Genomic DNA, 54,163 nt, shown 5'->3' on the forward strand with positions numbered 1-54,163 from the left:
GGTCAGTAACTGAACTAGTTAATTGCTCGATTAAGTTTTTATCCTCTCCATACTCTTGTTTTAAGCGCTGTATTTCTTTATCGAATTCCCCTGACATTTGGGAAAGTCCTGTAATTAATTTTGCTACATCGAGCTTTGTTGCTTTTTCCCTATTTAATCGTTCTTCTGCTTGTTTAATGTTTTCATTCATCTTTACTTTCACCTTCGCCCATGTCTTCTCATTTTTTTTCATATCGTGCTTATATGCTGATCGCTTCACCATATAATCAGCAAATAGTAACTGATTTTCCGCAATAATACGTTCAAATATGTCGTCAATATCTCGGAGAAACTTTTCCCGAGAGGAGTATTTATGGAGAACGCGATTAATTTCTTCGTTTTTCTTATCTAATTGCTTACTATCATGAATTCCTTTTGCTCCCTGTAAAAAAGCACCTATTACCATCCTGATCACTCCTCTAGCAGGTCTTGGTCATCCCAAACATCGACATTCAAATAATCTACCAATACAATTACCATTCCACCGGGCGCACCAATTTTCAACACTTTTGATAACGACGTTAAAGCATGTGCTTTTGGAGCATTTTTCTCATACTGCTCCTTTTTGTCTTGATTTATCGCTTTCGCTGCTTTTTTTACACCTTTTGATAAGAGAATGCCTACCCCTAATATGGCCGCACCGTCAACTATGTCGGCGGTTACGGATGCACCCTCCACGATAACATCGACATTATCAAACAGTGCTTCTGTCCCTTCAATGACCTCCGCGAGATTGATTCCAACCACCGCGATTCCAATGTCGATGACCGCTGCACCCACACATACTTTGGACGTAATCGCCATGCCTTTTTGAAGGAAATGTAAGGAGTGGTCTAGTATCGGTAATTGCTTCCCCGATTTTTTGTACATATTCAAACAAAGGAACGTATTATAGGCAATTAACAATGGATTGTCATCCACAAAGCCTAATGCCATTCCGGTTGCAACCGCACCTTTATATGCCTTTTTATTCTTTTTCAAAAATGGCATTACTGCTGCTTGTCCACCAAGTTCGATAGCGTCAGCAGCATTTACCGTTAACCAGTCAATCGCAGTATCCATCTCCATTCCAGTTGCTTCATAAATAGCCTCTGAAAATGGCAGGGGTATACCTTGCGGTGAAGTAAAATCCTTCATCATATGATCAAACCAAAGCCCAATTCCTTCAATCCCGTCTATATGGTACGCTTCAATTGCACCTTCTAAATCATGACCATACTTTATTCGATGCCCCATTCCACTAACGGAGTCCATCATCGCATCTACTTCAGAACCGTTATGGCCAAGATCATGGAAATTTTCTGTTATGTCTATCAGCACATCTTTCAGCATATTGTTTCTCCTCTAACTAATATCTTTGTCCTATTAAAATACCACACTTTTGTACTAGTTAGTAGAATAAAATAAGACCGGTCCCCATACATCCAAAGGATTATTACATTTTATTCACTTGGAGCTGGATGAGTGGTGAACGTCTGTCATTCATTGATAAACTATTTATACTCAAAGACAAAAATTATGTCACGGATAGTACTTTTCATTGGCTGAAACTATGAATTTCATAAACACTCACTTACACATGAAGACAAATCAAATAATAAGAAGACAAATTAAAAACCACAAGGCTATTGTAACCTTGTGATTTTTGGTGTGGACAATATTCCACTGACCGATGGGAGCACATAATCCGGCTGCCACTCGGATGCTGCAACATCATCCTCCACAGTAATCCCCGTTAACACTAAAGCAGTTTTCATTCCAGCTTCCGCACCCATTCGGATATCAGTTTCCAGCCGGTCCCCAATCATGATACATTGTTCGGGATGAAGTTTGAGAATATTAATTGCAGCTTCAATAGTAAATACCGACGGCTTGCCGATTTGCACATCAATCTTCTTTCCAGTAACACCTTCTAATGCCCCAATCATCCCTGCACAATCCGGTACATCCCCAAACTCGACTGGACAGGTTCTGTCGGGGTTAGTGGCAATCGTTTTTGCTCCTCTTTTTACCGCCTGATAAGCGAAATTAAGGTGATCATAATGGAAGTTACGATCCCATGACAAAATAACAATATCTGTTTGTTCAGGTCGATCTGCCACTTCAAAACCCGCGAACGCAATCTCGTCCTTGATAATCTGCTCACCAATGACATATAGAGTTGCATTTGGATGATTTGTCTTTAAATAATTGATTAACGTAACTGTCGGATTAAGGATGTTATCTATCGTTACATCAATGTTGAAGCTCTTCAATTTCTCAACGTATTTACGTCTCGATTCGATTGTTTTATTTGTCAGAAACAAAATTTCCTTGCCTTCTTTTTTTAGACTGTTGATGACAGTATCTGCATCTTTAATTAACTGGTTTCCAAGATAAACTGTTCCATCTAAATCAAATATAAACCCCTTAATATCTTTCATATGGTCCTCCAGCGGATTAGAAAAAAATAATCCCTTGAGCCTGACGAAATAACCAATTTGATAATTGGATTTTCATTGCCCAAGGGATATCTCCTATTCTCTATCCTTGTATATTATTTTTTTATACTGGTTAATGTATTTCATAATACCATTGAAGAACAACATGTTATTTAGATGTCTCCTATATAGTAATTATGAAATTGTTATACACATCATTTCTTCTGCTAATTTAATCTTGCCAGTTAACTTCTCTTCATATGGCTCGTTGTCACTCAAATGGACAAGTACGATATCCTTTATGGCATTAAGTTCATACGCTTCTGTTAGTTGCGTCAGGCTCGTATGATTTGGAGCAGCATTTATAGCTGAGGTTGCTTCATGAATTAATACATCTATATGCTTATATGTCTGAATGCGTGAGTTGATTTCACTGTCACCTGAGTAAATGATAAGTTTGTTATCACACTTTATTTCAAGCCCAATTGTTGGTACAGAGTGAAGTGCTGGAAAACAGGACATCTGCATATTTTCGCAGGCTATCAGCTCCTGATTTTGGTTTCCGTTAAATGTTTCAATTACAATAGGAAAATTAATTGCCCACTTTTCAGCTTCCATCGTAACTAACCATTCATTCAACTTTGCTTCATTTCGATGATCACAATAGATGGTTAATAGCTTTACTCTATTTTCAAGCCACATTCCCCACAATAAGGATGGAAGCCCATAGATATGATCGATGTGAAAATGCGTAAATATAACGGCATCTAGTTCAACTAATTCAACACCTATCTGCTTAAGCTTCAAACTGGGATTTCCACTAACGTCTACTAAAACACTGTACCGATTATTAACAATACATAATGACGTGTTATCCCGGTTAGCTCCTGGATAAGCACTACCGGTCCCAAGAAAATGAATTTCCATTATACCACCACCTATTTAATCCCGGAGTGCATAAAGCTTGATACAAATTGCTTCTGGAAGATAAAAAATGCAATAAGCAACGGAAAAATAACCATTACCGTTCCAGCTGTTACCATTCCCCACTGTGCCCCTGTCTCATAAGATTGTGCAAACATTGCCAAACCAACAGTCAATGGGCGATTTGCATCCGAATTCGTGATGATCAATGGCCACATGAAGTTACTCCAATGATGGCTGATTGAAACCAGTGCAAACGCAATATACGTTGGTTTTGCTGCAGGAATATAGACATGCCATAGTGTCTGCCACCACTTACTGCCATCGATTTTAGAAGCCTCATCCAGATCATATGGCACCTGCTTAAAAGTTTGCCTTAACAAGAATACCCCAAACGCTGAAGCCCAATAAGGCAGCATTACAGCTAACTTTGTATCTACCAGACCCAGCTGACCCATAATCTGATAGTTAGGGAATAATAGAATTTCAGGCTGGATCATTAACTGTAGCAGAAACAGAATAAACAGGATATTTTTCCCTTTAAATTCCAGTCTAGCAAACGCATAGGCGGCAAGTGTAATGGTAAACATCTGGACAATTAGAATGCCAAATACGATGACAAATGTATTCCAGTAATAAGAAAGAAACGGAGCAGTATTCCATGCATCTATGTAATTCTGAAAGGTAGGATTTGATATCCAGAGCGGAAAGGAACCATCAATAACTTCATTTCCCTGGGAAAAAGAAGTTATAAAAACCCAAACTAATGGAATGAGGAAAATGATTCCCAGAATGACAATAAGGGTATAATTTGCTATCTTCAAAATAACTCCTCCTCTCTTAGTAATGAATCTTTTTATCTAAATATAAATAGTTAAAGGCAGTAACTCCAAGTAAAACTGTGATTAAAATTACAGTTAAAACTGCAGCTTTCCCGAGATCCCAGTTTGTAAATGCCACTTCATAAATATAGTAAAGCAATAAATTACTGGCATTATCAGGGCCACCCTTAGTCATAATATAGAGATGGTCCACATTTTTAAATGCATTTGTTATTGATACAATCATTACAAATAGCGTTGTCGGCATCAGTAGTGGGAACGTGATATGCCTAAACATTTGAAACGGTTTTGCCCCTTCAATTCTCGCAGCTTCATAGACATCATTTGGCAAGTTCTGTAAGCCCGCTAAATAAAATATCATAAAGAACCCTGAGTCTTTCCATATAATCATGAGTATCATCGCAATCATTACGGTGTTAGGATCTCCCAGCCAGTTAGGTCCGTTAACGCCAAACATATTGAGGAACTTTTCCAGTAATCCATACTGCGGGGTGTAAACAAATAGCCAGATATTCGCAACCGCTATTAATGGAATAACTGTTGGATAAAAAAATGAAGTCCTAAGCAAGGCACTGCCCTTCATTTTTTTGTTAAGCCAAATCGCCAGATACATTGCTAACAACAAACTTGTCGGTACAGTTCCGACTACAAATATAAGGTTGTTGACTATTACCTGTCTGAATACATCATCCGTAAAAACCTCTTTATATTGATCAACCCCTGAGAATTTCAGTCTTGTCATTGGTCCACTGTACAAACTTAAATGAATTGATTTAAGCATCGGGTAAAAAGTAAATAATGCTAGAAAGATAAAAGATGGCAGTAATAGAGAATAAGCAAATATATTCTGCCTGAAGCCTAAACTAAATCTCTTCTTGAACTTTCTCTTTGGATTACTCATTAGATTATAAAAACCTCCAATCCCTGGTTGTATAAAAGAGAGAGGCTCAATTATTGTAATCTGAGCTTCTCTTTATTAGTTTAGTGAATTTCATAAATGGTTAACTGCGCCTACTCCTGAAAAGGTTCGAGCACTTCTTCAGCTTCTTTTTGCGCTTTTGCCAATCCTTCTTCAACAGTACTGCCTCCTGTTAGAATAGACTGTATTGCATCATTAAAGATTTTTTGAACTTCCCCACTTTGATACGTAGCTAGTTCACTGTCGGCATGTTCCAGCTGTTCACGTGCCACAAGCGCTGGAGGGAACTCTTCCACATACTGCTTTAACTTATCAGTCTCGTAAGCTGATTTTCTTGTAGCAATATATCCTGTATCAATTGACCATTGAGCTACACGCTCAGGTTCTGTTAGAAACTTCATAAACTTGATAGCTGCTTCTTTATTTTTCTCTGGTACATCTTTGAATAAGTAAATGTTACCGCCACCAGTCGGTGATCCATATTGATTATTAGCTGGCAAGAAAGATACACCAAAGTCAAATTCAGCATTGTCTTTTACGTTTGTTAAGTTACCAGTAGTGTGGTACATCATCGCTGTTCTTTCACTCAGGAAATCAGATGGAACTGTTGCCCACTCGATGGTACCTTCAGGCATGATCTTGTGCTCTTGGCTAAGATCCAGCCAGTATTCCATAGATTCTTTAGCATATGGGGCATCAAAGTAAGTTTCTTTCCCATCTTCAGACATGATATTGTCCTCTGTCTGCAGCGCTAACGCCTGGAACATCCAGTATTGATAACCAGTACTTGGAATCTCAAGCCCCCACTGATCCTGACCACCATTAACTGTCAGCTTTTTACCATAATCCACAAGCTCTTCCCATGTTTCAGGAGGTGCTTCCGGATCAAGACCTGCCTCAGCAAAAGCATCTTTATTATAGTAAAGAACGATTGTACTTCTTTGGAAAGGAAGACTCCAAACCTTATCCCCTACCTTGGAATTTGCCATAAACGCATCATAGAAATCATCCAGGTAAGCTTCATCAAATAAAGGAGTCATCTCCTCAATTACATCATTCTCAAGTAATGTAAATAAATCAATCGAGAATAGCACAGCCAGTTCAGGAGGATTTCCACCTTGAACAGCAGCCATTACCTGCGTCATTGTTTCTGAGTAACTGCCTCCATACAATGCATTTACCTTAATATCTGGATTTTCACCCTCAAAGTCAGCAACCATATCATCCACCATGTTAGCGACATCTCCACCAACAGCAACAGGGAAATAAAAGTCTATCTCTGTAGTTTCCTCTTCAGATCCCACATCACTGCTGCAAGCTGCAAGAGTAAACACAGCCAGCAATACACTAAATAATGCTAATAACTTGACCTTCATGCCTATTCCTCCCTCGTAATAGAAAAATGTATAAAAATAACCCCATGAACAATAAAACGCACTACAAAAAGATGTAATACATTTTATTGATCACAGGGTTCTCCTCATCTCCACCCAAGACCAAAACGTGTGTCTCGTGCATTTCTATTTGATTATTACTAATAGTACAACAATTAAATTGGAATAGCAATACCTTTTTTGAAGGTGTTTTAAAAAATATAATTCAACTTAAGTAGGGGGATTGGGTTGTGTATAATTGGAAAAGAATTAAATGATGTGAGGATATTGCTGAAGCAAGCTCCTAATCTGAAATATTCATCTTGCTTGTGTCTAAAGAAAGACCTACACTCCTCTGTAAGTGTAGGTCTCTCCCTTATGATTCTTATCCCGCTATCATCCCATGCACCTTCTCAACTTCCTCATCCGGTACAAGCATATAATAGACACCATCAATCATCGTGCCGTTACCTTTCATCATATAACTAACAACATTTTGACGTACGTCTTTATAATTAAATAATAGGTTTTTCATATCATCAAAGTCCATATTAGTTGCCATGTTGTTACCTAATACATCTACCATAGTATCAATCTTGTTAACAGATGCAACACTTGCACCCTTATCAATGACAGCTTGTATAACTTTTCTTTGACGCTGTGTTCGGCCAAAGTCTCCAGCTGGGTCCGCGTAACGCATACGAACATATCCCATAGTTTTAGGTCCGTTTAGTGCAATCTCGCCTTTTTGATAATGGTAGCCTTTCTTATAAATACCATCATCATACCAATCAAGAGAGTTGTTTACTGTAATACCACCTACAGCTCCTACCATTTCTGATAAACCTTGCATATTCATTTCAACATAATAATCTAACTCTATTTTTAGTAGATTCTCGAGGGTTGCAATAGACATATCAATGCCACCAAATGCATAAGCATGATTAATTTTATCTTTAAAACCTTTTCCAACAATTTGAGTACGCGTATCTCTTGGTACACTAATCAACTGCATTTCATTATTCTTTGGATCTAAGGAAAGTACCATTAATGCATCTGATCGTCCCGTATCTCCTGGACGTTTATCAACACCTAACAACAAGATGTTAAGCGGCTTTTCTTTGTTAATTTTCTTCTTCGTCACTTCTGTATTTATGGTTGAAACGCTTTTATGGATTTTTTCATTCACTGTTTGCTTGGCATTGCTATAAATAGAAAATGCATAACCACCTACTCCAAGAAGTAGAACTAAAATTACTGCTAGACTAATCTTCAGGAATAGACGTTTTGGTTTCTTTCGTCTATCTGTTCTTTTTTGTTTCGTCATCTTTATACCTCAATTCAAATTTATACAAATCATTAAGTGAGTTAAATTTATTATAACAGAAAACACGACAATTTTTGTTAGTATCTAATGTTTTTGTCAGGATAAAAAGGTGTGTTACCTATACCAATTATTTAATTGCTTTTTCCTGTCTCATAATTTCAGGTAACTCATTGGTAAGCTTTTTCATAACTTCTTGTAACGATGCACCTTCATTAGCTTTCGTGTAAACACTAGACAATAGCGCTTTGAGTTGTTCTTCTTTCACATTCTTTACACTACCCATTTTAAACCTCCATATTACAGCTTAATAGAACTACTAGTTTTTTGATTTAAAAAATAATAGTAGTCATAATTATTCGAGCACAATTCTGTTTTTATGTCGTCTATAGGTTATGTGCTAATTAGTTGTCAAATACGTAAGTGTTTGAAAAATTAGTTCAATCTTATTCTGCCATTACACCAACCCTTTTTGGATTTCCACCTAATTTCCACCTAAAAAAAATAGCCCCAAAATAAATTGGGGCCAAAACTACTTACCTCAGGAATAGTGGAATTGAATGGGAGAAAAAGTTTCTTTAACCGTAGTCTTTTTGCTGCTAGAAAATCTGCAAACATTCCTTGCACAGGAAGAACGGATCCAAAGATAAAGCATCGATAAACCCCCTTTTAGGAATTTCCCGCTCTTGACTATACCAAGAATACTAGATCAAACAGCGGCCCGTTTTTCTTCTGTTCGGTTGGAGAAAGATTAATCGTTACTTTTAAATCTACTAATGGAAAGCCCATACTATGTAACGCAGCGGCAACACGCTCTTTCCTTTCCAAGCCTTTTAAACCAATACTAATTACCTTTGCTGACATTAATCCAGTACTCCAATACAGTGTCTTCTTGCTTTCTTTTCTAAGCGTTTGGCCAGCTATTATCCTTGTATTCTTAGAAGTAACCTCTCTCAACAGCTTATTTCTCTAGAAAGAGAAACAAGCTAGCAATGGATTGGTCATAGTATCGTTCAAACTGTCCACGCCAAGTTTCCTGGAGCGATAAACGATAATCAGGTGGCTCTCTTATAGCACGAGTGGATCATTTTCTTGTCCTAAGAAAGTCAAAAAGATGCCAAGACGGATCTAACCCGTCTCTCTTTCTTCAACCTTATTCATTAGAAAGCAAGAGAACCGTCCCTATGATTATTCCTCATTCACAAAAACCTATAACTTAACCCTCTCTCGATACTTCTCAATCAACTTCTCATTATGTTCATCCGCGCCATCAATATTACCGCTTAGAAATACAGGTGGCTCAAAGTTATTTTCAGCCATTACCGTAATCGATTCCGCAAATATTGCATTTAAAATGGTTGAGCCAATAACTGTTGAACTTGGTGAAAAATTTACTTTGACATCTTCATGCCTTAGCAATGCGTCTCCAACAGGAGCATGATTATCAATCACTAAATCAACTGCATCATATAAATGTTCTCCACTATGATGGCGTGATGGTTTGCTTGAAGAATATGCGTGTGATGTAATTCCAATCACGAATGCCCCCTTCTTTTTTGCAATATGCGCCACATCAACAGGAACCGGATTACGACCCGATGTGGAAATAACAAAAATCACATCCCCTTCACGAATATCCTGTTCTTCCATAAAAGAACTTGCATATTCGTTTTTACGCTCATATTCTGAGGAGCGGACGGCACCTTCATGAAGCATTAGTGGCTCATGTAAAATCGGATGAATTGGCACTAGACCACCGGCCCGATAATAAACCTCTTCTGTTAGTATATGTGAATGGCCACAGCCAAATAAATGGATGACACCGCCATCTTGAATTGCTTCTGCAACCTTTTGTGCAGTCTCATTCATTGCTTTATATTCTTCTTTTTCAACTACTTCTAACAATGCATGGATTTTTTGCATGTACTGATTAATCATTTATTTCCCCTCCGAAACGTGTAGTATTTCTTCAACCTTGCTTGGAATTGTTTTGCCGGTCTGTTTGTCGATAGTAGATCCAAATATATGTGGCATAAAGAATTCAATATCGATTCCCCTGATCCCATTAAAAATTTGACCGATGTTACTCGCATCTATTCCCCCTGCTGGTTCAATACCCCGAATTCCCTTATCAGCAGCTGTTTTCGTTAAATAAATGAGTTCATCCAAATGTTGCGCACCTTTTACAGGCATCATCTTAATACTTTCTATGCCGACTGCTACCGCAACTTCGATGAACTCCTCAACACTCATAATTAATCCAGAAGAAAGTTGTATCTTCCCTACTTGTCCTGTTGGTTTCACGAGTGCATTTACCAATTGATTTGACACATCATGTCCATCTAAAAATCCCTTTGTATAGGATGACGTTTCGAATGGTTGGTTTAAATGGCCAGGCTGAGCTGCAGCACCTATTTCCAAAACCCGCTTCCAATTAGCTGTATTACCGCCACCACCAAGACCAACACTAACCACCTCAGCTACTCGTTTTAACTCGTGAACCTTATCAACAGCACTATCAATTGTGTAGAATTGATCGGAGACAATACCGGGGACAACATATCCCCTACCTGCCTCCATAATATCCGAAGCATTTTCTTTGTCACTCGCTAAAAAATTAAACAAAAATTTATCGTATAGCTTACGTTTCATATCAATTTTCACCATTCCTTCACAGCTTTGTTACCCCATAACAAGCTTAACCATGTTCTCTAGCGCGATATCGATGACGTACTTTCCTTTTTCTTTTGTAGCTAGTTTTGCATCACCCAGCACTGCTGATTCTGTAAACTCTTCCCACGGTGTAGGTGTGACATCTGCATGGGCCGGTATCGTTGGGATATCAGTAATTGCTTTATCCATATCCACATACTCTGGTGCTAAATAGAGCATATAGGACGTCTCAATTTCACACGCATGAAAATAGGTACCATGTGCAGAGTCAGTTTCACGAATCTTTGCAACAGCTTTGTTCATCCCCGGATAAAAAAGGTAGAGAACCTTCATTTCAGGACAGGACTCGTACAGTACGCGAGCTGCTTCTTTTAACGCAGTACCGTTCCCCAAATGTCCATTCACCATCGCAAATGTCCTAAATCCCTGTTTGAAAAGACTTTCCCCAATATCAACAATAAAACGAATTAGGGATTCGTTACTAATAGTGATACTTCCAGGAAAGTTACGTAGGCTCCACACTTGTCCATATGGTAAAGTTGGAAGGAGCAAGCCGTTAACACGATCTGCTAGTTTTTCTGAAAGTCGTTCTGCCAATAGATTATCGGTACCCAGGGGTAAATGGGGGCCGTGTGCCTCAACTGCTCCAATTGGTAGAATTGCTATTTTTGAGTTATTAATTTGTTCCTTTATATCATACGAGTTTTGATATTGCATTTGCATTTCCTATCACCATCCATTTTCACCTTTACTTACTGTTATTTCTTAAACATAAAACATCTCGCAGGATTATCAATGAAAAATTTATTTACCAAATTCTCTCCATCAAACCCATTTGCATTTGCTTCCTCAATAAAACGCGGAACCCATTTGCCGATTATATTTTCCAAACCTAAACCAAAGTCATAGTGCTTATAATACGATTTTCGCGCAGTATCTCCACTTACTAGTATTTGATCTTCGTAACCTTTTTTGACAAGCTCCAATATACAATGAATTCGAGTACTTTCCGGAGCGTATTTTATCTTTGATATGCCATCAAAACAGAGAAACGCACCTGTTTCCGCCATTTTTTGATGGTAAAAAGGATCCGGATTCCGATCCATGTGACCAAAACTGATATGTTCAAGGTTTACCCCTTCACTTTTCAAAAGTTCTATTTGTTCAAGTCCCATTGTTCCTGCTTCTGTATGCGAATGCATCGGAGCTTTCGTTTCGTGGTATGCTCTCGCAACTGCGCGTAATGTTTTTTCCTCAAGAGGGGTTATTCGATTGTATCCCGTGCCGAACTTAACTTGTCCACCGCGCACATCTGTACCTTGTAATCCCTCCTCAATTTCTTCGACAACAAAATCAGCTAATTCGTTAATCGTTTTTGTTTCGATCCACTCATGAAACGTACTGAAGTTGCCTACTACATTCTTCACTCCATCTGGAATAGGCGCATTCCATAAAAAGCTTTTATTAAATCCTGCAGTCCCAACAATTGTAACCCCAGTCTCCTCAGCTATTTGCCTTACTGCATCCACATCCCGGCCATAGTCAACTGCTGTAGCATCGACAATAGTCTGACCACCGAGATTCTTAAAGTCAAGTACGTCAAGCTTTGACTTTTCCTTGTCATCAAGTAACAAATCATCTGCTTCATGCTCCACCCAGTATGGTGGTCTGCACACAATATGCTCGTGTGAATAAGTAAAACCTAATTTACCTGGTTCTATATCTCCATGAAAAGTTCGAATAAAGCTCATTTAGAAACACTCCCTTTAAAATGCAAAAGGAAAGAAAGTAGGCTCTCTTTCCTTTTGATATGGTTGTTTATAAGAATAACTGTGCTAAAAAGCGGACAATTGGTCCTAGTATAAACATATCCGAATCCGCAGCCCACATTGCAGTATCTGGAATGGTATCGGAAAGAAGGAATTTAACTGTAACAAACTGCCCCCAGGCCACAACAGTAGCTGTAATAAATCCACCTAGTAAAGCACCACGCACACCACCAGTAACGTTTCCGAATACACCAGCAGTTGCAGAATGGAAGAACAATACAATCATCGTCGGTACAAAGACATATCCGACTGTATTACCTAAAACAACTAACCACAATAAAGCTCCGACAAAAGATCCTAGGAAACCAAGAATCACTGCATTTGGTGCGAACGGAAAAACAATTGGACTATCCAAAGCAGGTTTTGCACCAGGAACTATTTTTGTTGCTATCCCTTTGAAAGCAGGAACCATTTCACCTATGAACATGCGTACACCCATGAGCACAACTGCAATACCTGCAGTAAAGGTAAACGATTGAATAATAGCGTATATAATAAAGTTTTGATCACCAGCCATGGCAACTAATTCCTGCGCACCAGGCGTATCCTTGAAGGAAATGATGATTGCTCCAACTAAGAATAGTGATCCCATTGTTAAAGCAGTAATTACGTTGGAGTCTCTTAAAAATTCCAAGCCCTTTGGTAATTTTATTTTTTCCGAATCATTTTCTTTATTTCCCAGTAGCTTACCAGCAAGTGCCCCCAGTAACGCCACAGAAGCGGACGTATGTCCGAGTGCAATATTGTCGTTACCAGTGATTTTACGCATTAATGGTTGAGTAGCTGCTGGTTGAAGCGTCCAGTATACCCCCATAATAACTGCTAAGAATATCACTAGCTTTCCGAATGAAACATCCCCTGCTGCTTGAACCGCAATACCTGCAAAAATCGTGGTGGTCCAAAACATCATATGACCTGTTAAATAAATATATTTAAAACGTGTAAATCTGGCTAGCACAACGTTGATGACAAAACCAAGTGTCATTGCTAACGCGACTGCACTACCAAAGTTAGCATTAAAAGCCTCTTGCCCCATAAAGTCGCCCAGCGGTTCCGCCGAAAGATTAAAGACTTCCTTCCATAATGGTTCAAATACCGTTAAAGCGTTTACGATTACGCCTGCACCGGCACCAATAATTAAGAACCCGATAATTGTCTTGAACGTTCCGCTGATCGTTTGACTAGCTGTCTTTTTCTGCAATAGTAGACCTAAAAGTACAATAAAACCTAATAAAATAGCTGCTTGGCCAAATATATTCGTAGCAATCCAAAAAATAACATCCATTTCCTCTGCCCCCTATAGATTTATTACAACCTAATCTTTTTGTATAATATTTTCATCAACTACTTTATTAATCTCTTCCATATCAAAGTAGTTATTAACAATAATGACTTTAGCGTTGTGTCCCACTAAGCTTTCTGCTAGTTCATTACTCGTAATAATAAAATCTCCCTCCATACTTGAAGCAGTAGAAACATCGGTATGTTCGACATCTGCTCGGATATTTCTTTCTCCAAGTACCTGTTCTACATTCATTCTTAAAATTAAACTTGTTCCCTGCCCTAATCCACAAACTGTTAAAATCTTAATCATCTTTATCGCTCCCTTTCTATTAGTTGTTGTACCGTTTCGTAGCTTGATGCATGAACTAAAGCCTCTATATTAGCTGGATCATTTAATAGACTAGTTAACTTTTTTAATAGAGTTAAATGTTCATCACTTGATGACGCCCCAAGTCCAAATATTAGTTGGACAGGATCATTAGAGGCATGGCCAAATACCACCGGCTTCTTTAGTTGTACAAAGGATACAGATGCTTCTTTCACCCCATCCTCAGGTCTTGCATGAGGAATTGCAATTTTTGGAGCAAGAACGAAATATGGTCCATTTTCGTTATAAGCTTTTACCATCGCCTCAATATACGACTGCTCCACAAGATCTTCGGTAAATAGTAGTCTTCCCGCTTCTTCAATTGCTTCCTGAGCATTGTTTACTTCTGCTCCCAGTTTAATCAAACTTTTATCCAAAAACTTCATTCCACTCAACCCCTATCTATTTGCGCCATACTATTCGTCTGAATGTATACGTATTAAATTTGTAATTTGTTCTCTTGTTGTTGCTTGTAACATTTCATCTTTATACGATTGGTTAGAAAATAACCTAGTAAGTTGAGCCAATGCCTTTAGATGTTGTTCATTATCCTTTGGTGCTAGTACAATAAAAATTTGTACAACTTTGCCCATCACATCTACCGGTTCTTCTAAGTGCAGCATGCTCATTCCTGTTTTATTTACACCATCATCCCCAGTCGCATGTGGGAGGGCGATTAAATTGGAAATAACCATGTATGGCCCATTTTCTTTTACAATATCAATCATTTTACATACATACTTCCCCTGAATGGAGCCCCCGGTTAATAATGGTTGTGCTGCAGTTCTAATTGCTGTTTCCCAATTCCCTATTCGTTTTTGGAAAACAATTTTATCCGCTGCCAACAAGTCACTTAAGCTTGGTTTCAACATTTCATTCTCCACGGTTAATGGTGCATGAAAATACTGATGCAGTTCTTGTCGTAAGTTCTCTTCCTCTTTGATAGTGGCATAACGTTCAATCATGCCCATAACAGTATCCACGGAATAATTTTGGGAAGTGGATGACCTTCGGAAAAGACTGTTAACCTTTTTTAGTAGCTGTTCCTTTTCCGCATTATTCAACACAGGACTTACTACAAAAATCGGAATCCCTCTGTCTGAAAGTGGGATGGTAGAAACAATAAAGTCGACTGACAAATTCATTTTTTCATATTCCCGTAATGATTTAACCCCTACAACATCTACATCAGAGAATAACCCTTTCATCTGACTTTCTAAAAGGCGTGATGTACCTAAACCATTCGTACAAACAATTAACATCTGCTTTCGTTGTGACTCAATCACCACACCCTCATTTCGCAGCCAACCCCCAAAATGCATAGCAATAAATGCAAGTTCATTTTCCGGAACGGTTAACCCAATTACATCTTCTAGATGATGAATCACTTTTTTGGTCAGATGGAACACTTCTGGGTAGTTACGTTTTACGGAATCAAGCAAAGCATTTTCAATACTAATACCATATTTAATCCGATAATACGCTGGCTTTATATGAAGTAAAATATTCTTGTACATTAGCTCAGGGTCAGGGAACGCTACAGCCGCATAAATTTGAAAATCGTGTATCATTTTCTTCACAACAAGTTGAAGCGATTTCAACTCTCTATTTTGAAACTGTAAACTTAAATTTTGATTCACCTTAGAACTAAGCAAATACTCAGCAAAATAACATATTTCGTCAACTGTTATTTTAATATGAATCTCATTTTCAAGCTCAATGCCTAGGCTCCTCGCTCCCTGGTACTCACTAGTTGCACGTAAAACCTCTTTCTCATCTGGATCTATTTTCACAAATTGGTTTTGCTTTATACGATTTAGGAATAAATAAAACCAAATAACAAGCGTATCCAGAACATTATCCGTAAACTCAAGTTTCTCTTGTGTTTCATATTCTCGAATAAGCTGATTTAGTAAACGCAGTTCCTTCGATTTAAAAATAGCGTAAATGGAACTTCTCTCACTTTCAAGACCCTCTTCCAAACCAGCCACCAAACCATACCAGCCATTCTCAGGAATAACTAAAGCCACGTAATCGATAAGGGCACGTCTGATATCGCTTTCATTTCCTGTAACAATATACCCCTGCTTCCTTTCAGAGGATAAGGTTATCTGGCAATCATTTAATTCATCTTTCAATTTCTTAATATCTTCCAACGCAGTATTCCTACTTACCCGGCATAGATCTATGATGTCACTAAGAAAGAATGACTTCGCTTGGATCGTAAGGTATAGATAAATCCATGCTTTGCGTTCCGCTGGCGAGAATTCATAGTATGGGATATTAGATGGCCGAATCTTAGTCAAGGTTTGTTGTTTTGCATCCTGTTCTATATAGAGACCTTTTGAATGAACCTGTTTTATTTCAGAAAAGTCATGTTCTGAAAGCCAACTATTGATTTTATCAAGTTCATTATAGATGGTACGTCTTGATACATTAAATACGCCCGCAAGATCCTGAACAGAAATGTACGAATCTGATTCTGCAAGTTTAGTTAAAATTGCAATACTGCGTTGATCCATCCTCATCACCCTTACTATCTAGAAAGCTAAAAATAGCTTGCCCTTAGTTATAATATATTAAAGATACAACCACTATAAAAGACCAAATAAGCCACATGGGCATTTGCAAAACTGGACTGTTTAAAATGATGAAAAAACCAGACCTTGCACTTGACTTTGCAAAGGTCTTATCGCAACAGCTGTCAGTAGGTTATAAATAAGTTTCACGACAATGCTATATCGTTTGAGGTTAACAGGATAAAGGCCTAATTTCCCAATTCTTTAACTCATTTTCAACATGCTGATGGGCATGATTGTTACCTGTATTGCGCATTCGATATGTAATTCTCTCTTCTGACCTTCTGCATCAACTCTATCATAGTCTACACGGTACGTTATACCCGAGCTTTGTTGCGTTTCCAGAATAACAATTCCTTTACCTGAACACGCGGGTGAACTATCCCATTCACCATCATCCATCAGTTCGGCACGAAGACTCTATTCCTATAGTTGAAGAACATACGAAATTGGTTACAATTTTTTCTCCAGATAGAGCTGCATTGGACAAACTTGTGAATTTGGGAATAGATTCAGCAGAGCACATAAGTGAACGTGATGGTGGTTATGAGATTGATGCTATTGTAACTCCCTCAGACTTAAAATTAATTAAAGCGCATGGATTAAGCACGGAAACCATTACTACCAAAGAGGAAATTTTAACTATCCATTGGGATATGAATAAGGATAATTTTGTAGATGGAAGGCACTATGAAATATTTCATCAAGAAATTAAGCGTATTAAAGATGATGAAAGAAATGAAATTTTTATCAAACATCATAATGAAAACTATAATAAACAATTTCCATTCTGGGTTGTTGTGGAGCTAATGTCTTTTGGATGTTTATCGAGGGGTTTGGACCATATTTCTCAGAATAAAAATACCCAAGGTGCGTCCTAATTGAAACCCTAATATTCTCTAAGAAATATAGCAATAGACCTCTTAACTCTGCATCAAAATTGTAAATCTGCATGACTTGTTCTAAAGTAACATTTTTATAAAATTCATCATTTTTTCTAAATGTTAAAGTATAAGTATAACCACTTAATCTATAATAATTAGCGTGAGATAAGACCCTATATGCATAGGATCTATCGTCGACTGTTAATCCTCTGTCTATTAATATATCTATCTGTTCATTAAAATAGATTTAAAAGGCTTACTGGGAGGTAATAGGCACCAGATCTTAATTAGAGGGATGTATCAGGAGGTGACGATTGCTCACAACTTAGGGGATAGTACTAAATAATATCTTGGTAATTTTGTCCGCCATGCGGAACACGCATGACAATAACCTGTTTTTCTACTTTTCTAACTAGATATAATGCAATGTAATTTTCAACGATGAGCTTACGGTAACCTTTATCTTTTAATATTTCATCCGTAACCAAACTGCACGAAAACGGGAAGTCCTTTAGCCTCATAATACTTGTTTCAATCTTTTCCATAATTGTCAGCTGCACCTTCATTGTAAAGCCCATGAGAGATACAGCTATAAATATCATCTAAATCTTCAAATGCTTTTGGTGTAATTTTAATCGCGAATTTATTACTTTCCATGTTTTTTCTTTAGAACCTTAAAGACCTCTTCTCCATTTAAAAGTTTTCCGTTCTTCATTTGTGCTTCTGCTTCAGCTAACTTCTGGTATAACTCCAACTTTGCTAAAGAGTTTTCATAGGTTTCCATACTCATGACAACTAGATCTCCATAACCATTCTTTGTAATAAAAACCGGTTCCTTACTTTGGTGACATAGTTCAGAGATTTCTGTTGTATTTCGTAAATCCTTTATTGGACGAATTTAAGGCATAATAACATCCCCTTTCTTCACTATTATGCCTTAATTGTAGCATTATTATGATCAATAACAATCGGGCAACATATCCATATTTTACTGTTAAATCGCACAAATTTACATTTCCCATTAAAAAGTTGGAAAATCAGCAGATTAAGAACCGCCAAATTCCATTTAACCTAAACGCTAAAAATAAATTTCCAAAGCAAAATTAAAAAGCTGCCAGCTCCCGTAGCACATCCATAGCGCAACCAAAACTAACAGCCTACAATTTTTCCAATACTATTATTCGACACCATTCGCCAAATAACGGGAAGTGACAGGCACCCGATCTAGTGGTCTCGTCCTACCCCTTCGAAAAAGTCTTTTGTAATTGGATTATAGTAGAGGACTTTCTTTTTGATATCAGTTCTAAATTGAATTTCTACTTTATATTCAAGTAATGGAATAAAATGTAGGATACCATTGTCAATATTCAGTTCAATTTGGCCATTATATTTATGATAGATTTCCTGAAGCTGTTTGTCCCGCTCCAGTTCGATTGTTTCTGATTTATCAGCAAGTTCCTTTTTCTTTTCCTCACTCAATCCTTTTCGGTTCGCTCTTCCTTTGTTCTCTTCTAAAAGTTCTTTGTAATAGTTTGTAATTCTATCGACATCTTTCTCTAGAAGCCTTTCAGTTGATTGATTCGTCCTGTGCTGTTCTGCCACTTCCTTCACGTGTTTTGTTGCCTGCTCAAATGCTTCAGACATTTCAACAGCAGCCGGAATCGGATATGTGTATAGCGGTTCTTCATTATAAATAATCCGGTTTTGTTCCCGTTTCATTGACTGACTGATTTCATTTGTAAGTAAATTCACCCATACCTGCTCTGTGTCTTCTGTTTTTTCATCCGCAACATAGGTAATATTATATTGGAAAACGGCCCATATACCGAGGACAGGTCTTTCTTCGCCAATGGTCACCTTTCCTGGCTCGTCCTCCATATACTGCGTGATTTTTTTCAATGGCTTACCAGGATCCAGTCGTTCAACTTCCGCAAATCGAAGTGTACTGTTTGCCTTTTGATAGACAATTGACAGTAATTGTTCCAGGACAAAACTTCCAAACGTAACAAATTCTGAATTCGGGTTTTCTTGTGCAACTTCAAAATCAAATGAAAGTTCCAATTCTGTCTTATTTTGAAAATAAGGCCTATATGCTTCAGGAATAAGGACATGACATAAGGCATACTCAACCGGAATAACTACCCCACCCATTTCTTCCACTACTCCCGTAACAAATTGCTGTAATTGCATGTAGCACCTCCATCTTACTTAAAATAATGTATCATCAAGTTGTTTTTGTTTAGCTAATCTTTGCTTATTTTTCAGAAGCTCTTCACCAATCTGATCCAATTCTGTTTCCACTTCTTCGTTCGTTTCAGAATCAACCCAGGCTTTCATGATCAGTTCGGAAAAATCCTCCTTCTCCTCGATATCACCTAAAATGGCATCCACTTCACCGACAACGAGTTCGAACATATTAATTTTGCGATCCAGCAAATCCAGGATATAATATTCAATTGTGTCCTTGGCCACAAGATTATAGACTGTGATATCATTTTCCTGTCCAATCCGATGAATCCTTCCAATTCGCTGTTCGATTGCCATTGGGTTCCAAGGCAGGTCAAAGTTAATCATCCCATGACAAAACTGTAGATTCCTTCCTTCACCGCCGACTTCCGTACTTACTAATACATCCGCTTCTTCTCTAAAAAATGTGACTTGTTCTTCCTTGTCCTTCCGACGCAGCCCACCGTGGAATTCAGCAACTTTAAAGCCTCTTTTCTTTAGCAACTTACTAATATATGCCTGTGATGATGCAAATTTGGTAAAGACAATCATCTTATCGTTAAACTCATTTAAAATGGTTACAAGTTCCTCTGCCTTTGCATGAACTTCATCATCGTTTAAGGAGATCGCATTCGCCTCATCCAGGAACTTTCTCATTGCTCTTTGGTCAAAATCTGACAATTTCTCATTGGCTGCAAGTCCCTCTAAAGAAGGAATAAGTGCCGAAATCGTACTTCCTGCCTGCTCTTGAAGATTCTTAAGCCGAAAACGGTTAAGTACTGGGTGCTTCACTTTATAGTTATTGCGAACAAAGATACTCAGATTGTTATATAACTTCTTTTCCCGCTCTGAAATCTCGACTGTCCTCGTATATGCCGTCCTTTTAGTAAAGGTAACGTCCACGTTGCTGCGTTTGTTGCGAATCATAACATCCGCTAGCAGACTTTTGAGCCTGTCCACATTCTTAGCCTCTATTCCGTCTTTACTTTCAACGAAGTTTTTCTTAAAATAACTATATGTTCTTAATTGCCCAGGTTTTAAAAGGGTAATCAGATTATATAGTTCTTCCAGATGGTTCTGTACCGGTGTAGCCGTTAACAAGAAAATATATTTTTTATTAATCCCATTGACAAACTGCCATTTCTGTGTAGTTCGGTTTTTCAAATGATGGGCTTCATCAACAATAATTAAATCATATTGCTGCTTGAAAATAACCTCCCGATGCTTCTTTCGCTTAGCTGTATCAATTGAAGCAATCACTTTTGGATAATGTTCCCACGCATCATCACCCATTTTCTTAAAATCGGGATGATCTGCCCGGATAAAGTCCTGGTTAAATTTTCTTTTCATTTCATTTTCCCATTGCCCGACAAGTGAAGGAGGGACTACAATCAAAATTCGCTTTGCTAGTCCCCGCATAATATATTCAAGCATAGCCATTCCAGCTTCGACCGTTTTTCCTAAGCCAACTTCATCACTCAGCATTACCCGCCCCTTGAAACGGCTGATCACCGCCTGAACTGTTTTAACCTGGTAATCAAATGTTTCTAGTTCACGGACATAAGGCAGACAAAGCAGCTCGTTATCGCTTGAATTAGTCCGGAATTGCTCTGCAGTGTAATATAACTGGAACCACTTTTCAGAGTCATTTGTTAAATTCGTTAAGGAATCTAGGACTGATTGCGCCTGGTTCCGATTGTGTAAATCACCCTGAAAACTATCGGCAGAAACTTGATGTTGAGCAGCTACTTTGATTATACGGTCTTCTAAAAATATTGATAAAAATCCTGCAGAATAAGGAGCAAAGAAGCCCTTAATTCCCCTTCCCTGCAAGAGATTATCTTGCCAATCAATCGAAAATTTTCTGCGTAATCCTTGATCATTTTCCATTGTAAATGTTTCTTCTGCTATATCTATTTCCGTAAAAAAGTGGACCAACGTATTGTCCATTTCCATCGCATTAAATTCAAATAGTTCTTTATCAATCTTAAACAGATATCTTTCCAATTCAGAGTCACCACCCTTACTATTTCTGAATGAATCTCTCTATCTTATTTCTCTTATTTTATCACATAGCAGGTGTTTATACTATTCTATTTCTTCTATTAAGCGCCTGTAACCACACGCAATTTTTCATAGATGAGGTGTACGGAATATAACGTCCTATGGAAGCCGTGGAACATTTAATTAAGAGAGGTATGAACCGCAAATTAGCATACAAATTGGTTTATTTTTTATATTACATTTTTAATGTTTGTGATAGGTAACGGATCCCGTTATGAAAAGGTTCCGTTAATGGTACATAAGGCCAGGGTTCCTATCCCCGCATACCGCCGCAATATCGATCAAGTCCTTCACTACTACAATAGAGCATCGAGTAAGAAAGGTTCATGAAAATATTTTTCTCCAAAACGACACTTTTCTTCAGTCCGTAACGATAGTGTTAAAAGATATGTATTTTCTGCTTTACCAGAAAGTGGTGACTACGCTGTGGCAATAAGCTACTAAAACCTTTACAATTAGATATAAGCACACCAAATTACTCGAGAGCCATCATAACGGGCGGAGAGGAGACATTGTTTTGATGAGAATTTTTAATCGAGATCATGAACAGCTGACATTTGATAATCTCTTAGAAGAACCTGAGCTTGATTACTCAGAAAAGAAAGACCACAGTGAGAAGAACGAAGACTGGACGTTGAAAAAACGCAGAAATACGTTTCCAATCCAGCTAGTAGCGGATTTCAGTCAATTCATAAATTATTTGGAACACCACCAAATTCGCCTTACAAAAACCATGGAGTACATTTCGAGAAAACACTTACCTTCTATCAACGAGAAATTATCTGTAAAATCAGCTAATGCCACAAGCTATGCACAGCAGGAGAACTATCCATATATTCATTTTTTCTATCATCTTGCGTTGAGTGGACATTTAATAGAAAAGGTGTCGGTTGAATCAAACCAACCTAAACTAAAAGTCACCGAAAGATGGAACATGTTTAAAGAACTGACTGACGCTGAACAATACTTCTTTTTGTTTGAGACATTCTGGGTAGATTTGAATTGGACGCGACTTATCCATAAGAGCAGAAACCCCATTCACCAAATTCTCCCGGATATCTTTACAAAATTAATGGATGAAAAATCAGGGAATTATTTGGACCTAGGTAAAAATACCCTACTGGCCAACCTCACATTTCAATGGAATTATTTTTTTCTATATTTCGAATGGTTTGGCATATGGGTTTGCGAAAAAGACCTGGAAAGTACAAATCACTATGGTAAGAAAAGCTATTATTTTGTAAAATCAGTTACACTAACATCCTTTGGAAAAAAAGTGATTCCTATTTTGTTGACGTCCAGAAGTTTGCAAGCGTGGAACATTCCATTACGCCGCGAACACGGAGAAGTTAATCCAATTCCCGGATCAAAGCTACCTGAAACGCAAGACCGGCATTTACAAAAAGCACATAAAAATCATAGCCCGCAGTCTTTCTATCAAGCCTTCACCGGACTATTTCCGCAAAAAGATTTGCAGAACACATTACCAAGAGTTGAACGCAAATACACTGACGGAGCGCACACCTTTAAAGTCGCTTTTGACAAAAATTCTTGGTGTAAAATAATTCTATCTTCAAAAAACACAATGGAGGACTTGCATAAGGTAATCCTGAAAGCTTTTGATTTTGATGATGACCATCTTTATTCATTCTTTATGGACGGAAGAAAGTGGTCTCAAGACTGTATCGTTTCACCTTATGATGATTCCGGTGCCCCCAATGCCGCAGAAGTTACTATTGGATCTGTTGGCCTAACCAATGGCCGGCGTTTTATGTATTTATTCGATTTTGGGGATGAATGGACGTTTACAGTAACAGTGGAGAAAATCCAAGAATCGGATCCCGAGCCAGTTGCTCCTCATATTACAGAAAAACACGGGTATGGCCCAGAGCAGTATTTCTATTAAGATAGCAGGAAGGACATGGATCTTGTCAAAAAAACATTTAAGAGAAGTGCCTCCTCTAACTCGCAGGTTGCTTTAAGGAGACAAGGTTCAGCTCTAACAATATCTTTTCACAAAAGGTGTCATTCCAAAGATAACAATAAAAAATATTCATCAGGCAAGCACAACAAAATCACAGATATTATCAATGAAACACCAATTTTAAGTTCAACAGGGATTTCTTCCATTTGTGGAAACAAGATGTTTTTAAAAGGTGAACATTTACAGAAAACGAGCTCCTTTAAATTAAGAGGGCTACAAACAAGGTGAAGCATGCCGTCAAGCAAGTGGCAACCTATGTGACGGCTGCTTCATCAGGAAATTACAGCCAGGCAGTCGCTTATAACGTCAATTCTCTTGGGGTTCCAGCGACAATCGTCATACCTGAAGACGCCACGCTAAGTAAAATCAAAGCCATTAAAGCCTGCAACCTAGAAATCGAAGCACGCGGCACCACTTCAGCAGAAATTATCGGGAAGTGACAGGCACCAGATCTAAAGGCACTTTAAACTATTTGGTTTTATAATAATCATGAACACCTGGTAAATTTACATTTAGAACTTTTCTATTATCCCCTATGATACCTGAATAACTTCCACCTTGAGGTACTTTTTTACCAACAGACGCTCTAATACCAGCTTCTTCTAACCGCTTAATAATTTTTTGTTGCTCTTGCTGAAAAGTTTCGTTTTGCTTTTCATTACTATTATACATTGTTAGAACACCTCTTTTAATTGTATTCCCAATGTATGATTATGTTATTCCAAATAAAAAGCATCGTTCATTAACGCGCCTCTTAAAAGTCCTGTTCGATAATCATTTAATAGAGAATCAAATTTTTCCTCTCCATTTCCTAATGATTCAATCCCCAATTGGTAATCCTTCTCAAGTAATTCAAGTCCAAGTACCATTAACGAACACAAACATGCATCTTCCTCATTCATGGAGGATTTAGGTTTTTCACTTAACATGCTGTATGTATCTAATACGAAGTCCAAAAGAAAATTTGGATTTTCCTCTTTTAATAACATTCTATTTGCCTTTCTGAATTCTCTTATGTACCTACTCTTCGACTTATAGTATAACTGGTGGATTGCATTTATATTAACATCTTCTACTACTGTCCCATCAATAAAGTTTACTTTAAAAATAGTATTGCGATTCAAATTTTGTTCAAAAAAATGATATAGTTGTACAGCAATGACATAAGGGTATTTTTTCACAAATTGATCTAACAATTTTGAAAGGTTATCTTGTAAACGATAACTACTCAATTCAGTATTAGCTTGGACTAAGATTTCCATTTCAGATTCCAATTTCGTTCTTAACACTTTTATCTCCTCATCTTTTCTAATCAGCCAAAACCTAAACAATATGATAAAAAATACACCAAGTAACAATAACCAGACCATTGATATTTTACGTTCATCTATCAATGGCTTTAACCAATTTCCATAGAATAGTTGAGCTTGGTTCGAATTTTCTACCCATAAGTCAAAGGTCAAAATAAAAACTAAACTTAATATTATATAAACATATTTCACTATCTCTCACCTTCCGCAACTATATTAGCATATAACATAGTAAGACCAACAAAAAAATGGCGCGTTTTTTCTTTCTTGGCAGCAATAATTGCTGGAAGCATACCTAAAAAAGCAGCACCTTCCGGGACAAACTCCTTAATATCGCCATTCTCTTTCATAATCCCATTCGCCATAGCCAAGTCAAAAATCGGACTGTTCTTTTTCTGCTCTGCAAGTGATAGATTAATAACGATTTTCTTGTCTGGTACCTCACAGTTATTTGCGTATAGAGCAGCCATCACCCGATCCTTCGATTCCTTAACAGACGCGTCCGGCAGGCCAACAATACTAACACTTTCTACTCCTGGCAGCAGTTGGACTTCTATTTGCACGATGTATCCCTCTATCCCCTTCAAGCCTATACTTGTCACGATAGTAGCCATCCAGTCACATCCTATATTTTCATTTCCACCTTTAGGTAGATATAAGATAAGCGATACTGTTGGACTAGTCAACAATGGAAAATTGCTTAAACCAGCTCTAAAATTTAATAGTGCCCCCCGTTAAATCGCACAAATTTACATTTCCCATTAACAAGTTGGAAAATCAGCAGATCAGGAACCGCCAAATTCCATTTTACCTAAACGCTAACAATAAATTTCCAAAGCAAAATTAAAAAGCTGCCAGCTCCCGTAGCACATCCATAGCGCAACCAAAACTAACAGCCTATAATTTTTCCAATACTATTATTCGACACCATTCGATAAATATCGGGAAGTGACAGGCACCAGATTTGATTTCAACGTAATGACATTCGCATGCCAAGAAAATACAGGTTCCTCCTCAACCGATTCTGTAGGTTTTACACGTGATAGATCCAGTAGCTTTTTCGTACATTGCACATTCATTCATTTTCTCCTCCTTCTCTACCACTTTAATCTCACCTACTTCAACCGCAACGTATAGCCAGTCTCTTCTTTAACACCCTCACAGATTTTCGCAAACTCATCTTCCGCAGGTGCATTCGCAACCTTAATCGAAACTTCTGCTTTGTCCATATGAACTGATGGATTCCCTTTCATTTCCCATGCAGGCGGAATAGCCTCTTTCGCTATTCGAATAATTTCATTTTGCTTTGGCTGCTTGGCAAACTGAACATCCATGCCAATTTCATTACTCAAATCCTGCAACATATCGCTGTAACCCGCGGCAATTTCAGGGGAGATAAAATGTAATTCCATTAATGGCTGACCATTCTGCTGTTTCATACCCGTTTTGTATATTTTCACCTGGTGATCCTCGCCATATTGTTTGGCAACTGCGATGGCTTGGTTATTTTCCATTGTCGCTATCCCAGTCTTCACCTTGTACAATTCGGCCCCATCACCTACATGATCATCTTCAGCAAAGCGCAAATCAAATCCAGTCACTTTTTGGAATTGGCTGTTGATGGCTTGGGAGTTCTCTGGCTTCGGTTCTTTTGTCACAACGAGTGATTCGTTAATATGGACTGATGGCATGTCGATAGGCTTCCCTAACAACGATGCAAGCAGTGGTTGAAAAGCCTCGTGTCGAACCGAGTCGGAAAATATAACATCCCAGCCAGTCTGTTTTTTAATGTCCGTCATCATTTGCTTTCGCTCAGCGTCGGAAATACTTTTCGGAAAATCAAACGAGAGAAGTATGTGTTCCGTGTCTGAGCCATTTTGTTGCACGCCACATCGCAAAAAGTGCGGGTGTTCAGCAAAATAGGATCGCACACTGTCCATGGCATGGTTGGCGTTCATTTTAATCGCTTGAATTGGCAAATCCAAATTGCTTAACTGGAAACGCAGGTCATTGTTCAATTTGTATCCTATTTGACCCTCTAGATCAACGTGACGGTGCTCATCAGGTATACTTTGCAACGCCAGTGCGACGGCAAATTGTTGCGCCACATCCTCTACCTGCAATAATCGAAAAGCCTCTTGCAAGGACACAATATAATCCGGCAACAAATCCCAATTAACATTTTCTAAATAGGGTCGGCTATACGTCAACACCGCAATAGCAACTTCTGTAAATTTTTCGGTTGATAGATTCCAAGGGCCGAGTGTTTCCGCTACTCGAGTTGCCTCCACCTTATCAAACTTTCCTTTTGGCGTTTCAAAAAAGAAGGTAGCTATTTTCGGGTGCACATTTTGGCAAAGACCGAATTTATATGCTTGTCCCTCTTCTTTTTTGTACAGGAGGATGGACCCGATATGCCTTCTGAGCTGCTCCTGTTGCCGGTTCCGTTTATATCTTTTACCAACGATTCCACCGCCATTTTTTCGTTTTTCAAATGAATACGTCTCTCCGTTCTCGGTAAGTACTGGCTGAAACCTCGGATGAATTTTATCAGCTAAGGAGGCTCTCGCATCATCGTCACCATGAACAAGCAAGGTACAAGTCGGCTCCAATGTTTCGATAAACCGCGTCATTTCATTCGCATCGGCATGAGCTGACAAACCAAATTTATCCACCCGGCAATTCACCGGATAGGTTGTACCATCGATATCTAACGTATTTTCCTTTCCATCCGCAAGTGCGAGCAGCTTTTTACCCGGACTTTCTTCATCCTGGTAACCTGTCAGATAAACAGCGTTCTTTTCTTCCGTTACAAGGTGTTTGGCGTACCAAGCGCTCGCCCCACCTGTCAGCATCCCAGAGGAAGCAACGATACAGGCAGGTTTCCCATTCACAACCGATTCCCGTTCATTTGGACGAACTGCGATACATCGTCCTTCCGTCAAAAAGGCATCGCCATTTGTACGGATGCGATGGGCAACTGGGCCCTTCAGGTAATGGGGATAATTTTTATAAATTCGACTAACAGGGGTCACTAAACCATCGACGTAAATAGGAAAAGTCGGAATCAGCCCTTTTTCCATATAATCCTGGAGAATCAGCAATACCTCCTGGGCTCGACCAAGCGCGAAAGCAGGAACCAAGGCAAAACCGCCTTCCGCAATAGTTGCCGCAACATGTTCTGCCAAGCGCTTCTCTTCCGTATTTCGATCCATATGGAGACGATTCCCATAGGTTGATTCCATGACGACAACATCTGGCTTCATATCAGTCGCCACTTTTGCACCAGGAATGGTCCGTCCACTGCTAAACGATAGATCACCTGTCACCAGGATACTCTCACCGTCCCCTTCAATCAGGAACATGACAGCACCGACAATATGACCCGCGCGATAGGAGGTAATTTTCAACTGACCGATTTCCAGTACACCTTTCGCTGGAAAAACACGGACCTGCCCAAGAAAAGCGTTCATTTGCTCCTCCGTATACGGCATCAGCGACTGTGCCAGACGGCTTTGTTCGGTCAAAATTTTAAAGGAATCTTTCATCATAATTTGCATTAAATCAGCAGTCGGGGGAGTTGTATAAACGGGAACGTCTGGATACAGGGTATGAACAACCGGCAATGCGCCAATATGGTCGGCATGTGCATGGGTAATAAGGATTGCTTCCGGCTTATCCAGCTCGTCAAGCATCCCTAACATCGGCAACGTATTTTCCCCATGCATCCGCATCCCGGCATCGATTAAAATACTCGTCTTATCTAATTGAATATGCAGGCAAGATGCACCAATTTCGCTTCCCCCACCCAATACAGTAACTTTCAATGAAAAGCTCCTTTCTATTTTCTTCAGTTACCTCTATTATAATCGGAACAGGAAAGTATGTCACATACTAGAAGAAAATCTGTCCTCCCGCTTTTTTGATTATTACTACTAATCGTTAAAAAGTTGGATAATCAGCAGATTAAGAACCGCCAAATTCAATTTAATCTAAACTCTAAAAATAAATTTCCAAAGCAAAATTAAAAAGCTGCCAGCTCCCGTAGCACATCCATAGCGCAACCAAAACTAACAGCCTACAATTTTTCCAATACCATTATTCGACATCATTCGCCAAATATCGGGAAGTGACAGGCACCAGATCTAATGTTCCCAGTCGCCGGTTACTTTATTAAGCGCAACGTTAAGGGCCTTCTCCTTTTCAGAGGAAAGTTCAATAACCACACACTCGACCTGTGAATGTCCTTCATCTACAAGAACTTTGTATCGTTGATGGCCACCGACGATGTTCCCGGTTTCTTTATTCCAGATGTTCGGTTCCACATAACCAAATTCAGCCATGGACCGTTTCAGTTTGTCATATGCTGGATCGCCCGGTTTTAAATCCTTACGTGGGTTATACTTGGCCGGTTTGATTTCGGATACCGAGATTTTTCGGATTATCATCTCTTCACTCATCTTTTCAACTCCTTGACTCGATTATTTTTGAACATCAAAATAGCCCGAGACCTAGTCTTCGAGCCTAAACGTGTTGAAAACACCTGCAAATTGAGCTGTTTTCTACTTGCTATTCAATTGGTTACTTCTTTATTTAGGGAAACTAATTAATACTGTAACCCTAGTTCTCATACGGTTTTTGGCTTACTTTCATAAAATCATTGCCAACTATAAAACCGCTTAGATACCCCCTTGTGATTTTTGCGAATTAGCTCGCGTTACCCTAGCGCGTTGTCGCTCCAAGAGGTTTGGTAAGATGCTAACCCCCTAGGGTTGGTTATAGCTGACTTGAACTTTTGTTAAATCTTTATGCTGAGGTTACTTTCTTTGATGCCTTTCTTTAAGATCCCTAAAGACTTCTTCTCCGTCTAATAACTCTTCTCTGTTTTTAAGCTGAGCTTCTGCTTCAGCAAGCTTTTGATATAAATCTAATTTAGCTGACGACTTTTCATTTGTTTCCATACTCTAGTCCCCCTGGTTATATTCACAAGCTCCATGAACAATGATTACAATTAGCATAGCATATGGTAGGAAAATAAGTTACTTCTTGATTCAATAGCTATTCTCAATTTTTAAGTAACGATTTCATTTACAAGCATTCCCAAATCCACCATCTTCAAGGGCTGTCTTCTTACTGTGACACGTTTTACAAAGACCCTGCCAGTTGCGCTTGTCCCAGAAGAGTTTCACCTCACCACCATGTGGAATGGTATGATCCACTTCTGTTGCTGGTGTTAGTCTATCTTCTCTTCGGCAATGAACACACAGAGGATTTTCTTTTAAGTATGCTTTACTCACCTTGCGCCACTGATAGGTGTATATTTTAGAGCTGGACTTGTTCTGTTCTTTTGTTATTTGCTTTTTATGTTTGTCGCAATACCTGTCAACACCAAGCTCATGACAAGCCGGGTGGCGACAGATTGTTTTTGGTTTCCATGGCAAGTGAAGACACCTCAATCCATAACAAAAGCCCTTAGAGAGATATCCCTAAAGGCCACTTTAATATTGATATATTTTGATGAACAGAGTTTCTAGAATCATTAATAGGTTCTAAACTGTTCAAGCTCTTTAGTAGTCAATGACTCTGGACTTTTTCCATTCTCTTGACACCATTTATCCAAATCACGAAAACGTAAATTTGGAACCTTAACATTTGGCGTTGTATAAATTCCACTTGGGAATGCTTGATCCATATCGTCGGTGTATGTTGTGTTTCTTTTCACTTTTTCATCCCCTTTTCTATGTGCACGAATACCAGTTGGGACAGATTCAAAAACAAAACTTTTTAACTTCGACACCATTGAACACCTTCTGGCATATAATCATGGACTAGCTTTATTGAAGACATAGTTGGAAAATTAAAATAGGGAGGAATCCCACCTCTTGCTTGTATAGCTCCAAGTTTTAAATAATACCTATCATTAAAGTTTCTCTTTGCAGATAATCCTATATACACATCATAACCAAGTTCAAAGCTTTGGTGTATTGCAAAACATAATAAAGCCTCTTCGCTATTTAATGTTTAGTTTAAAGTCTCATATAGCTGTCAATACTAGGTAAAACCTATTAAAATACCTAGGAGCTGATTGCTTTATGAGAGATTATCAGGAAAAATATAATGTATTTGAATCTGCATTAGAAATACCAGAGCCATGGTATGTTTTTCACCATGAGTTGGCTAAAGAAGAAAAGACACGTCACATTTATCTTGAATATAGAAGAGGTGCCGAATTTTCATGTCCTGATTGTGGGGCACCAGGATGTAAAGTTCATGACATTCAAGACCAAGATCGTACATGGAGACACCTCGATTTTCAGCAATACCAAACAACGCTTCACGCAAGAATGCCACGGGTCAAATGTGAGTCATGTGGAAAAATACGAACTGCTATCATCGATTGGGCGCGACCAGGTGCTGGCTTTTCCACACTTTTTGAATATCATGTATTGTCATTGATGGTTGAAATGCCAGTTGCCGCAGTTGCTCGTAAGGTTGGGGAACATGATACCCGGCTTTGGCGAGTCTTTAAGCACTACGTTGATAAAGCAGTTGAAAATATTGATTTATCCAACTTAAAAAGTGTGGCCATGGACAAAACCTCTCGTTACAAGAGGTCATAATACGTTACATTATTTGTTGATGCGGACACCAAATGAGTTATTTTTGTCACGACTGGCAAAGGGTCAGATGTATTATCGGGGAGTTACAGGCACCAGGTCTAAAATCGCCTTTTCCTTTGGTAACGCTTCGCAGATTATTTTTAGACCAACTAAAAATCTTTACCTATAGCTGCTAAAAAGCCACTTCCAACTGCTAATTACTAAACCAGGATAGCTGTTCAATATCTTGGTTAGTCTCGGAATTGTACGGCTTAATAGTTTTTTTTCTTTGGTAAATAACTTATCTATATCATGTATATCACAGATTGTGTAGAATTGTTTATTCGGAATTAGATATACTAAAACTTTTTTGTTCAATTTAACCAGGTTGTTTATGTTGTTTAAGGTTCCTTTACTTTTACCATTCCATATCATAAATCCATAATCTGCAGCTTTCGCCATTTCCATATCTTTAGCTGCATAAAAATCAAAGCCCTTAACACCTGGCTGAACATTTACGCTTTCAACTTTCCACCCACCAATATTATTTCTAGCTTTTCCGTTTGACGCAAAAACTTTAACAGCGTTGTAATTAACCGAATTAAAAAAACTTTGGATTTGCTTATCAATACCATTGGCATCTCCAACTAAAATTTCAAAGTTATTATTAACAAGGTTGTTCAATCTTTCTTTTACATGTTTGTTTAAGCTAGAAACAGCTCTTGGTCCTGCTATAAACACATTCATTTTATCACCTTCTTGTCTTAGTAACCGTTAATACATAAATATTCCCAACATTTGGATCACTATTCAAAACATTGTAAATTTCACCTAACGTCCTACCTGATTCAAATAAATCATCTAAGATAAGTAGATTCACCTTTCTTCTAAATTTACCATTTCTAACAATAGACCCCTCAATTTCATTTTTTTGATGGGCTAAGTTTTTAGATTGTATTGTACTGTTCTTTTCAATAACGTTAAACAAAACTCTTTTATTTAGGTACACTCCGATCTTTTTACTTATCTCATATACCGGTTGTATTTTTCTTTCGGTGGAAGGGGGTGCAGGAATAATGAAATCTATTCTATCTTTTATTGACCATTCATCTAGAAATGGAGCTATGAGTTTAACTATTTCTTCAACTTTAGACGGGTTGTTGTGATATTTCAGTTCATAAAGCAGCTCCCCAATATTAGTTCTTTTTTTGTATCAAATTGAGGATGTCCAAATTGGTCTTCACCTAGATAAACACTATACAAAACATGGTAATCAATTGCATATCCATCTACCCAATTTCCCACTAATTTGATTGGATTAATTCCGTTCATAAATCTTCTCCCCTAATTTTATCATATAATTCTAAAAAAGTTATGTTACATTGCTTAGAATTAACGTGAATCATTACTGACCAATGTACAATCACTTTCGCTTTCATGGATATTACTATATTACGACAAAATAATAATTTAGTTTCATTAATTCTATGAATTCACAATTATTATTTTAGTTAGTCTGAAGCAAAGCAAGTCACTCCCGGTAGGGATTTTTATCTTTTGAAAATATTTCTCCTTTATCAGTAGCTACACTAGATAATTCAGACGAAATTAGACACTTTAGCAACAAACTCCTGATACTTTTTCCTCTTCTCCATCTCATTCCCAGAGAAACAGTCCAATATAAGATTCATGGATACCATCTGATGACTCAACATATGCAAGTAATAGTGGTAACTACTCCACTGATAGGACTCGGCAGTTCTAACCATACCAGCCTTGACGGGGTTTAAATGAATGTAGCGACTAATCTCTAGCATTCCTTGTTTAGAATTAATGATTGAATCATAATACCTTTTTTCGAAAACATGGCCTGTGATGCCATTCTTCGTATTGTAATAATCCGCATAGCGTTTGTTTAACAGTGACATTACTTTGGAGATAGGTTGCTCTTTGGAGCGCATCTGCAGGTGGAAATGGTTGGTCATTAAACAATAAGAGGCCAGTTCAAACGGGGCTTTCTCTTTGACTGCTGTAAGCATATGTAGGAAGGTTTTAAAATCTGACTCGTCTTTAAAAAGGGCGTCTCGCCGATTTCCTCGACAAACAATATGATAGAAGTAATTGGGTTGCCAAATTCTTGTTTTCCTTGCCATTTCTATTTTACCAGCCCCTTCTGCACCTTGGAACTTTGCGAGCGTCGCATTGTTACAGCTTCCCAGATTGCTTCATTTGTTATATGTTCATCCAAACTTAAATCCGATATCGTTCGAGCTAGACGGATTACTTTCATTTGCACCCTCGCACTCCAGTTATGTTTACTTGACCACTGTTGCATCATTTTTTGTTGTTCATCGTTTAACTGACAACACCCAAGCAACTTTTCGTTTGAGACTTTCGCATTACTGGTTCTGTTCCCGTACCGTGTATATTGTCGCTCCCGGGCGATGGTCACGCGGTCTCTAATAACGATCGAAGGTTCATTATGATCAATTATTTCCTGATCCAATGAAACAGTTTCTAGCTTCAACAAAATATCTATTCGATCCTGAATCGGCCCGGATACTCGATTCGTGTAGGCGGTGATTTGTTTAGGTGTACATGTACAATAAAAATGTCTTGACCCTAAATAGCCACATGGGCAGGGATTCATCGCACCTAGTAAAAGAAATTGCGCAGGATACGTTACAGTTGAAGCAGCCCTACTAATCGTAACTTTTCCTGTTTCCATCGGTTGCCGCAGCATCGCCGTGGAGCTGAATGGATAAAAATTTATATATAGAAATGGATAAAAAATAAGGATCTATATATTGTGAGCTCCTTGTTTTTGAGCAACTAAAATAGCCCACCACCAATTTATTTAACGTATGAAGCTTTGAGACTTTACTAATGTTCCAATCTTTCACCGTCTTCATCTTCTAAATTTTCACGAGCCTGTTCATGCTTAGGAAAGTCCGACCATTTTAGTGGAGGGTTCAATATTAATATTAAGCTCCTGAGTGATTTAGTCAGTTTACCTTTTTGCTTATCTGATAGATAGTCCACGTAATATCGGTTGCGAAATATCCTCTCTATTTTCTTTATTAAGACCAATGTTAGATTATGCATAAATGTATGATTGCTTTTAGTGTATCCAGCTTTCAAACTACTTTCACTGACAATTTCTTTCACAGTTTCATAGTTTTTAGTGTGCTGCTCGATTATCTGGTCAATACATTCTTTTGTATTTTCCTCCGGTATATCCTTAAAAGCATTTTCATTGGTAGCTTTTTTTATGATATCAACAGTGGACTTATTGATTTGTCGATCTATATACTTATCAGCAATGTAATTTTTAGTTTCCTCACTTATATTTAATTTATGAATATCAGTAAATGCATGCCTACCAGCACCAGTTTGCTCTCCTCTTCTTATCCACTCTGGATTAACTTCGGAGCCTCGTATATATTTCTTTATAGTCTCTTCAGTGACATCACAAAGGCTTGCAATTAACCTGGCATCGTAATTTTCATTTTCTAATAGTCGGTTAATCATTCTTTCCAACTGGTATGCAGTTCTCTTCTTAGTGTGTAACTCTATCCCTAACCTTTTAACGATTCTTTCCTCTTCTGATGATAGCTTTTCTACATTACATTCAGCATCTTCTATTTCTAAAAACTCAAGGGCATAAAAGCGACGGTACCCTTCCACTAACACATATTGATTCTTACCTTCTTCCTCAACAATTAACGGTATTTTTAGTCCTTGTCTATTAATGCTTAATTCTAAACTTAAATCCTTCTCACTTTTTCGATAACTTGTTTCCAACCTTATCTGGGAAAGTTTTATCTTCTTTGGCTGCTTGCTCATGTTGAACCACCCATTTCACTTTTATTAATGGGTATTCAGCGAGTAGTTTGTACTATTACAATATTTAACAAGATTTTTCAAACCATGGCCAAAAGCCCAACACCTGTTACGTGATGAGTTATATGTCTAAATACTGTATAATTATGATTACAAATACTATTGGAGGCAATTAAATATGTATATTTTAATTATAACGAATTCGATGGACCTTACTGTCGATAGTATTATCCATCGCTTCAGTGATAAAGTTTGTTTTTTTCGTTTTAATACTGATAAATTTAATGACTATGAAATAAAGGTTACTAATGACGATACAGTTGTTTTAAATACAATAACAAACGTTTCAATTAATATTAATGATTGCCATGGGGTTTATTATAGGAAGATTACTTTACCTGATCTTCAAGGATTTGATGCAAAATATAGAAATTTAATGTACAAAGAAATGATGACTATAATAGAAGGAATAGCAGAAAATGCTGGAAAAGTGGTATTAACAAGACCTTCCATTTTAAAAAAAGCCGATAACAAAATTGTTCAACTACATGTTGCAAAAGAAGTTGGTTTTACGGTTCCACCCTCTCTACTTACCAATTCAAATAGATCGGCCCGAGAATTTGTAGCAACTCAAGAGAGCTCAATTGTAAAACCTATATCGGTAGGAAGAATAAATACAAGCCAGACCGTTAATTTCATTCAAACCAATAAAGTCAAAGATACAGGAAACGTCGAAGGACTTGAATTTTCACCTGCCTACTTTCAAACATATGTGGAGAAAGATTATGAAGTCCGATTAACCATTGTGCACGGTAAATGTTTTGGTGTTAAAGTGGAATCTTCGAATAATGTTGACTGGCGTAAAAAAGATGCCAAGGTACACTACAGTAAAATTAAAGTTCCAGAGGATATTGAGAAAAAATGTTATGAAATGATGGACAAGCTCGACATACATTTTGCTGCATTTGATTTCATAGTAAATAATCAAAAATATGTCTTCTTAGAACTAAATGCAAATGGTCAGTGGCAGTGGCTTGAGGAAAAGCTAAATCTAGGTATTTCAGATAAAATTGTGAAGTACTTAACTGGAGAAGATAAGAATGAGAAGTAAAATACTATTATTCCTTTGCAAGATTGTATCGTATAGTCCTATTTTAAGAGTATCCGATGATTTGCGATTTGGTGAAATTAAAGAAAGTTCCCTAGGGCGAATAAGGATTTCTTTCCTAAGTTTTAATTTGGGTAAGAGGATCATTCATTTAATTACTTTTTGCACTAAAACTAAGGAAATAAAAATTGCAAAAATAATTAAATTAGAGGAAGTGTGTAATTATCCCAACGATGAAGCAGATGAAGCTTATGATACCTATAAGGTGGAACTTGAGACAGTTAATGATGATAAAGTTTTAATTCACAAAGAAGCACTTATGTACAAAATTAACCAGTTGGAAGGCACAAAGAATAAAACATTCAATAAATATGTTGCTTACATAGCAATAATTGCTTTGATATTGCCTCTATACGGGACACAATTGGGGGAACTTCATAATCTCACAGATGATTATAAGCTATTATTTTTAGTTGCTCTCGTCTATGTTCTAGTTAATTTACTCTTATTTTTCAATGACTTTATGAAAGTCAGAGGATATAATAGAACCCTGTTTAGCACAATCCGGAACTCTGATACGCCAATGAAAGAACTTACCGAGTTACTCTATTACGAGTGGCGCACCATTAAAAGTGAAAGTAACTTTCAGGTCACTTTAATTAAAAATATAGAAAAGTATATGATATGGTTTGTCATAATTAGCGTGTTGCTTCTTGCTTCTCATACTGCTGAACAACATATTTCAAAAGTGCACAGTAGTATAGATATAGAAACAAGTAGTTCGCCATCGACCCTTATCCATTTAGCTGAGTCCCAGTCTAATGGTGATTTTCTGAAGATTAATGATTTAGAGCTTACTAACCTAAAAAAACGATTGTTATACAGCAATATTGATAAGCTAATAATTTTGTATAATGAAGAAACTTCTAGCTTTTCAGCTTTAGTGAAATTCCTAGATATGTATAATGACGGATCTGCTGATATAATAGAATTAAGAGATACCAACACGCAATTGATTTCAGTTATAGTAATTGAGGAGGATTAGATGAAGAAGCCGTATATTAGCCTATATGCTGAAGAGTACCCAATACAAGAGAATATTACCTTGGTTTATGACCATATGACTCAAGTGAATTACTTGGATAAAGAAAAAACAATACACGCTGCATTTTTTGGACCTCGCGATAAATCAATTGAAACAAGAGTTATTGAAAATAGTGATGATGATGAAAGTTACGCAGGGCCTAATACTACAAGAGAAACTGCTACCTTAGAAGACACTGATGAAGATAACTATCAATTTTTAGGGCCAAATACAACTGAACTTAGTGAAACCGTAGAAAACGGAGACGACGTTGAATGTCAACTCGGCCCACCCACTACTAGACAAACTTTTGTAGTTGAAAATGATGATGATGATGAAATGCTAATGGGCCCTGACACTACTCGTATTACTAAGACATTGGAAGCTAGTGATCCGGATGAGTATCCTATCCTTTAGACTTTCTCCTTCTTATAAAATAAAAGAGAACCATCGTATTTAAAGTACGATGGTTTTACTTATAGAGGTTTTTTATCGTTTATGATTAATTGAGTCTTCAAAATCTACTTCTCTTGCAGCTATTTTGACAGAGACCAAGTCAAAGAAATTAGTTACCCATTCTCTTGGCTTATTATAGATAGTATAACAATTATCTTTTGAAAAACCTCCACATTCACTACACATACCTAGTAGATATTCATGTTTAACTTCTTCTGTCGGAATAAAAATAGAAGATTCTAACTTAAATTCAGGTTTAGGTAGATTCAGGATCCCGTATGAATAAAAAAAGTTGCCTGGTTGAACCATTAACCAAGTCCAACAGTAGTCTTGGTCAATTAATTTAAACTTAATATCAACATCTAGGATATGTTCTGCTTTTACAAGATTTGAACGCCCTCTAACAATTACTTCGCTAATTTCAATTTCCACCTTCTTACCCCCAGTAATAAAATATAAAATCCATTTCTATAATAGATTAATAGAATTTTACTTCTAAATAAATACTTTAAACAAAAATTTTACTTTTAAACAAGATTCACCCACCATGCGGCTGCATTAGCCTACTCAGTCGGTTCAATCATTACTTCTTCACCATATAATATTTATGCTTTCTTTGACGTTGGGGCAAGAATTTCTTCTGCAGCTTCCCCTCTTCGATTAGTGGTAGTACAATGCTTTTTCGGAAATAGGAAGCTGATATCGTCATCACCGTGTTCATAAACTCCAAGATTTCTCCCCACATCCGTGGTTCTTCACAATACTCCAACAAAGCTATCACTTCCGGCCCATTCAAAAACTGATCCTGCTTTTTCTTACGTTTAGCGTGGCGTCTCGCTTTCTTTTCCTCTAAAAGCTGATGTCGGTAGCTTTCATATCTTTCATCCGTAGACCAATCTATTCCCATACTGAAATGGTAAACTACCTTTCCATCCTTATAGACCTTGGCTTGCTTGACAAACTGTGAGTAAAGCTCTGCAGGGAATACATGCTGCTGTTCCTCATGCATCTTTTTCACTTGCTTCATCAGCTCTTTGTTTTCATTTTTGTATTGCTCCGCTAGCTTTTTACGGTCGGAGAAGGTTTTCAGCTGCTTATGCAGATTTACTAACTCTCCGCTTAAATTATCTACCCTTTTTGAATCTTGCCCGTCTTGATGAAGCTCTTCATCCACTGCTTCATACAGTGCTTGATTCAACTGCTCAATTCTTTTTCGAACCTCTTCTTCTTGAATCAGTTCCTGGGCACTTAACTCCGTTTGAGAAATGACCTTATTTACTTCTGCCTGAAATGCCTCATTTTGATGAAGTTCCTTTAACACGTTAGTGAAGTGCTGTTCATAATAGGTCTGTTGAAAACGATGGGATGAACAGCCATCGACAGCATAATATTTCTGGGCTAGCCTACATACCCATCGGTGAACTTCGTGTTCTTCATCTGCTCCACGTCGTTCTATAGTTCGTTGATGACTAAAACCATTTCCGCATTCTCCACATTGAAGTTTATCTATAAAAGCTTCATTTTTATTATTGTTTTTCGAGTATTTTTTGTGATTACGAGTCTTAAAAGCTGTCGAACGCTCCTCGATGATTGCTTGCACAGCCTCCCATTCTTCCGGATCAATGGTGGCTTCATGATGACCTTCAATATAGTATTGAGGTAACTCTCCTTGATTGGTAGCTACCTTTTCTTCTACTGTATCTAGCATAAAGTATTTTTGATAGAGATAGTCCCCTTTGTAGACGACATTTGTTAGGATTTCCTTCACAGTGCTTAAACTCCAAATCTCTTTTCCTTGTGGGGTAGGGATTCGGTCATGAGTTAGCGATGTTATGATTTGCGTATAATTTTTCCCTGCTTGTATATCAGCATAAATGCGACGTACGATTTTGGCCTCTTCTTCAACGATAAGCCATTGATGCTTCTTTCCAATCCGATAACCATAATTGGCATTTCCTACTTTAATGATGCCCCGTTTTGCCTGACTTCTTTTCCCCCAGGCGATGGAGTTTCCGATGTTGATACTTTCCTCTTGAGCAATACTTCCGAAAATTGTAATCATCAGCTCACTGTCGGCATCTTCTGTATGAATGTTCTCTTTCTCGAAGAAAATGTGCACGGGTTTAGTAAGAGATCTCAATAAACGAATTGTCTTTAACGTTTCTAAAGTATTCCGGCTAAACCTTGAAATTGACTTACAAAGGATCAAGTCAATATTTCCTCGGATACATTCATCAATCATTTTTTTGAAATCTGTTCTATTTTTAAGCGACTTTCCAGATATCCCTTCATCCGCAAATATCCCGGCAAATTCGTATTTTTTGTCTTTGAGAATTAAATACGTATAGTATGCGACCTGTGTCTTATAACTAGTTAGCTGCTCTTCATTATCTGTAGATACCCTACAATACGCTGCAGTTCTTAGTGGTTTTGTAACCTGCTGGGTTGTGGTAGATGAAGGATGGTCAAGTAAGTTTTTTTCTATGGTCTTCAACATGCCTTTCCCTGTTCCCGGCTCAATTTTTATGACTTCTCGTTCCATAAGGCCTTGCATATTTTCCTCACTCCTTCCTTTTAAATTGCCACTTGCATCAATGATCTGATACAGTGGCTCATGCTCATTTTGCTTTTGAGACTTTTTCATGGTTTGACTTTCAGGAGTTCTATCCTTTTTTTGAGGCTCTGGCATCTCTCCTACGATCGTTTCGGTTCCATCAATCCACTCAATGAGATAATCCTTGGGCGAGTAAATTACGACTCCCATCACCCACGCCTTAAGCAGCTCTATCGTGATTTCTTCTAGAAACTCATCTGGATTTTGCACCGCATCCAACCAACTCAATGTTTTGTTGCGATACGGACGGTCATCTTCGATCCTGGCGATGTGTTGTTCAAATGCTTTATACTCTTGCTTTACTTTGGCCAGATCTCCCCTCCCTTCTTTTGCTAACTCCAGTTCAGCCATCCACTTTAATCGGTGAAACTCAAAATGATCCTTCTGATTAATCTCTTTCAATACCTTCTTGGCCTCATCAAGAACAGAAGGGTTAGTCATATCAAACTTCTGTTTAATTCCCTCCAGCAACAACCCTCTCAAACGATCTTCCCTAATAGATGAAAAATCACAGGCACCGATATCACTCGTGTTACATTTCCAATAGTTCACCCCTCTTGTTGGATAGTTACTTAGTCGATAGCCACATCGGTGACAGTTCATTCTTCCTGAAAGACAATGCTTTTTTCCCTTAGGTCCTGTGTCCTTCTTCTTAGGCTTAATTTCTTCTAAGCGTTTCTGTGTCTGTTCAAATACTTCCATACTGATTATTGGAGAGTGACAGTTTTCGATCGCAATTTCATCTCTACTATGTTTGGTGGTTTTATTGGTGAAAAGATCTTTGGTTCGTACTCTCGTTAATTTGTTTCCAGTATAGGTTACGTTCGTTAGGATATGTTTTACGGTCGACCCTCTCCACAGGTCTTTCCCAACCGATGTTTTTATCCCTTGACTCACCAATTCACGCGCAATTTCAGCCATAGTCATCCCTTGCAAAAACAAGTCAAAAATACGACGAACGATCACTGATCCTTCTTCATTAATTTGAGGGGTATTGCGTCCATCTTTTTTGACCAAATCATAACCGAGCATCTTATTGTAGCGAGGGATGCCATTCTTGAAGTTCTTTTCAAATCCCCACCTGGTTGATGTAGAAATGGTCTCGATTTCTTCTTGAGCAAGTGCGGCATACGTACTTAAAAGAAATTTATTATATTCAATGGAAGTATCAATATGCTCATTTTCAAAGTGAATTCCAACATTAAGCGAACTCAGTTTTTCAACGATTGACAGCAATTCTTCCGCATTTCGTGACAGGCGTGAGACATTCTTGGTCAAAACGAAGTCTACTCTACCTTCTTCACAATGACGAAGCAGCCGCTGCAATCCTCGCTGTCCTTTAGCGCTAGTTCCACTTGTCCCGTTATCGACATACACCCCGACAAACTTCCAATTGGGCTTTTCTCGAATCAGATGGGTATAGTGGCTCACCTGATTTTCAATTGACCGTAATTGCACCTCTAAAGAAGTACTGACTCGGCAATAAGCGGCGACTTTCACCTGTTTTTCTCCATTCAAAGGACTTTCTTCACGGGTCTTCACTGGATCCCATAACGTTCGGACCCATATACCTTTTTGAAATTCATTCAACATAAAAACCCCTTTCCCATAAGTCATAGTGGCTCGTGTCCATCTATCACTCACATCCCGATAAATTTCAAGTTCTTTTTTCGGGTGGAAAGAGGTTTATATTTATTCGATTAGATATAGCTTATTTCTTTTTGGGTGTCTTTCGTTCTCTTGCACAGATGGACCGTTTCACCCCGCACTTAAACTGAAATTCAACCATCCGCTCTTTGTAAATAATGCCCCGCTCGATTGTGTTTTTGAAAAGCTTCACATCAAAATCATCTAGTTCTTCGGTGGTTTCTAGTAAATCTAGATGGGATTGTAGTTGCTTTTCTAAATATAGTTGCTCTTGCATGTTTTCCTCTAGGCTGTCCCGCTCCTGTTGAAGAATTTCTTGTTCGTAGATCAAATGCCTTAATGTCGCATCGTAAATGGCGTCGGTTGTTGCTGATTCTTTTGCAGCTAGTTCACTGATTCGATTGGTTACCGCTTCGATTTGCATGTTTAGCTCTTCCAACCGCTGTTGTTCTGGTGGTGAAAGGGATGCTTTTTCGATGGCTTGTTGTGCTTCTAGCCTTACTTCATGAAGGTTTTCTTTCATAGCCTTCATAATTTTCATAAAGGCATTTTCTAGATCAGTTTCCTGGACATAGCTCGTTTTACAGTCCTTATAGTCTGGATCTCGTCCTGCGGTCACTCTGCATTGCCAACCTGAAATGTAATACTTCTCACCTTTCCTACTTGAAGTCATTCGCCTTCGTATCACCGGCCTTCCACATTCTCCGCAAAAGTACTGGTTGGAAAAAGGGCTGACATTACTATAATTCTGTCGATATTTTCTATCCGGATCCCGTAACATTAAATTTCGCCGTTTGAGTTCTTGTTGCGTTGCTTCAAATGTCTCTTCACTAATGATTGAAGGATGGGTGTTCTTCACAAAATATTGCGGTTGGATGTCGTGGTTTCGCACGCGCCTATGCGATAAAAACGCCGTGAGGACGAATGGATAAAAAGTTTAAACTATAGATGCCCTATAGAGCAGAGTTTGTAGCAGAATTATATGCAGTAATCTCTATATTTGAGCAAAAAAAATAAGCCGACACGTTTAAGTGATGAGCCTATCAATCAAAATAAAACACCCTGGATCGCTCCAGGGTCAGGCCTGTAATGTTACGCATCGTTGAGAGGCTCACAGGAACTGTTATTATATATTATTCAACAAAAGCTTAAAACTTAACCACTATTTATAATTTAAAAGTTTTTCCCAATCATCGGGAAACCCATAGTGCGATAACTTTACAAAGGGATACTTTACAATCAACTCTTTAAATTTATAAATAAAGCTATCCATTATTACTTCATCACCGATTAGCTTATTCATGACATAAATATAGGTGAATATTTGCTTTGTTTCTTTATTTAAATCTAAATTATATCTCTTAAATAGCTTCTTATCTTTGGGTGATAACTTAGGTACATAAGTTATATACCTATTATATAGCCGGCCTCTGTGAGCACAAATATTCCGAAGTATCACAAAACCTTGTAACCAATTCTCAATATAATAATAAGGGATTGGCGAGTAATGTTCTTTGCAAATATGCACTTTAATATCCTCATGAAGGTTTTTAAACCCCCTCGATAAACATCCAAAGGACATTAGCTCTACAACAACCCAGAATGGAAATTGTTTATTATAGTTTTCATTATGATGTTTGATAAAAACTTCATTTCTTTCATCATCTTTAATACGCTTTATTTCTTGATAAAATATATCATAGTGCCTTGCATCTACAAAATTATCCTTATCCATATATCCCAATGGACCATATTTCTCAGAATGAAAATACCCAAGGTGCGCCCTAAATGAAACCTCAATATTCTCTAAGAAATATAGCAATAGACTTCTTAACTCTGCATCAAAATTATAAATCTGCATGACTTGTTCTAAAGTAACATTTTTATAAAACTCATCATTTTTTCTCAATGTTAAAGTATAACCACTTAATCTATAATAATTAACGTGAGATAAGACACTATATGCATAGGATCTATCGTCTACTGTTAATCCTCTATCTATTAATATATCTATCTGTTCATTTACAGACTTAAAAGGCTTACTTTCCATAATGATCTCCTAACAAAAAAGGCCCACCTTGTTACGCATATAACACAAATGTGTTACCTAGGCTTGGCGGGATCGGTTAAATTAATAATATCATACCATTTTGCAAAGGGCAATAGATCAATGTAGATCTTGTTATTATGCCTGCACGTTTTTTCTGTTTTTCTTTAGGTCTTTATAAGACTTACTATGAAACGGTGTTTTGCCATATTTTACGAGTTTCTTCTATTATATTATGTATCTATTTATATAAAGAGGCTCCACTGCATTTATCCTTGTCCACCTACCAACCACACAACCAAAATGGTGAATAGAGGTGACAAGTAGATCACAGTGGATCAAAGTCCTGTTAACAAAAAACAATTACCCGTAAAATAATTCGTTATCACACTATAACCTTACTATAGTCACTATTATGCAATATAATAAGTCTATAACCAACAAGGAGGTTAAGACTTGGAAAATTTGCAATTGCTATCATTGTTTAATCAGAGGTACCGACTAGATGAAGTAGATATGCTACACAGTTTTTCAAAACTTGAGTACAAAGGAAAAAAGTTATTCTATTACATCATAAACAGCTTAGTTACTGAATTGAAGTTAGAAATCGAGAATAACCCAAATGACAACGAACATCTAAGGGATTTATTTCATAAGATCTCAACGATGCAAAATCATGAATCAATTGAAGATATTACATGGTTGGCTTTAAATGATTATTCTCAAGATTTTCTTTTACTTAAATTTGCTGAGGTCTATGACATTCTTGATGATATTCGCTGGACGCAATACAAATCTCAAAAGAATCAACGGGAATTAATTTCTTATCTTGCAGAAAATTGCCTACCTCAGATCAATGATGGTCTTTCAAAGCTAGGATATAAAATTGTAGAAATAGATAAGGAAATTGTAGTAACGCCTTTACAGGATAATCTTGATCATGTAATTTACCGTTCTTTAATGGAATCAATAATAGAATGGAAGGGCATACCAATTTGCAATCATTGTAATGAACTTATCTTAGAACCAAACCCTGGCCAAAAAGGAAGGCTCATCAAAAACCTTCCTGTTTATCATAATGAGTATCAGAATAATAAAGATTGCAGGCAAGAACATGATTTTAATCGCCGAGCGAATAATCAAAGAACCTATCGTAGACGCGAAAAATTGCACTCCCTTTTATATAGTAGAGCAAATGACGAAAGCGAAGTTAAGATCGATTACAAATCACTTTCTTGTCCACGGGCGGGGTCTGACGCCTGAACTTATACAACTGGTTAGATTCTGTGGCTGATTGATGCGAGAGGTAAAAGATTAGTACCATCCAGATAATTACAGTGGATAGTACAGGAACCTGGGCACTATAAAAAAGATTTTAAGCTGGTAGCGATTTACTCCATACCCAGCTCCTGCATTCCCTTTACTTCTTCACATCATAATCATGGATCCACCCCGTAATCATCTGGTCGTTAGTTTCTAATTCTACCTGATATCTGATGAATTCCATGGATCCCATTGGGTATTTCTCAATTGCTAATACAGTTGCACTTGTTATTTCTTCAGTTCGGATAATTATATCTTCACTGTCCCAGGATTCACTTTTGCTTGAAACGTCACCAACAAATTGAATCTCAGCACCTACTTCAATTGATTCTTTCGGATTTAAATAAGTGTCTGCAATATCAATTACATAATCATAGCCTTCCAATCCAACCTCTTGATCCGCTTTACTCCAGTCTCCCTCCGTAGCGAAAACAATTCTGCCTGCACTATAGTTTTGCTTTATCTCATCATCTTCCCGATAAGCAAAAATGGTTAAGGCATCTGCCTCATGCTTTTCGTATAAGTTTTTCACTACATGTTTTAAATTAAATTCCAGTTCTTGCTTCGATAAACCCAATGGAACAGAAATACTTACTCGATGTCGTGTCGCACTCAATAAACTGATATCTGTTTCCTCTATAATCTCATAACTAGTTTCAAAACTTTTTGTCATTTGCAAAACAGTTTCAATATCACTTGTTACTTCCTTTTCTGCCTGGGTTTCCTCTTCTGCTTCTTGGGTAGATTCTTCTTTCTCTATTACCGCCTCTTTATAGACAAGGTTATTGCCCGGATTGACCGATATGATCTCTCCATTTTCCAACACCCAATGCCCATCCATTCGATTGATATTACCTGATACAGTAACAACAGATCCTGGTAAGAGTTCTGTATCAAGTTCATCTAATTCTACGAGTACACCATAGTCTAGCTTTTCATCATCATTCAGAATGTCTGCCCATGTTTCCTGTTCATAATTATCTATAGTTCCGTATAGGTTTATTTCGGGACCACGAAACCAGCCCCCTTGATCAATCCCATCCTTTACTATCACACCTTGCCATGTTGCTTTTCTCCCTTTGACTAAGTCCCAAAAATCTTCATGAATGTAAGAATAATATGTATTAGTAATGTCCTCTATATTATTAATTACTTTTTCAAAATCAAAAGCGAAACTGCTTTCTACAATTTCTCCGTCTTCCAACACCCAATGCCCATCCGTTCGACTGATATTACCTGATACTGTGACAAGAGATCCTGGTAAGAGTTCGGTCTTGAGATCATCTAATTCTACCAGGACACCATAGTCTATCTTTTCATCATCATTCAGAATATCTGTCCATGTTTCCTGTTCATAATTACCTATTCCACCAAATATATTCAATTTAGGGTTCTGGAACCAACCGCCTTGATCAATTCCCTCTAGCACCACTACACCCTGCCAAGTCACTTGTTTACCTTCAATACGTTTCCAAATACTCGTTTGATCAAGGGCTGATTGAAAGATATGGGTTAAGTTCATCAGATCATTTAAATCATAAATGATTTCTGGCTCAGTCGTATTTTTAGTTTCGTCATTATCTTCAATCTCGTTTTCAATACCGCTTTCCGTAGAAACTTCTTGACCTCCCCTTTCTTTGTCTAGCTCTACACTACCTTCAACCGTTTCACTTTCGTATTCTTCTTTTTTCTTTTCTTGTTCGTGATCACTTTTCATTTCAACATCTGGTTCTGTCTTCTTTGCTACATCCCTTTCCGTAGTATTTGTTATTAAACCTGGATTTGGTTGGGATGTGATAATAATTAACGAAATGAGCATCACTACGAAAAGACCACCCCAAGTCCCAAGGTTCTTCATCGTACTCTTCTTTAAAAATCTTCTTACTAAATGGAAACCAAACATGACTACACATAAAAACATCATCATCATAGTAATTAAGAATAAAGCTGTTAAGATAGGTAATCCTCTTTCCATCATATTAATAACGAGCAGGAATATAGTGAAAGAGAACAGTAACATGAATCCCCATAGACGTAGACGGATTTCTACTGGCCGTTTTTTAAATAACCTTAAATAAGAAAGGTATAGAAACATGACAAAACTAACTATACATATCATCAAAGCTGAAAAAATCGATATTCCTGTAAAGTATGACCCTCCAAATCCTGCAAAGAAGGAGAATAAGGATATTGTAAAGACTGTAAATACTCCGTAATTTCTTTTTATTACTTCCATTCCTTTGAATATATATTGCATGATTTGGGTTCCTCCCAACTTAGATACTCACTCCAGTTTTCATTTATCAAACATATTTTAACACAAATTCTAAAAATTCCGTCTAATATCAATCCTTTACCTTCTCATATTGATTCACTGGTTTTTTCCTATCATAATTCTGCTTCCTTGAATTAATCTTCAATACTTTCTCTTTTAATCACTTACGACATATTGTTACAAATTCCGAGTGGTGAGATTAGAACTGCTGGTACAAGCGCTAATGGAATCTGTCCCCATTACTTAATTTAAAAAGTTTAAAATTCCCCCAAAATCCTTCGTGCACACTATGGAGCATTTGTTGTCTGCACTAGATAATAAAGTGTAGAAAGGGAGATTGTATGAGTAACGGTGACTTTTATAAATTATTTGGGGATTACATCAGAGAAAGAAGAATAAAGTGTGGTTACACCCAAGAGGCATTAGCATTAGAAATGAAAGTGGCAACAAGTACACTTGAAAAAATTGAACGCGGGGAATCTAATCCAAAGCATGACACTATTTGGAAACTGGCCATAACTCTTAAACTAGATGACATTTATAACAACTACATAGAGTTTTGGAAAATAGTTCATCAACCTCCTTCCAAATAAGTAAATAATTGATGTGCAATCAATTATCTATTCTCCCTTCATTCTGACAAACCTACCGCTGATTAAGCCCACCACTAATTATTAGATGATGAGCTAAGATTTAATTTTTAAAACCTTTATTGTTTAATATCCCTTTGGATTATTCCGATGCCAGTTCCATGCATCTTTAATAATCTTTTCTAATGAATCAAATTGTGGCAACCAGCCTAATATCTGTTTAGCCTTATCAGAAGAAGCTATTAAAGTTGCTGGATCACCTGATCTTCTTTCTTTTAATTCAGCAGGTATAGAATGCTCTGTTACTTTTCTTGCTACATCAATCACTTCTTTTACAGAGTATCCATTCCCATTCCCAAGGTTGAATACATCACTAGAGTTATCTTTTCTTAAGTACTCTAATGCTAAATAATGAGCAGATGCTAAGTCCATCACATGGATATAATCTCTCACACATGTCCCATCATCGGTAGGATAGTCATCACCAAACATATAGATTTTATCTCTTTTCCCTAAGGGCACTTGAAGAATTAGTGGAATAAGGTGAGTTTCAGGACTATGGTCTTCGCCAATCGATCCACTTTCATGGGCTCCAGCTGCATTAAAGTATCTTAAGGATACATATTTAGTTCCATAAGCCTCACCAAACCATTTCATCATCTTTTCCATAGCTAGTTTGGTTTCACCATAGGTATTGGTTGGTTTGGTTTCATCTTCCTCCAAAATAGGAATATTTTTAGGTTCTCCATAAGTTGCAGCAGTGGATGAAAAAACAATTTTGCCTACATTATAATCTCTCATGATATCTAAAAGACACATCATTCCATAAACATTGTTATGATAGTATTCCAAAGGATTTTCCATACTTTCTCCAACTAATGAGTTCGCTGCAAAATGAATGACAGCCTCAATATTATGCGTTTTAAAAACGTTATCCAAAGCTTCTTTATCTCTCAAATCGATCTTATAAAAATAATTTGCACCTACCGATTCCCTATGCCCACTTTGCAAGTTATCAACAATGACAACCTCTTCATTTTGATCTAAAAAATATCTTACTGTATGTGAGCCGATGTAGCCTGCTCCACCTGTAATTAATATAGCCATGCTGTTTCATCCTCCTCAATCCAACCTTATATCTTGTTTAAAATCAAATATTACTTCTGCCCGTTTGAAATCAGCATACTTAGTCTTCAAGTTGAATGCTGAATACCTCCGTAAGATCGTCAATTATGAATAACTCATTATTTTCCTATAATACTATGTTACTAGAAAAAAGACTACCAACCAGATAATATTGTATCTTTGGGGATCACCGGATTATAGTCATACAAGAAACACTCAACACCTTTAATCCCACACCCTTTTAAAAATTCTTCTTGTTCCGCCTTTTTCATCGCTACTGTTTCTTATACTCGGAATACGTTTCTATGTCCATTCAATTCCTGCCTGAAGCTTATATCGGACCTTCCCGTCTTTATAGAAGTCTATCATTTTTAATGTAAAATCTATCATTAGTTTAGTATTTCTTGCTAATAAGGACTTAAAACGCAAAAAATGGCCCATCCCCCATGAATGGAGATGAGCCTAATATATCATTTTTCCTCTATTAAATTTTTCAAACAGCAAAACCATTATCCTTACTAAGCTGATAATGAAACACTTCTCTAGTTCCGCCCTTTTCCGGTGCTTTGAATCTTTCTAGTTTACCTTGCTTCATTAATGGTCTCAATAAGACTTGGAAGATGTGCGAATCAGAAATGACCATCCTCTCATTCATAAAATCTACAATCTCTTTAAGTGCTTTTGGCTCCACGCAATATACTAGTAGCTCTGCCACTTCAGGCCCTTTAAGAAGCGCCTCATGTTTTTCCTTCGTTTGCTGCTTCTTTTGCTGACTTTTTATTTCTACATAATCAGTATAGGTTCCTGGCATTTTTTGTTCCATTTCAAATATGAGATGGTAGGTGACCTTTCCATCTTTACACACCTCTGCACGACTAATAAATTCTTGAAACAACTCTTCTGGAAAGTCCTCGCTTGCTCCTTCCACATACTTTTTCACCTTTTTCATAATTTCCTTAAACATTTTGCTTTCATGTTCCACACGTCTTTCGCTTTCACTAAAGTGCTTCAGTCGGTCATGCAGCTCCACCAATTCTTCCGTCAGTTTATCCACCAGCTGCGTGTTTTGGCCGCTTTCATGAATACCCTCTTCAACAGCACTGTACAAGGCTTGGTTTTGGTTTTCAACTCTTTCTTGCAAATCTGTTTTTTCTTGTTTCTCTTCATCCGTTAATTCCAGTCTCTTAATCCAGTGCAAGACGTCATTTTTAAAAGTCGGATCCGTATGAATTTGGTTTAAAAAGCGAATGAAGTTCCATTCCAAATAATCCTGGCGAATACGACGTGTATCGCATCGTTCATTTCTATATCTTTGATCATGGCGACAACACACCCAGAAGTGCGTTTCAAAAGGTTTTTTCCATCGTCTCTCTACATGCCGTCTATGCCCCATCAAATAGCCACATTCACCACAATAAAGTTTTTCAATAAACGCTTCATTTTTCATTTCATCTTTTTCATACTTGCGATGTCCATCTTTGATAAATCCTTTTTTCCGTTCTTCTAAAATATCCTGAACCCGGTCCCAGTCCTTTGGCTTAATGATCGCTTCATGATGATTTTCAATATAATACTGTGGTTCCTCTCCTTGATTACGGATAACCTTGGATTGTAGTGTATCAACGGTCACGTGTTTTTGAAATAAATAATCACCCTTATACACTTCATTTGTTAACATCGCCATCACTGATTTAGGATTCCAATAGTCTTTTCCTGTCGCTGTTTTAATACCATCACTGGCTAAGTCTTCACAAATTTTATTAACGTTTTTCCCGCTCAACACATCAGAATAAATACGTTGGATGACTTTCGCTTGCTCTGGCTGGATGTGCCACCGATAATCTTCGTCTACCCAATACCCATACGTAGCCTTTTTCCACCGGATAATTCCTCGTTTGGCCTGACTCCGATGGCCCCAAGCAATGCTCTTCCCAATATTCATCACCTCTTCTTGGGCGATTGCACCGTAGATAGACATCATAAGTTCTGATTGAGGATCCGATGTCCAAATATTCTCCTTCTCAAAATAAATATACACAGGGGTCGATAGTTGTTTTAGGTGCCGTGCAATCGAAAGGGTATCTAATGCATTCCGGCTAAAGCGGGAAATTGATTTTGTGATGATGACGTTAACAAGGCCTCGTTCACAATCCTTCAAGAGTTGGTTTAATTGATCTCGCTTTTCCAAGGAACGCCCTGTGATTCCTTCATCTGCATAGATACCTGCAAATTCGTAGGATGGGTCCTTCAAAATGAGATACGTATAGTATGCGACCTGTGTCTTCATGCTTGTTTTCTGTTCTAAGCGATCAGTTGAAACCCTGCAGTAAGCAGCTGTCTTGAGTGCTTTTGGGCGTTTCTGCAAATGATCAGACTTTTCGTTTCCTATTCGTGCATTCTCAATCGTTTGTAGAATAACCTTCCCCTCACCAGGTTCTATCTTTTGTACTTCTCGCTCAACCGTTGTATTCATTTCTTTTTCCCTCTTCTCTTTTAACGCCCCATGTTCATCGAGAAGGTTCAGTTCCTGATTCACCTCCTTCTTGGGACTTTCTTTTTTCATTTTTTCCTCTTTCTGAGATGAATGAATGGAGTTGCTTTCAGATAGTTGGCCAACCGTCAGGCTTGTCCCATCAAACCATTCAACTTGATAGTTTTTTTCACTTTCTATAGTGATTTGATGAATCCATGCTCGTAAATATTCCGTCGTTACTTTTTGATGAAACTCCTCCATAGACTGCAGTGTTTCTAGCCATTTCAATGTCTTCACACGAAAAGGACGATCATCTTCTATTCGAGCCACTTGTTTTTCAAAAGCTCGGTATTCATTTTCTAATGCATTTATCTTTTCTGGATCTTCATTACTTTCCTTTGCTATCTCCAATTCCGTTAACCATTTCAACCGATGAAATTCAAAATGATCCTGTTGATTTGTTGCTTTAAGGTCTTTCTGCAACTGGGCAAGGGTACCCGTTTGATCGAATTCATATTTTAAGCTCATCGCTTGTAATGCCATTTGTTTTAACTGCTCTTCATTTATATTTGGAGCGTCACATGTTTTTGCATTACTTGAAGCGCACTTCCAATAATCAATATGAGGACTGGGAAAAAATTTATATCGATATCCACAGGCATGGCAATATAGCTTTTTGGAGAATGCCGGTCGATTTCTTACCGTTGGTTTTCCTGTATTTCTCTTATTGCTCTCTATACGCCTCTGCACTTCATCGAATACTTCCCGACTGATGATTGGAGGATGAGTGTTTGCTATCTCAATCTCCTCTCGATCGTGATAAGTCATTTTGTGAGTGAAAAGGTCTCTGGTCGCGGTTCTTGCTATCATATTTCCTGTGTATGTGTAACTCTTTAGCATTTTTTTGATATTTGAAGGCAACCATCTATCTTTTCCGGTTGCTGTTTTTACTCCTTGCCGATATAATTCTCTTGTCATTTCTGTCCTCGACCATCCTTGTAGAAACCAATCAAAAATGTTACGAACAACCGCCGCTTCTTGGTCATTAATTTCTAGGGTACTTCCCGATTCATCTCGCACTAAGTTATAGCCATATAGTCTAGAGAACTTAGCTTCTCCTTTTTGAAACTTTTTCTCGTATCCCCATTTTGTAGAGGTAGATAGGTTCTCGATTTCTTCTTGGGCAAGGGCAGCATAAGTGGTCAGTAAGAAATGATTAAACGTAATAGATGTATCAATTTGTTCCTTTTCAAAGTAGATCCCCACATTTTTAGCTTTAAGATCCTCTACTATCTTCATCAAGTGTTCTGCATTTCTCGTTAAGCGCGATACATCTTTTGTAAGAATGTAATCGACTCTACCTTCGTCACAGTGGCGAAGCAACCGCTGTAGCCCTCGTTGCTTTTTAGCATTACTACCGCTCGTTCCACTATCAAAATACACACCAACGAATTTCCAATTTGGTTTACTTCTAATCAAGTGGGTATAGTGGTGGACCTGGTTTTCCAGCGAACGTATTTGTGCTTCAAAATCAGTACTTACTCGGCAATAAGCTGCGACTTTAACTTGCTTTTCTCCAAGGAGTGGACTTTCCTCTCTTTCCTTGACTGGATCCCATAAGGTACGCACCCACATACCTTTTTGAAATTCATCCATAATAAAAACCTCTTTCCTATAAGTGATAATGGTTCGTGTCCATCTATCACTCACATCCCGAGAACTTTCAAGTTCTTTTTCCGGGTGGAAAGAGGTTTATGTTTATTCGATTAGATTTAACTTAGTTCTTTTTTGGTGTTTTTCGTTCCTTTGCACAGATGGTCCGCTTCACCCCGCATTTAAAGTGAAATTCGACCATCCGTTCTTTGTAGATAATACCTCGCTCGATTGTACTTTTGAAAAGCGTAACATCAAAATCATTTAGTTCTTCAGCTTCTTCTA

At 37.7% G+C, this 54,163-nt stretch carries 51 protein-coding genes and 4 pseudogenes; 9 read left to right on the top strand and 46 right to left on the bottom strand.

The window, feature by feature from the left end; all coding sequences use genetic code 11:
• The 19 genes and pseudogenes from ACOI1D_RS08660 to ACOI1D_RS08750 all read right to left on the bottom strand — a co-directional run.
• Nucleotides 1-445, bottom strand: a pseudogene (locus ACOI1D_RS08660) (hypothetical protein); the annotation flags it as partial.
• Nucleotides 446-450: 5 nt separating this feature from the next.
• On the bottom strand, nucleotides 451-1,371 hold the full coding sequence (locus ACOI1D_RS08665; RefSeq protein WP_422500871.1) for a hypothetical protein: 921 nt from the start codon (nucleotides 1,369-1,371) through the stop codon (nucleotides 451-453).
• 293 nt (nucleotides 1,372-1,664) lie between these two features.
• The gene (locus ACOI1D_RS08670; protein WP_422500873.1) at nucleotides 1,665-2,462 is read right to left on the bottom strand and encodes an HAD-IIA family hydrolase; all 798 of its coding nucleotides are present in this window, start codon (nucleotides 2,460-2,462) and stop codon (nucleotides 1,665-1,667) included.
• A 192-nt stretch (nucleotides 2,463-2,654) separates the two neighbouring features.
• Nucleotides 2,655-3,386, bottom strand: a complete 732-nt coding sequence (locus tag ACOI1D_RS08675; RefSeq protein ID WP_422500875.1) for an MBL fold metallo-hydrolase — start codon at nucleotides 3,384-3,386, stop codon at nucleotides 2,655-2,657.
• Nucleotides 3,387-3,397: 11 nt separating this feature from the next.
• A complete protein-coding gene (locus tag ACOI1D_RS08680) occupies nucleotides 3,398-4,207 on the bottom strand; it encodes a carbohydrate ABC transporter permease (protein WP_422500876.1) in 810 nt (269 codons plus the stop codon).
• Between the two features lie 16 nt (nucleotides 4,208-4,223).
• On the bottom strand, nucleotides 4,224-5,126 hold the full coding sequence (locus ACOI1D_RS08685) for a carbohydrate ABC transporter permease (RefSeq protein WP_422500878.1): 903 nt from the start codon (nucleotides 5,124-5,126) through the stop codon (nucleotides 4,224-4,226).
• A gap of 110 nt (nucleotides 5,127-5,236) precedes the next feature.
• Complete coding sequence (locus tag ACOI1D_RS08690) at nucleotides 5,237-6,520, bottom strand: ABC transporter substrate-binding protein (RefSeq protein WP_422500880.1); 1,284 nt, start codon at nucleotides 6,518-6,520, stop codon at nucleotides 5,237-5,239.
• Nucleotides 6,521-6,902: 382 nt separating this feature from the next.
• Entirely contained in the window at nucleotides 6,903-7,844 is a 942-nt protein-coding gene (locus ACOI1D_RS08695; protein WP_422500881.1) for an LCP family protein, read from the bottom strand.
• A 127-nt stretch (nucleotides 7,845-7,971) separates the two neighbouring features.
• A complete protein-coding gene (locus ACOI1D_RS08700; RefSeq protein WP_422500882.1) occupies nucleotides 7,972-8,127 on the bottom strand; it encodes a hypothetical protein in 156 nt (51 codons plus the stop codon).
• Between the two features lie 404 nt (nucleotides 8,128-8,531).
• The gene (locus tag ACOI1D_RS08705) at nucleotides 8,532-8,798 is read right to left on the bottom strand and encodes a magnesium chelatase domain-containing protein (RefSeq protein ID WP_422500883.1); all 267 of its coding nucleotides are present in this window, start codon (nucleotides 8,796-8,798) and stop codon (nucleotides 8,532-8,534) included.
• 252 nt (nucleotides 8,799-9,050) lie between these two features.
• A complete protein-coding gene (locus ACOI1D_RS08710) occupies nucleotides 9,051-9,779 on the bottom strand; it encodes an SIS domain-containing protein (RefSeq protein WP_422500885.1) in 729 nt (242 codons plus the stop codon).
• Nucleotides 9,780-10,493, bottom strand: a complete 714-nt coding sequence (locus ACOI1D_RS08715; protein WP_422500886.1) for a KDGP aldolase — start codon at nucleotides 10,491-10,493, stop codon at nucleotides 9,780-9,782.
• A 30-nt stretch (nucleotides 10,494-10,523) separates the two neighbouring features.
• Nucleotides 10,524-11,237, bottom strand: a complete 714-nt coding sequence (locus tag ACOI1D_RS08720; RefSeq protein ID WP_422500887.1) for a creatininase family protein — start codon at nucleotides 11,235-11,237, stop codon at nucleotides 10,524-10,526.
• 35 nt (nucleotides 11,238-11,272) lie between these two features.
• Entirely contained in the window at nucleotides 11,273-12,265 is a 993-nt protein-coding gene (locus tag ACOI1D_RS08725; RefSeq protein ID WP_422500888.1) for a phosphotriesterase family protein, read from the bottom strand.
• Between the two features lie 67 nt (nucleotides 12,266-12,332).
• Complete coding sequence (locus tag ACOI1D_RS08730) at nucleotides 12,333-13,628, bottom strand: PTS ascorbate transporter subunit IIC (RefSeq protein ID WP_422500890.1); 1,296 nt, start codon at nucleotides 13,626-13,628, stop codon at nucleotides 12,333-12,335.
• A gap of 30 nt (nucleotides 13,629-13,658) precedes the next feature.
• Nucleotides 13,659-13,934, bottom strand: a complete 276-nt coding sequence (locus ACOI1D_RS08735) for a PTS sugar transporter subunit IIB (protein ID WP_422500929.1) — start codon at nucleotides 13,932-13,934, stop codon at nucleotides 13,659-13,661.
• Nucleotides 13,935-13,939: 5 nt separating this feature from the next.
• Complete coding sequence (locus ACOI1D_RS08740) at nucleotides 13,940-14,380, bottom strand: PTS sugar transporter subunit IIA (RefSeq protein ID WP_422500892.1); 441 nt, start codon at nucleotides 14,378-14,380, stop codon at nucleotides 13,940-13,942.
• Nucleotides 14,381-14,410: 30 nt separating this feature from the next.
• The gene (locus ACOI1D_RS08745) at nucleotides 14,411-16,516 is read right to left on the bottom strand and encodes a BglG family transcription antiterminator (RefSeq protein ID WP_422500894.1); all 2,106 of its coding nucleotides are present in this window, start codon (nucleotides 16,514-16,516) and stop codon (nucleotides 14,411-14,413) included.
• Nucleotides 16,517-16,801: 285 nt separating this feature from the next.
• Nucleotides 16,802-16,936: pseudogene (locus ACOI1D_RS08750) on the bottom strand (mannose-6-phosphate isomerase); the annotation flags it as partial.
• 293 nt (nucleotides 16,937-17,229) lie between these two features.
• On the opposite strand from ACOI1D_RS08750, the gene ACOI1D_RS08755 reads away from it, so the two are divergent.
• Nucleotides 17,230-17,454 (top strand): Abi family protein, encoded by a 225-nt coding sequence (locus ACOI1D_RS08755; protein WP_422500930.1) that lies wholly within the window; start codon nucleotides 17,230-17,232, stop codon nucleotides 17,452-17,454.
• On the opposite strand, the pseudogene ACOI1D_RS08760 reads toward ACOI1D_RS08755, so the two are convergent.
• From ACOI1D_RS08760 to ACOI1D_RS08780, 5 genes and pseudogenes are all read right to left on the bottom strand, one after another.
• Nucleotides 17,450-17,704, bottom strand: a pseudogene (locus ACOI1D_RS08760) (Abi family protein); the annotation flags it as partial. The gene ACOI1D_RS08755 and the pseudogene ACOI1D_RS08760 overlap by 5 nt on opposite strands.
• Before the next feature lie 91 nt (nucleotides 17,705-17,795).
• Nucleotides 17,796-18,035: a type II toxin-antitoxin system RelE/ParE family toxin gene (locus tag ACOI1D_RS08765; RefSeq protein WP_422500895.1), complete on the bottom strand. Its 240-nt coding sequence runs from the start codon at nucleotides 18,033-18,035 to the stop codon at nucleotides 17,796-17,798.
• Nucleotides 18,036-18,103: 68 nt separating this feature from the next.
• A complete protein-coding gene (locus ACOI1D_RS08770; protein WP_422500931.1) occupies nucleotides 18,104-18,355 on the bottom strand; it encodes a type II toxin-antitoxin system Phd/YefM family antitoxin in 252 nt (83 codons plus the stop codon).
• A gap of 326 nt (nucleotides 18,356-18,681) precedes the next feature.
• Nucleotides 18,682-19,647 (bottom strand): hypothetical protein, encoded by a 966-nt coding sequence (locus ACOI1D_RS08775; protein ID WP_422500897.1) that lies wholly within the window; start codon nucleotides 19,645-19,647, stop codon nucleotides 18,682-18,684.
• Between the two features lie 18 nt (nucleotides 19,648-19,665).
• Nucleotides 19,666-21,690, bottom strand: a complete 2,025-nt coding sequence (locus ACOI1D_RS08780) for a DEAD/DEAH box helicase (RefSeq protein ID WP_422500899.1) — start codon at nucleotides 21,688-21,690, stop codon at nucleotides 19,666-19,668.
• A 577-nt stretch (nucleotides 21,691-22,267) separates the two neighbouring features.
• Between ACOI1D_RS08780 and ACOI1D_RS08785 the strand changes: the two genes are divergently transcribed.
• Nucleotides 22,268-23,653, top strand: coding sequence for a plasmid pRiA4b ORF-3 family protein (locus tag ACOI1D_RS08785; RefSeq protein WP_422500900.1), 1,386 nt, complete (start codon nucleotides 22,268-22,270; stop codon nucleotides 23,651-23,653).
• Nucleotides 23,654-23,955: 302 nt separating this feature from the next.
• The gene (locus tag ACOI1D_RS08790; RefSeq protein WP_422500901.1) at nucleotides 23,956-24,171 is read left to right on the top strand and encodes a hypothetical protein; all 216 of its coding nucleotides are present in this window, start codon (nucleotides 23,956-23,958) and stop codon (nucleotides 24,169-24,171) included.
• Nucleotides 24,172-24,199: 28 nt separating this feature from the next.
• On the opposite strand, the gene ACOI1D_RS08795 is transcribed toward ACOI1D_RS08790, so the two are convergent.
• The 9 genes and pseudogenes from ACOI1D_RS08795 to ACOI1D_RS08835 all read right to left on the bottom strand — a co-directional run bounded on the left by ACOI1D_RS08795 (nucleotide 24,200) and on the right by ACOI1D_RS08835 (nucleotide 30,841).
• Nucleotides 24,200-24,403 (bottom strand): hypothetical protein, encoded by a 204-nt coding sequence (locus ACOI1D_RS08795; RefSeq protein ID WP_422500902.1) that lies wholly within the window; start codon nucleotides 24,401-24,403, stop codon nucleotides 24,200-24,202.
• Nucleotides 24,404-24,447: 44 nt separating this feature from the next.
• Nucleotides 24,448-25,233: a hypothetical protein gene (locus ACOI1D_RS08800; protein ID WP_422500903.1), complete on the bottom strand. Its 786-nt coding sequence runs from the start codon at nucleotides 25,231-25,233 to the stop codon at nucleotides 24,448-24,450.
• Nucleotides 25,233-25,727, bottom strand: a complete 495-nt coding sequence (locus ACOI1D_RS08805) for a magnesium chelatase domain-containing protein (RefSeq protein WP_422500904.1) — start codon at nucleotides 25,725-25,727, stop codon at nucleotides 25,233-25,235. Before ACOI1D_RS08805 ends, ACOI1D_RS08800 begins: the two co-directional genes overlap by 1 nt.
• Nucleotides 25,728-25,958: 231 nt before the next feature.
• Entirely contained in the window at nucleotides 25,959-26,120 is a 162-nt protein-coding gene (locus ACOI1D_RS08810; RefSeq protein WP_422500905.1) for a DUF6933 domain-containing protein, read from the bottom strand.
• 36 nt (nucleotides 26,121-26,156) lie between these two features.
• Nucleotides 26,157-28,868 carry an MBL fold metallo-hydrolase gene (locus ACOI1D_RS08815; RefSeq protein ID WP_422500906.1) on the bottom strand — a complete coding sequence of 904 codons (2,712 nt, stop codon included), beginning with the start codon at nucleotides 28,866-28,868 and terminating at the stop codon, nucleotides 26,157-26,159.
• Between the two features lie 324 nt (nucleotides 28,869-29,192).
• Nucleotides 29,193-29,489 (bottom strand): annotated as a pseudogene (locus ACOI1D_RS08820) (ParB N-terminal domain-containing protein); the annotation flags it as partial.
• A gap of 369 nt (nucleotides 29,490-29,858) precedes the next feature.
• Nucleotides 29,859-30,002 carry a hypothetical protein gene (locus ACOI1D_RS08825; RefSeq protein ID WP_422500907.1) on the bottom strand — a complete coding sequence of 48 codons (144 nt, stop codon included), beginning with the start codon at nucleotides 30,000-30,002 and terminating at the stop codon, nucleotides 29,859-29,861.
• 123 nt (nucleotides 30,003-30,125) lie between these two features.
• Nucleotides 30,126-30,482 carry an HNH endonuclease gene (locus ACOI1D_RS08830; RefSeq protein ID WP_422500908.1) on the bottom strand — a complete coding sequence of 119 codons (357 nt, stop codon included), beginning with the start codon at nucleotides 30,480-30,482 and terminating at the stop codon, nucleotides 30,126-30,128.
• A gap of 98 nt (nucleotides 30,483-30,580) precedes the next feature.
• Complete coding sequence (locus ACOI1D_RS08835) at nucleotides 30,581-30,841, bottom strand: hypothetical protein (RefSeq protein WP_422500909.1); 261 nt, start codon at nucleotides 30,839-30,841, stop codon at nucleotides 30,581-30,583.
• A gap of 292 nt (nucleotides 30,842-31,133) precedes the next feature.
• Here ACOI1D_RS08835 and ACOI1D_RS08840 point away from each other — a divergent pair, with 292 nt between their 5' ends.
• Nucleotides 31,134-31,661: a helix-turn-helix domain-containing protein gene (locus ACOI1D_RS08840; protein ID WP_422500910.1), complete on the top strand. Its 528-nt coding sequence runs from the start codon at nucleotides 31,134-31,136 to the stop codon at nucleotides 31,659-31,661.
• Nucleotides 31,662-31,820: 159 nt separating this feature from the next.
• Here the strand turns inward: ACOI1D_RS08840 and ACOI1D_RS08845 are convergent, their stop codons facing one another.
• From ACOI1D_RS08845 to ACOI1D_RS08870, 6 genes are all read right to left on the bottom strand, one after another.
• Complete coding sequence (locus tag ACOI1D_RS08845; protein ID WP_422500911.1) at nucleotides 31,821-32,381, bottom strand: hypothetical protein; 561 nt, start codon at nucleotides 32,379-32,381, stop codon at nucleotides 31,821-31,823.
• A 10-nt stretch (nucleotides 32,382-32,391) separates the two neighbouring features.
• On the bottom strand, nucleotides 32,392-32,628 hold the full coding sequence (locus tag ACOI1D_RS08850; protein ID WP_422500912.1) for a hypothetical protein: 237 nt from the start codon (nucleotides 32,626-32,628) through the stop codon (nucleotides 32,392-32,394).
• A 182-nt stretch (nucleotides 32,629-32,810) separates the two neighbouring features.
• Nucleotides 32,811-32,972 carry a hypothetical protein gene (locus ACOI1D_RS08855; RefSeq protein WP_422500913.1) on the bottom strand — a complete coding sequence of 54 codons (162 nt, stop codon included), beginning with the start codon at nucleotides 32,970-32,972 and terminating at the stop codon, nucleotides 32,811-32,813.
• 266 nt (nucleotides 32,973-33,238) lie between these two features.
• A complete protein-coding gene (locus ACOI1D_RS08860; RefSeq protein WP_422500914.1) occupies nucleotides 33,239-33,793 on the bottom strand; it encodes an REP-associated tyrosine transposase in 555 nt (184 codons plus the stop codon).
• Between the two features lie 2 nt (nucleotides 33,794-33,795).
• Nucleotides 33,796-34,383, bottom strand: a complete 588-nt coding sequence (locus ACOI1D_RS08865) for an ATP-binding protein (protein ID WP_422500915.1) — start codon at nucleotides 34,381-34,383, stop codon at nucleotides 33,796-33,798.
• 140 nt (nucleotides 34,384-34,523) lie between these two features.
• A complete protein-coding gene (locus ACOI1D_RS08870) occupies nucleotides 34,524-35,486 on the bottom strand; it encodes a ParB N-terminal domain-containing protein (protein ID WP_422500916.1) in 963 nt (320 codons plus the stop codon).
• 175 nt (nucleotides 35,487-35,661) lie between these two features.
• On the opposite strand from ACOI1D_RS08870, the gene ACOI1D_RS08875 reads away from it, so the two are divergent.
• The 3 genes from ACOI1D_RS08875 (at nucleotide 35,662) to ACOI1D_RS08885 (ending at nucleotide 38,092) form a co-directional block, all read left to right on the top strand.
• Nucleotides 35,662-36,594: an MvdC/MvdD family ATP grasp protein gene (locus ACOI1D_RS08875; RefSeq protein WP_422500917.1), complete on the top strand. Its 933-nt coding sequence runs from the start codon at nucleotides 35,662-35,664 to the stop codon at nucleotides 36,592-36,594.
• Between the two features lie 127 nt (nucleotides 36,595-36,721).
• On the top strand, nucleotides 36,722-37,636 hold the full coding sequence (locus ACOI1D_RS08880; protein WP_422500918.1) for a hypothetical protein: 915 nt from the start codon (nucleotides 36,722-36,724) through the stop codon (nucleotides 37,634-37,636).
• Nucleotides 37,637-38,092: a hypothetical protein gene (locus ACOI1D_RS08885; protein ID WP_422500919.1), complete on the top strand. Its 456-nt coding sequence runs from the start codon at nucleotides 37,637-37,639 to the stop codon at nucleotides 38,090-38,092.
• A 72-nt stretch (nucleotides 38,093-38,164) separates the two neighbouring features.
• Here ACOI1D_RS08885 and ACOI1D_RS08890 read toward each other — a convergent pair whose 3' ends face one another.
• The 4 genes from ACOI1D_RS08890 to ACOI1D_RS08905 all read right to left on the bottom strand — a co-directional run bounded on the left by ACOI1D_RS08890 (nucleotide 38,165) and on the right by ACOI1D_RS08905 (nucleotide 44,442).
• On the bottom strand, nucleotides 38,165-38,563 hold the full coding sequence (locus ACOI1D_RS08890; RefSeq protein ID WP_422500920.1) for a hypothetical protein: 399 nt from the start codon (nucleotides 38,561-38,563) through the stop codon (nucleotides 38,165-38,167).
• A 151-nt stretch (nucleotides 38,564-38,714) separates the two neighbouring features.
• A complete protein-coding gene (locus ACOI1D_RS08895; protein WP_422500921.1) occupies nucleotides 38,715-42,335 on the bottom strand; it encodes a recombinase family protein in 3,621 nt (1,206 codons plus the stop codon).
• A 121-nt stretch (nucleotides 42,336-42,456) separates the two neighbouring features.
• The gene (locus ACOI1D_RS08900; protein ID WP_422500922.1) at nucleotides 42,457-43,284 is read right to left on the bottom strand and encodes a recombinase zinc beta ribbon domain-containing protein; all 828 of its coding nucleotides are present in this window, start codon (nucleotides 43,282-43,284) and stop codon (nucleotides 42,457-42,459) included.
• A gap of 270 nt (nucleotides 43,285-43,554) precedes the next feature.
• Complete coding sequence (locus tag ACOI1D_RS08905; RefSeq protein ID WP_422500923.1) at nucleotides 43,555-44,442, bottom strand: Abi family protein; 888 nt, start codon at nucleotides 44,440-44,442, stop codon at nucleotides 43,555-43,557.
• A gap of 453 nt (nucleotides 44,443-44,895) precedes the next feature.
• On the opposite strand from ACOI1D_RS08905, the gene ACOI1D_RS08910 reads away from it, so the two are divergent.
• A complete protein-coding gene (locus tag ACOI1D_RS08910) occupies nucleotides 44,896-45,702 on the top strand; it encodes a hypothetical protein (protein ID WP_422500924.1) in 807 nt (268 codons plus the stop codon).
• 157 nt (nucleotides 45,703-45,859) lie between these two features.
• On the opposite strand, the gene ACOI1D_RS08915 is transcribed toward ACOI1D_RS08910, so the two are convergent.
• On the bottom strand, nucleotides 45,860-48,019 hold the full coding sequence (locus ACOI1D_RS08915; protein ID WP_422500925.1) for a hypothetical protein: 2,160 nt from the start codon (nucleotides 48,017-48,019) through the stop codon (nucleotides 45,860-45,862).
• 359 nt (nucleotides 48,020-48,378) lie between these two features.
• Between ACOI1D_RS08915 and ACOI1D_RS08920 the strand changes: the two genes are divergently transcribed.
• Complete coding sequence (locus ACOI1D_RS08920; protein ID WP_422500926.1) at nucleotides 48,379-48,630, top strand: helix-turn-helix domain-containing protein; 252 nt, start codon at nucleotides 48,379-48,381, stop codon at nucleotides 48,628-48,630.
• Between the two features lie 123 nt (nucleotides 48,631-48,753).
• Here ACOI1D_RS08920 and galE read toward each other — a convergent pair whose 3' ends face one another.
• Both galE and ACOI1D_RS08930 read right to left on the bottom strand, forming a co-directional pair.
• Complete coding sequence (galE, locus tag ACOI1D_RS08925) at nucleotides 48,754-49,734, bottom strand: UDP-glucose 4-epimerase GalE (protein WP_422500927.1); 981 nt, start codon at nucleotides 49,732-49,734, stop codon at nucleotides 48,754-48,756.
• 511 nt (nucleotides 49,735-50,245) lie between these two features.
• Nucleotides 50,246-53,881 carry a recombinase family protein gene (locus ACOI1D_RS08930; RefSeq protein WP_422500928.1) on the bottom strand — a complete coding sequence of 1,212 codons (3,636 nt, stop codon included), beginning with the start codon at nucleotides 53,879-53,881 and terminating at the stop codon, nucleotides 50,246-50,248.
• Nucleotides 53,882-54,163: the final 282 nt, after the last annotated feature.

Origin of the sequence: Virgibacillus sp. DJP39 (assembly GCF_049310925.1) — a bacterium.
GTDB lineage: Bacteria > Bacillota > Bacilli > Bacillales > Amphibacillaceae > Virgibacillus_F.

Excerpts from the sequence above, each read along its gene's own strand:
- ACOI1D_RS08665 (WP_422500871.1), bottom strand. The coding sequence starts at position 1,371 with ATGCTGAAAGATGTGCTGATAGACATAACAGAAAATTTCCATGATCTT.
- ACOI1D_RS08670 (WP_422500873.1), bottom strand. The coding sequence starts at position 2,462 with ATGAAAGATATTAAGGGGTTTATATTTGATTTAGATGGAACAGTTTAT.
- ACOI1D_RS08675 (WP_422500875.1), bottom strand. The coding sequence starts at position 3,386 with ATGGAAATTCATTTTCTTGGGACCGGTAGTGCTTATCCAGGAGCTAAC.
- ACOI1D_RS08685 (WP_422500878.1), bottom strand. The coding sequence starts at position 5,126 with ATGAGTAATCCAAAGAGAAAGTTCAAGAAGAGATTTAGTTTAGGCTTC.
- ACOI1D_RS08690 (WP_422500880.1), bottom strand. The coding sequence starts at position 6,520 with ATGAAGGTCAAGTTATTAGCATTATTTAGTGTATTGCTGGCTGTGTTT.
- ACOI1D_RS08695 (WP_422500881.1), bottom strand. The coding sequence starts at position 7,844 with ATGACGAAACAAAAAAGAACAGATAGACGAAAGAAACCAAAACGTCTA.
- ACOI1D_RS08700 (WP_422500882.1), bottom strand. The coding sequence starts at position 8,127 with ATGGGTAGTGTAAAGAATGTGAAAGAAGAACAACTCAAAGCGCTATTG.
- ACOI1D_RS08710 (WP_422500885.1), bottom strand. The coding sequence starts at position 9,779 with ATGATTAATCAGTACATGCAAAAAATCCATGCATTGTTAGAAGTAGTT.
- ACOI1D_RS08715 (WP_422500886.1), bottom strand. The coding sequence starts at position 10,493 with ATGAAACGTAAGCTATACGATAAATTTTTGTTTAATTTTTTAGCGAGT.
- ACOI1D_RS08720 (WP_422500887.1), bottom strand. The coding sequence starts at position 11,237 with ATGCAAATGCAATATCAAAACTCGTATGATATAAAGGAACAAATTAAT.
- ACOI1D_RS08725 (WP_422500888.1), bottom strand. The coding sequence starts at position 12,265 with ATGAGCTTTATTCGAACTTTTCATGGAGATATAGAACCAGGTAAATTA.
- ACOI1D_RS08730 (WP_422500890.1), bottom strand. The coding sequence starts at position 13,628 with ATGGATGTTATTTTTTGGATTGCTACGAATATATTTGGCCAAGCAGCT.
- ACOI1D_RS08740 (WP_422500892.1), bottom strand. The coding sequence starts at position 14,380 with ATGAAGTTTTTGGATAAAAGTTTGATTAAACTGGGAGCAGAAGTAAAC.
- ACOI1D_RS08745 (WP_422500894.1), bottom strand. The coding sequence starts at position 16,516 with ATGGATCAACGCAGTATTGCAATTTTAACTAAACTTGCAGAATCAGAT.
- ACOI1D_RS08755 (WP_422500930.1), top strand. The coding sequence starts at position 17,230 with ATGAATAAGGATAATTTTGTAGATGGAAGGCACTATGAAATATTTCAT.
- ACOI1D_RS08765 (WP_422500895.1), bottom strand. The coding sequence starts at position 18,035 with ATGGGCTTTACAATGAAGGTGCAGCTGACAATTATGGAAAAGATTGAA.
- ACOI1D_RS08775 (WP_422500897.1), bottom strand. The coding sequence starts at position 19,647 with ATGCAATTACAGCAATTTGTTACGGGAGTAGTGGAAGAAATGGGTGGG.
- ACOI1D_RS08785 (WP_422500900.1), top strand. The coding sequence starts at position 22,268 with ATGAGAATTTTTAATCGAGATCATGAACAGCTGACATTTGATAATCTC.
- ACOI1D_RS08795 (WP_422500902.1), bottom strand. The coding sequence starts at position 24,403 with ATGTATAATAGTAATGAAAAGCAAAACGAAACTTTTCAGCAAGAGCAA.
- ACOI1D_RS08810 (WP_422500905.1), bottom strand. The coding sequence starts at position 26,120 with ATGAATGTGCAATGTACGAAAAAGCTACTGGATCTATCACGTGTAAAA.
- ACOI1D_RS08825 (WP_422500907.1), bottom strand. The coding sequence starts at position 30,002 with ATGGAAACAAATGAAAAGTCGTCAGCTAAATTAGATTTATATCAAAAG.
- ACOI1D_RS08835 (WP_422500909.1), bottom strand. The coding sequence starts at position 30,841 with ATGGTGTCGAAGTTAAAAAGTTTTGTTTTTGAATCTGTCCCAACTGGT.
- ACOI1D_RS08840 (WP_422500910.1), top strand. The coding sequence starts at position 31,134 with ATGAGAGATTATCAGGAAAAATATAATGTATTTGAATCTGCATTAGAA.
- ACOI1D_RS08855 (WP_422500913.1), bottom strand. The coding sequence starts at position 32,972 with ATGAACGGAATTAATCCAATCAAATTAGTGGGAAATTGGGTAGATGGA.
- ACOI1D_RS08860 (WP_422500914.1), bottom strand. The coding sequence starts at position 33,793 with ATGGCAAGGAAAACAAGAATTTGGCAACCCAATTACTTCTATCATATT.
- ACOI1D_RS08865 (WP_422500915.1), bottom strand. The coding sequence starts at position 34,383 with ATGCTGCGGCAACCGATGGAAACAGGAAAAGTTACGATTAGTAGGGCT.
- ACOI1D_RS08870 (WP_422500916.1), bottom strand. The coding sequence starts at position 35,486 with ATGAGCAAGCAGCCAAAGAAGATAAAACTTTCCCAGATAAGGTTGGAA.
- ACOI1D_RS08875 (WP_422500917.1), top strand. The coding sequence starts at position 35,662 with ATGTATATTTTAATTATAACGAATTCGATGGACCTTACTGTCGATAGT.
- ACOI1D_RS08885 (WP_422500919.1), top strand. The coding sequence starts at position 37,637 with ATGAAGAAGCCGTATATTAGCCTATATGCTGAAGAGTACCCAATACAA.
- ACOI1D_RS08905 (WP_422500923.1), bottom strand. The coding sequence starts at position 44,442 with ATGGAAAGTAAGCCTTTTAAGTCTGTAAATGAACAGATAGATATATTA.
- ACOI1D_RS08915 (WP_422500925.1), bottom strand. The coding sequence starts at position 48,019 with ATGCAATATATATTCAAAGGAATGGAAGTAATAAAAAGAAATTACGGA.
- ACOI1D_RS08920 (WP_422500926.1), top strand. The coding sequence starts at position 48,379 with ATGAGTAACGGTGACTTTTATAAATTATTTGGGGATTACATCAGAGAA.
- galE (WP_422500927.1), bottom strand. The coding sequence starts at position 49,734 with ATGGCTATATTAATTACAGGTGGAGCAGGCTACATCGGCTCACATACA.
- ACOI1D_RS08930 (WP_422500928.1), bottom strand. The coding sequence starts at position 53,881 with ATGGATGAATTTCAAAAAGGTATGTGGGTGCGTACCTTATGGGATCCA.